The organism is Mycobacterium sp. SMC-13 (assembly GCF_045311035.1).
GTDB lineage: Bacteria > Actinomycetota > Actinomycetes > Mycobacteriales > Mycobacteriaceae > Mycobacterium.
The window spans coordinates 1-47,201 of sequence record NZ_JBJIAI010000031.1 but is presented as its reverse complement, the minus strand read 5'-3'; the positions used below and the strand labels follow the sequence as shown (position 1 = coordinate 47,201).

The window sequence follows — 47,201 nt, the reverse complement described above, 5'->3', positions numbered from 1 at the left end:
CCGGAAGCTAAGCCTGCCAGCGCCGATGATACTGCCCTGCACGGGCGGAAAAGTAGGACACCGCCGAACACAAATTAGGAATCACCCCCCACATTTATGTGGGGGGTGATTCTATTTGAGGAATTTCCATTTCTCGGCTCGGAAATGTGCCCCGGGCCGGCAGCCGATTGCTTCGGCGCCGGTGCCCGGAGGGCGAGTTTCGCGAGCAAAGTTCGGCCGGTGACAGATCGGGCCGTATTCTGACCTGAGATTTCGTAGGGAAAGGTTCCAGTGGTCGACAACAGGCAGGGCGGCGATCGTCGCCCCTCGCGCAGAGACGACGGCGACGCACGACGGGGGCAGCGCCCCCAGCGTGACCGCACGCAGGCCCCCCGACGCCCCGGTTCAGATCGGAACGGCCGGCCGCCGCAGTTCCGTGACGAAGCGTCGGATCGCCCGTCTGGTCCCCGGCTGCCCGACGACGTCGAAGCCAAGCAGCTTTCGCCCGAGGTCCGTCGTGAACTGACGACCCTCGACAAGGCGACCGCGGACTACGTGGCCAAACACCTCGTCATGGCCGGCGACCTGCTGGAAGAAGATCCGGAGGCCGCTCTCGAGCACGCACGTGCCGCGCGAAACCGGGCGTCGCGGATCGCGGCGATCCGTGAGGCCGTCGGTATCGCGGCCTATCACTGCGGTGACTGGGCGCAGGCCCTGTCGGAGTTGCGTGCGGCCCGACGGATGGGCAGCAAGTCCCCGCTGTTGGCCCTGATCGCCGACTGCGAGCGGGGTGTCGGCCGCCCCGAGCGCGCCATCGAGTTGGGCCGCAGTCCTGAAGCCGAGCAGCTCACCGGTGACGACGCCGACGAACTCAAGATCGTCCTGGCCGGTGCGCGGTGCGACCTGGGCCAGCCGGCGCAGGCGTTGGCGCTGCTGTCGAACCCACCGTTGGATTCCACTCGGACGGGCCAGACCGCGGCTCGCCTGTTCTACGTGTATGCCGAGACACTGCTGGCCCTCGACCGCAAGAACGACGCACTCCAGTGGTTCCTGCACGCGGCGGCCGCGGACCTGGAAGGCGTCACGGACGCCGAGGACCGCGTCGCCGAATTGGGCTGACGTGGCGACGCTGGCTCAGCTGCACGACTGTCTGCTCCTGGATCTCGACGGCACCGTCTTCCGTGGTCATGAGGCCACCGAAGGCGCTGTCGATGCCCTTGCCGCGATCACGTCCCGCAAGCTCTACGTGACCAACAATGCGTCTCGAACCCCGGCCGAGGTGGCCGACCATCTCGATGCGCTCGGTTTCTCCGCGCATGCCGATGACGTGGTGACCAGCGCCCAGAGTGCGGCGCATCTGTTGGCGCTGCAACTACCCGCAGGCGCCAAGGTGCTGGTTATCGGAACCGAAGCGCTGGCTGCCGAGGTCACCAATGTCGGTCTGGAGCCCGTGCGGCAGTTCAGCGACGACCCGGTCGCGGTGGTCCAGGGCCATTCGCCCCAGACCGGTTGGGCCGACCTTGCCGAAGCCGCGCTGACCATCCGGGCCGGAGGCCTGTGGGTGGCGGCGAACAGCGACAAGACGCTGCCGTCGGAGCGGGGACTGCTGCCGGGGAACGGCTCGATGGTCGCCGCGCTGCAGACCGCCACCGAACAGGTGCCGCAGGTCGCCGGCAAGCCGCAGCCGACGTTGATGAACGACGCTCTGGCCCGCGGCCGGTACGAGGCCCCGTTGGTGGTCGGGGACCGGCTGGACACCGACATCGCGGGGGCCAACGCTGCCGGCCTGCCCAGCCTGATGGTGCTGACCGGGGTGAACAGTGCAGCCGACATGGTGCATGCCATCCCTGCCGAGCGCCCCGACTTCCTGGCGCCCGATCTGCGCTCGTTGGCTGTGTCTTCGGATGCCTTGCGCGTCGGGCCGCATCCCGCGTGGCGGGTCGAGATGTCGGGCAACGATGTCACCGTGCACGCCACCGGCGAATCCGTCGGCGACGAGTTGTCGGTGGTCCGCGCGACGGCCGGCGCCGTATGGGCGGGCGCCGTCTCCGGCCGGGTGCGTATCACCGCGGGGGACGACACGGCACGTGCCGCATTGGATCGGTGGTCGCTGCTCGACGGCACCGATCCGCTAGCGTGAACATCGCTATGAGTACCGATCCTGACCAGATCCGCGAAGATATCGCGGTCCTGCTGTCCCACCTGCCGGATCTGTCTGGTGACGGTGACGAGACGCCGGACCTCGAGGCTGTCGCGGCGGGTTTGGACCACGCCCACAATCTGCTGGTCCGGGCCCTGGAATCGGTCGAGAAGGGGTGAAGAGCACGTGACGCGACGCGCACGTGTTGATGCCGAACTCGTCCGGCGGGGGCTCGCCCGGTCTCGTCAACAAGCTGCCGAACTGATCGAGGCCGGCCGCGTGACGATCGACGGCATGCGGGCATCGAAGGCATCGACGGCCGTCACACCCGCGGCCAATCTCCTGGTCGCCGAATCCACCGAACGCAGCTGGGTGTCCCGTGGTGCCCACAAACTGATCGGTGCCCTCGATGCGTTCGGCGTGTCACCCGAGGGACGGCGTTGCCTGGACGCCGGTGCGTCCACCGGTGGATTCACCGAAGTGCTGCTCGACCGCGGAGCACGCGAGATCGTCGCGGCCGATGTCGGTTACGGGCAGCTGGCCTGGTCGTTGCGGTCCGACGATCGGGTCATCGTGATGGAGCGGACGAACGTGCGGGAGCTGACGGCCGAGGCCATCGGCGGTCCGGTCGACTTGGTGGTGGCCGATCTGTCCTTCATCTCGCTGGCCACCGTCCTACCGGCACTGACCGCATGTGCGTCGGACCTAGCCGATATCGTTCCCATGGTGAAGCCGCAGTTCGAGGTGGGCAAGGACCGGGTCGGGGCCGGTGGTGTGGTGTCCGACCCGGAATTGCGTGCCGACGCGGTGTTGACCGTCGCGCGGCGGGCCGCCGAACTCGGCTGGCATGCGGTGGACGTCACGGCCAGCCCATTGCCCGGCCCGTCCGGCAACGTCGAGTACTTCCTGCGGCTACGGACCACCACTGATCAGCCGCTGAAGGACGACGCCCTCATCGCCGCCGTCGGCCGCGCGGTTGCCGAGGGGCCGCAGTGACGCGCGAACGAACCGTCCTGCTGGTGATCCACACCGGCCGCGACGAAGCCACCGAAACCGCAACCCGGGTCGAAAAAGTGCTGGGAGACAACGGAATCGGTTTGCGCGTGCTCGCCGCCGAGGCCGTCGACCGCGGTGCGCTGCACCTGGCACCGGATCACATGCGGGAAATGGGTGTCGACATCACGGTCGTCGACCCGGACAGCCACGCGGCCGAGGGCTGTGAACTGGTCCTGGTGCTCGGCGGGGACGGCACTTTCCTGCGGGCTGCCGAGCTGGCCCGCAATGCCGAGATCCCCGTGGTTGGAGTGAACCTCGGACATATCGGGTTCTTGGCGGAAGCCGAGGCCGAGGCCATAGATCATGTGCTCGAGCGCATCATCAACAAGGACTACCGGGTCGAAGAGCGGATGACGCTGGACATCGGGGTCCGCGTAGACGGCGAGATCGTGCAGCGCGGCTGGGCGCTCAACGAAGCCAGCCTGGAGAAGAGCAGCCGGTTCGGTGTGCTGAATGTGGTGCTCGAGGTCGACGGGCGTCCGGTGTCGGCGTTCGGCTGCGACGGGGTGCTGGTTTCGGCCCCGACCGGCTCGACGGCGTATGCCTTCTCGGCGGGCGGCCCGATTCTGTGGCCGGACCTGGAAGCAATCCTGGTGGTACCCAACAACGCTCACGCCCTGTTCGCCCGTCCGATGGTGACCAGCCCCGACGCAGCGATCGCGATCGAGGTCGAAGCGGGCAACAATGACGCCATGGTGTTCTGCGACGGCCGTCGCCAGATGGTGGTCCCGGCGGGCGGCCGGCTGGAGGTCACCCGGTGTGACACCTCGCTGAAATGGGTTCGTCTCGACAGCGCCCCGTTCTCTGATCGTTTGGTGCGCAAGTTCCGGTTGCCGGTGAAAGGGTGGCGCGGCCAGTAATGCTGACCGAGATTCGCATCGAGGCGCTGGGCGCCATCAGTGCGGCCACTGCCGAATTCGGCCGTGGTCTGACTGTGCTGACCGGGGAGACCGGTACCGGTAAGACCATGGTGGTCACCAGCCTGCATCTGCTGGGTGGCGCGCGCGCCGATCCCAGCCGGGTGCGGTCGGGTTCGGCCCGCGCCGTCGTCGAAGGCCGTTTCACCACAACCGAACTCGGCGACGGGGTGTCCGAGCGGGTCGACGGGATTCTGGAGGCCTCCGGCGCGGACCGCGACGACGACGGCAGCGTCATCGCCGCGCGGTCGGTGAGCAAGGACGGGCCGTCGCGCGCGTACCTGGGTGGCCGCAGTGTGCCGGCGAAGTCGCTGGCGACGTTCACCACCGAGCTGCTGGCCCTGCACGGACAGAACGACCAGCTGCGTCTCATGCGCCCCGACGAGCAGCGCGGCGCGCTGGACCGCTACGTCGACGTGACGGGGCTGCTGGCCAAGTACCGCAAGCTGCGGGACGAATGGCTCACCGCCCGAAGGGATTTGATCGACCGGCGCAACCGTGCGCGGGATCTCGCCATGGAGGCCGACCGGCTGCAGTTCGGTCTGGGGGAGATCGACGCGGTCGCGCCGGAGGCCGGCGAGGACGACGCATTGGTGGCCGATATCCGCCGGCTGTCCGAATTGGACGCGCTGCGCGACGCGGCACAGACCGCACGCGCCGCGCTGTCCGGGGAACTCGGCGACGGTCCGTCGGACGACGCGGCGTCGGCGCTCGATGCCGCGGCGCAGGCCAAGTCGGTGTTGTCGGCGACGGACGACGCCGTGCTGCGTGCGCTCGGCGACCGGTTGAGCGAGGCGCTGGCGGTGCTCGGCGATGTGTCCGGCGAACTCGGGGATTACCTGTCCGAGCTGCCCAGTGACGCAAGCACTTTGGAATCCAAGCTGGCGCGGCAGGCGGAGCTGCGCAATCTCACGCGCAAGTATGCCGCCGATATCGACGGGGTATTGCAGTGGGCCGCCGATGCCCGGCAGCGGCTGTCCCAGCTCGACGTGTCCGAAGAGGCCCTGGCCGAACTGCAGAAGCAGGTCGACGAGCGGCACGACAAGGTGGTGCTGGCTGCTGCCGAGGTCACCAAGGCCCGCACCAAGGCGTCGAAGTCGCTGGCGAAGGCGGTGACCGCCGAGCTCGCGGGACTGGCGATGGGTGGCGCCGGATTCAGCATCACGGTGTCACCGCTCGAGGCGCGCGCCGACGACAGCGCACCGCTGACGCTGCCCGACGGCACCGCCGTGCACGCCGGCCACGATGGCGTCGACGCCGTCGAGTTCGGTTTCACGCCGCACAGCGGTTCGGACGTGTTGCCGCTGGCCAAGAGTGCGTCCGGTGGTGAGTTGTCGCGCGTGATGCTGGCGCTCGAAGTGGTGTTGTCGGCGTCCGTCGAGGGCACCACGATGGTGTTCGACGAGGTCGACGCCGGTGTCGGTGGTCGCGCCGCCGTGCAGATCGGCAAGCGCCTGGCCCGGCTGGCCCGCACGCACCAGGTCATCGTCGTGACGCACCTGCCGCAGGTCGCGGCGTATGGCGACGTGCATCTGGTGGTGGAGAGCGGCCCGAAGTCGAGCCGCGTGGTGCGCCTCGAGGATGACGACCGGGTGGCCGAGTTGGCCCGCATGCTGGCCGGACTCGGCGACACCGACAGTGGTCGCGCGCATGCCCGCGAGCTGCTCGAGGCGGCGCAGCAGGAGCACGCCGCGCCGTAGATGTCAGATGGGGTTGGCGGGCGAGAGCTCTGCCTGACTCCACCGCAGCGGACTGACGTCGCTCAGCTCGACCACTTCGTCGACCGTGAACTCCACCGAACATTGGGGGCCTTCGTCCCAGATGATCTCGGCGGTGCCGGTGACCTGCAGGGTGTTCCCGGTCTGCCAGTCGGGGATCAGCAGTCCGCAGCGTGGGTTGGCGCTGATGTTGCCAAGCGTCATGAACATCGAGTTGCCGCGGTAGTCGGGCCAGCGCAGCCGGTTCGGCGAAAGCACCTGCAGGAAGCCGGGATTGCCGCCGCGGTGCGACGCGTCGGCGTTTCCGTCAGGATCGGCCGATCCGACGAAGAAGGTGTCGGTGCGGCCGACGATCTGCTGCAGGCGCTCGTCGAGGACGTCGGCGTGGCGGACAGTCGGGCCGTGCGTCGCCTCGTCGACTCCAGCTATGTGCCGGCGCGAGATGTACTTCGGGCAGTTCGAGTACACCTGGTCGGGATGGATGCGCAGGCCGTCTGCGGTTGGTCGGGCCTGCCCATTCACCCGCATGCGGCGGCGGGTCTGCGGTTCGATTGCGATCATGCCGACCTGTTCATCCGGCCGGCGGAGAACATCGTGGAGCGGGTCACCTGGTACCGGTAGAGCGCCGACCGCGATGGTCCCGTCTGCGTCGGCGTGCATGAATCCGGCCGGACCGGTGACCAGGCTGGCCCACACCCGGCCCGCGTCGTCGGTCGCGGCGAGCACGACCATCGGCTGTTCGGCCAGGAAGGCCGCCGCGGCGGCCGGAATCTCCGTACGGATCATCCGGCCGACGCGGACAGCGATCTCCGCCTGGCCCATGCGCCGCTGCACTTCCAGTTCACCGGCGTGGTAGGCAGTCACGGCGCGACTCAGAAGAATCCGCAGGTGGGGGCGGCGCCGCTCGGTGCCGGCGCGCTCTCGGCGCCGCCCGGCGCGTAGATCTCGAGCCGGATGCCGTCGGGGTCGGTGAAGAAGATGCCGCCCGAGGCCGCGCCCTCTCCGTGTGCCACCACGCCGTCGTGCGCGAACGTCACGCCCAGCTCTTTGAGCGCGGCCTCCACGGTCTGGACCTGCTCGATGGTGTCGACCTGGAAGGACAGGTGGTGCAGGCCCGGGCTTCGGGTGGAGAACGCGCCGTCGCTCTGCTGCCACAAGGTCAGCCGCAGGGTGCCTTCGGAACCCAGGAAGGCGAAGCGGTGGTCGCCGTCGTCGCTGATACCCAGTTGTTCGAAACCCAAAGCGCGCCGGTAGAAGTCGACGGATCGCGACAGGTCGGTGACGTTGAGCCCGACGTGGCCGGGGGCGAGCTTGGGTGTGATGGCGGTGGTCATCGGTTCCTCCGTTGTAACTGGTTATCTGACATTTGAAGGTTAGAATCGGAGTCGCAACGTGTCAACCACTAAAATAAAAATAGACGGTTAGTGGACTATCGGAAGGCTGTCGATGCAGGAGAGGCGGTTAATCTCAGCTATGCGTGATCCGCGCCCGCACGTCGGCGAACCTCTGGCGCTGGACCTGCTGAACACCCGGTGGATGTCAGCGGAGGGGCCGCAGGATCTCCTGATCGACGTGGCAGGACTCCGATGCTGGCTGGTGGCCAACGATCTCGATGACCGTTGCGCAGCCGATGAAAAGACCCGTGTGGCGCTGGTGCGGGCGCGGGAGGCGATCCTGCAGGTGGTCGCCGACGGCTCGGCCGACGACTTGAACGCGGTCCTGGACCACGGGCGTATCCGGCGTTCGCTCACCGACTCGGGGCCGCAGGATGACGTGGATGTGTCGCGATCCGAATGGCTGCCCGGCTGGCTCGCCGCCGACAACCTCCTGCAGCTGCTGGCCGAATCGGCCGGCCGCATCAAGCAGTGCGCGCATCCACACTGCGTCCTGTGGTTCTACGACACGTCGAAGAACGGCACGCGGCGTTGGCACTCGATGACCACGTGCGGCAACCGCGCCAAGGCGGCTCGGCACTATGCGGCGAAGCGAGATTGAGACCATTCGGCTGTTACGGATGTGACAAAAGAAAACTTCTGAGGCTGTTGTTACGGCGCGCCTCCACCTCTACTTGAGGGTTCATCGACAGAATCGACGCATGAAGATGGCAGCGCTGCTCACCCGAAATGCCGGACCCAAGCCGGGCGTGACTGGAACCGCCCGCGTTGACCGTGACATCGACCGACTGCTGCGACGCGTCGGTCCGGGGGACATCGTCATCCTCGATGCACTCGACCTCGACCGCATCACCGCCGACGCGCTGGTGGAGGCCGAGGTCGCCGCAGTCGTCAACGCATCGTCGTCGATCTCCGGCCGCTACCCGAACCTCGGGCCGGAAGTGCTTGTCGCCAACGGGGTTACGTTGATCGACGAGACCGGGCCCGAGGTCTTCAAGAAGGTCAAGGACGGCGCCAAGGTGCGGCTGCACAACGGCGGCATCTACAACGGAGACCGCCGCCTGGTCCTCGGCAACGAGCGTAACGACGAGCAGATCCACGAGATGATGCACGAGGCCAAGAGCGGCCTCGTGGCGCATCTGGAGGCCTTCGCCGGCAACACCATCGAGTTCATCCGCAGTGAGAGCCCGTTGCTGATCGACGGTATGGGCATCCCCGACATCGACGTCGACGTGAACCGCCGGCACGTCGTGGTGGTGACCGACGACCCGAGCGCCGAGGGCGACCTGAAGGCCATCAAGCCGTTCATCAAGGAGTACCAGCCGGTGCTCGTCGGTGTCGGCGCCGGCGCGGACACGCTGCGCAAGGCGGGCTACCGGCCCGCGCTGATCGTCGGCGATCCCGAGGACATGAGCGCCGACGTGCTGCGGTCGGGCGCCCAGGTGGTGCTTCCGGCCGACGCCGACGGCCACGCCAAAGGCCTTGAGCGCATCCAGGATCTGGGCGTCGGTGCCATGACCTTCCCGGCCGCCGGTTCGGCCGCCGATCTGGCGCTGCTCCTGGTCGACCACCACGGTGCCGCGCTGATCGTCACCGCCGGCCACCGCGCCAACATCGAAGAGTTCTTCGACCGCACGCGGCAGTCGAGCACGCCGTCGACGTTCCTCACCCGCCTGAAGGTGGGGGAGAAGCTGGTGGACGCGAAAGCCGTTGCGACGCTGTACCGCAGCCGGGTTTCCGGCGGCGCCATCGCGCTGCTGGTGCTGGCGATGCTGGTCGCCGTCATCGTCGCGCTGTACGTCGCGCGCGCCGACGCCACCGTCCTGCACCTGGTGACCGACTACTGGAACCGCTTCCTGCTGTGGGCGCAGGGATTGGTGAGCTAGCCGGACGATGATTTCCCTACGCTCGCATGCGATCTCACTGGCCGCGGTGTTCCTGGCGCTGGCCATCGGGGTGATGCTCGGTTCCGGTCTGCTGTCCAACACGCTGCTGTCCGGACTTCGTGACGACAAACACGAGTTGCAGAACCAGATCAACAGCCTCACCGACGAGAAGAACGCACTGAACCAGAAGCTCAGTGCGGCAGGCGAGTTCGATGCCCAGATGTCGCCGCGCATGGTGCATGACGCGCTGGCGGGGAAATCTGTCGTGGTGTTCCGCACCCCGGACGCCGCCACCGACGACGTCGACGCGGCCGCGAAACTGATTGCGGCCGCCGGGGGTTCGGTGACGGGAACCATCGCGCTGACGCAGCAGTTCGTGGACGCCAACGCCTCGGAGAAGCTCCTGTCGGTGGTGAACTCGCCGATCGTGCCGGCCGGACGTCAGCTGAGCACCCGGACCGTCGACCAGGGCTCGCAGGCCGGTGACCTGCTGGGCATCACGCTGCTGCGCGACCGCAACCCGGCGATCCTGCCCGTCGACGACATGCAGCGCGACACCGTGCTCGCGACGCTGCGTGACACCGGGTTCGTCACCTACGGCTCGCAGCGCATCGGGGTCGCCGACAGCGCACTGATCGTCACCGGCGGCGCCCTGGGCGATGACGCCGGCAACCGGGGAGCCACGGTGGCCCGCCTGGCCTCGGGCCTGGCGCCGCACGGCGCGGGCACGCTGGTGGCCGGCCGGGACGGCTGCGCGTCGGGCACCGCGGCCGTCGCCGTCGTGCGTTCGGATGCCGGGCTGTCCGGCGCGGTCGGCACCGTCGACGACGTCAACAGCCAAGCCGGCCGGATCACCACGGTCCTGTCGCTGCAGCAACTCATCGCCGGCGGCCATCCGGCGCAGCTCGGTATCGGTCGTGGCGCCAGCTCGGTGACGGTCCTGCAGTAATTCGAGTCGCAGCGCGCCGTGGTGACCGTCACCGGCGCGTCAGTCCCAGCTCGGGCCGGTCGGTGATAGGGTGAAATTCCGTGGGTCGGCAGGCCCCAGGTAGCTCAACCGCTACGTTGCCCCATCACCACGGAGGTCGTTCTTGGCATCGCTACGCAGGCACCCACAGGCCGCGACGAAGCACATTTTTGTCAGCGGCGGGGTCGCTTCCTCGCTCGGTAAGGGTCTGACCGCCAGCAGTCTTGGCCAATTGCTCACCGCGCGTGGTCTGCACGTGACGATGCAGAAGCTGGACCCGTATCTCAACGTCGACCCCGGCACCATGAACCCGTTCCAGCACGGCGAGGTGTTCGTCACCGAGGACGGCGCCGAGACCGACCTGGACATCGGCCACTACGAGCGCTTCCTGGACCGCAACCTGTCGCGGTCGGCGAACGTCACCACCGGCCAGGTGTACTCCGAGGTCATCGCCAAGGAGCGTCGCGGCGACTACCTCGGCGACACCGTCCAGGTGATCCCGCACATCACCGACGAGATCAAGAGCCGCATCCTCGAGATGGCGCTGCCCGACGCCCAGGGCAAGCGCCCCGACGTGGTGATCACCGAAATCGGCGGCACCGTAGGCGATATCGAGTCGCAGCCGTTCCTGGAGGCGGCCCGCCAGGTCCGTCACGACGTCGGCCGGGAGAACGTCTTCTTCCTGCACGTGTCACTGGTGCCGTACCTGGCCCCGTCGGGCGAGCTGAAGACCAAGCCCACCCAGCACTCGGTGGCCGCGCTGCGCAGCATCGGTATCACGCCGGACGCGCTGATCCTGCGCTGCGACCGCGATGTGCCGGAGCCGCTGAAGAACAAGATCGCGCTGATGTGCGACGTCGACATCGACGGCGTCATCTCGACACCGGACGCCCCGTCGATCTACGACATCCCCAAGGTGCTGCACCGCGAGGAGCTCGACGCCTACGTGGTGCGCCGGCTCAACCTGCCGTTCCGCGACGTGGACTGGTCGGAGTGGGACGACCTGCTGCGCCGCGTGCACGAGCCCAAGGAGACGGTGCGAATCGCCTTGGTGGGCAAGTACATCGACCTGTCCGACGCGTACCTGTCGGTGGCCGAGGCGCTGCGCGCCGGTGGGTTCGCCCACCACTCGAAGGTCGAGATCCGCTGGGTCGCCTCCGATGACTGCGAGACCGAGCAGGGTGCGGCCGCCGCACTCGGCGACGTGCACGGCGTGCTGATCCCGGGTGGCTTCGGCATCCGTGGCATCGAGGGCAAGCTCGGCGCCATCAGCTACGCCCGCCGCCAGCGGCTGCCGCTGCTCGGCCTGTGCCTCGGATTGCAGTGCATCGTCATCGAGGCCGCGCGGTCCGTCGGCATCAGCGGCGCCAACTCGGCGGAGTTCGACGAGCACACGCCGGACCCGGTGATCGCCACCATGGCCGACCAGCTCGACGCGGTGGCCGGTGAGGCCGACCTCGGCGGCACCATGCGCCTCGGTGCGTATCCGGCCGTGCTGCAGGCGGATTCGATCGTGGCCAAGGCCTACGACGCGACCGAGGTCTCCGAACGCCACCGGCACCGCTACGAGGTGAACAACGCCTACCGCGACCGCATCTCCGAGAGCGGGCTGAAGTTCTCCGGCACGTCGCCGGACGGCCAGCTGGTCGAGTTCGTCGAGTATGACGCCGACCTGCACCCGTTCCTGGTCGGCACGCAGGCGCACCCGGAGCTCAAGAGCCGCCCGACGCGTCCGCACCCCCTGTTCGCGTCGTTCATCGGAGCGTCGCTGGACTACAAGGCGGCCGAACGCCTGCCGCTCGAGGAGATCGACTCCGAGGTGCACGGCGCCGGATCGCATGCGGAGGGTTCGGACGAGGATGCCGAGCAGCTGCAAGAATCCCGTGGCTGACCACGATTTCGCCACGCTTTCGAGCGAAACCGTCTATGTAGGAAAGATTTTCGCGTTGCGGGCCGACGAGGTCGCGATGCCCGGTGGTGGCTCGGCGCGCCGTGAGGTGGTCGAGCACTACGGGGCGGTCGCGGTGGTCGCGCTCGACGACGACGGGAACCTGGTACTGGTGTACCAATATCGGCACCCGATCGGGCGGCGGCTGTGGGAGCTGCCCGCCGGGCTGCTCGATATGGGTGACGAGCCGCCGCACGTCACCGCGGCGCGCGAACTCGAAGAGGAAACCGGCCTGGCTGCCGCACACTGGCAGCTGCTGCTCGATGTCGACTCGACGCCCGGATTCAGCGACGAGAGCGTGCGGATCTTCCTGGCGACCGGGCTGACCGACATCGGCCGGCCGCACGCGCACGACGAAGAAGCGGACCTGGTGGTCAAGCGGGTGCCGCTGGCCGATGCCGTGCGGATGGTGTTCGACGGCGAGATCGTCAATGCCCTTGCGGTGGCCGGGATTCTCGCGGCCGCCCACCGGCCGGCCGAGCTGCGGCCGCTCGACGCGCCGTGGATCGACCGCCCGTCCGCACTGCGCACCCGGCGGGAACAGGACTGATGACGGCCGCGGCGTCAGCGGGGGTCCGGTCGCGACTGGAGCAGCAGGTCCAGGGCTACCTGAACCACCTCAGCATCGAGCGGGGCGTCGCGGCCAACACGCTGAGTTCCTATCGGCGTGACATCCGGCGGTACACCGCCCATCTGGCCGGCCGCGGCATCGATGACCTGCGCGCCGTCACCGAGACCGACGTCAGTGAGTTCCTCGTCGCGCTGCGTCAGGGCGATCCCGACAACGGCGTCGTCGCGTTGTCCTCGGTCTCGGCCGCGCGGGCCGTCATCGCGGTGCGTGGGCTGCACAAGTTCGCCGCCGCCGAAGGTCTCGCCGACGCCGACGTCGCCCGCGGTGTGAAGCCACCGACACCGGGCCGACGGCTGCCCAAGAGCCTCAGCTACGACGACGTCATCGCGCTGCTGGACGGCGCGGGCGGCGACAGTGACGCCGACAATCCGCTGACGTTGCGCAACCGCGCGCTGCTGGAACTGCTGTATTCGACCGGGGCGCGCATCTCCGAGGCGGTCGGCCTCGACCGTGACGACGTCGACACCGAGTCCCGGTCGGTGATGCTGCACGGCAAGGGCGGCAAGCAGCGGCTGGTGCCCATCGGCCGGCCCGCCGTCACGGCACTGGATGCCTACCTGGTGCGGGGCCGTCCCGATCTGGCGCGCCGCGGCAAGGGCACGCCCGCGATCTTCCTCAACGCGCGCGGCGGCCGGTTGTCGCGGCAGAGCGCGTGGCAGGTGCTGCAGGACTCCGCCGAGCGGGCCGGCATCACCGCCGCGGTCTCGCCGCACACGCTGCGCCACTCGTTCGCCACGCACCTGCTCGAAGGCGGCGCCGACGTGCGCGTCGTGCAGGAACTGCTCGGCCACGCGTCCGTCACCACCACGCAGATCTACACGCTGGTGACCGTCAGCGCGCTACGCGAAGTGTGGGCGGGGGCGCACCCGCGCGCCAGATAAGAACGACGATCGGCCGGGGCTAGCATCCGGTCATGGCGTTCTACGACATCATCGAGACGACCGGCAAGGTGATCGACGCCGTCGGTGTCGCCGTGATCGTCGGCGGTGCCGTGATCGCCCTGGCCGCCACGTTCGGTCGGATGCGTGGTTCAGAGGGCGGCGCCTACGACGCGTTCCGGCGCCAGCTCGGCCGCTCGATCCTGCTGGGGCTCGAATTCCTCGTCGCGGCCGACATCATCCGCACCGTGGCCGTCACGCCGACCGCGCAAAGCGTCGCGGTGCTGGCCGGCATCGTCGCCATCCGGACCTTCCTGAGCTTCTCGCTGCAGGTCGAGATGACCGGCTCGTGGCCGTGGCAGCGCCCGGTCAAGGCGGCGGACGACGCTCAGCCCAGGTAGTCGGACTTGAGCACCAGGTCAGGCAGCGTTTTTCTGGTATTCGACGTGGGTGGGGTGTTCCTGCGTGTGCCACAGCTTGCCCTCCTGATCCCGCATGTACGCGCGGTAGGCCGGAGCGCCGGGCACCTTCACGTTGTCCGCCACGACGATCGCGCCGCGGTGCAGCCAGCCCCGCGCCAGGATCGACTCCAGGTCCTTGAGGTAGGCCGCCTTGTCGTGGTCGATGAACACGAAATCGAGGTTGCCCGGCCCGAATCCATGACCGGCCAGCGTGTCGAGCGTCGCGCCGCCGTCGCCGATGGTGCCGACGACGCACGTGATCCGGTCCGCGACGCCGGCGTGGGCCCAGATGCGGCGGGCGATCTCCGCGTTGTCGGCAGACAGTTCGACGGTGAAGACGTGCGCGTCCGGCACGGTTCGGGCCATGAGCAGCGCGCTGTAGCCGCAGTAGGTGCCGAGCTCGAGAATGCGCGACGGGTTGGCCCGGATGAGCGCGGACTCGAGGAGTTGGCCTTTTTCGTCACCGACGTTGACGAGCATCGACTGTTCGCGGGCGAACGTGTCGATGGTCGCGAGGACATGATCGACGTCGCCGCGGCGGGCGTTCGCTTCCACATAGGCGGCCGCGGCGGCCTCGCGGCCGTCGCCCCACTGTCCGGTCTGGACGAACTTTCGCATCCCCAGCGCCATCCGGACGAAGGACCACCGTCGCTTCCAGCTCATGGCAGTCACATTAGGACAGCGGGTCTGCCGTCGTCAGCGGCGTGGCACCGTTAAACTTGCCCGGATGTTCGCTATGGGAGTCACGCCGCTGATCGGCGACGCATGACCGATGTCCCAACAGGCGTGGGGGGCCTGAGCCCGGTGGAGCCGGTTTCGTTGCCGCTTCATGTCGATGCCTCGTCCGCGACCGCAGATCCGGAACCCGCGATCGGCCTGACCGGACGTCCCGCCCGACACATCCCCGAGCCCAAACCCAAGAGCGTGCACGGCCCGGCCAAGGTCATCGCGATGTGCAACCAGAAGGGCGGCGTCGGCAAGACCACGTCAACCATCAATCTGGGCGCCAGCCTGGCCGAATACGGCCGCCGCGTGCTGCTGGTCGACCTCGATCCGCAGGGCGCGCTGTCCGCCGGCCTTGGCGTCCCGCACTACGAGCTCGAGCACACCGTGCACAACCTGCTCGTCGAGCCGCGGGTGTCGATCGACGACGTGCTGATCAACACCCGGGTCAAGGGCCTGGACCTGGTGCCCAGCAACATCGACCTGTCTGCCGCCGAGATTCAGCTGGTCAACGAGGTCGGCCGTGAGCAGACGCTGTCCCGCGCGCTGTATCCCGTGCTGGACCGCTACGACTATGTGCTGATCGACTGCCAGCCGTCGCTCGGGCTGCTCACGGTGAACGGGCTGGCCTGCGCCGACGGCGTCATCATCCCGACCGAATGCGAGTTCTTCTCGTTGCGCGGTCTCGCGTTGCTGACCGACACCGTCGACAAGGTGCGCGACCGGCTGAACCCCAAACTCGACATCAGCGGGATCCTGATCACCCGGTACGACAACCGCACCGTCAACGCGCGCGAGGTCATGGCCCGAGTGGTCGAGCGCTTCGGCGATCTCGTGTTCGACACCGTCATCAGTCGCACCGTGCGCTTCCCGGAGACCAGCGTCGCCGGTGAACCGATCACCACCTGGGCCCCGAAATCCGGTGGCGCCCAGGCGTACCGGGCGTTGGCGTGCGAGGTCATCGACCGGTTCGGCGCGTGATTTCGGAGGTCGACGCTCCCGACAGTGCTGGGGGCGCGGCGCCGGAGGATCCGGCGACCGACCAGCCGGACGAGAAGAAAGCCGGCTTCCAGGTCCGGCTCACCAACTTCGAGGGCCCTTTCGACCTGCTGCTGCAGCTGATCTTCGCGCACCGACTCGACGTCACCGAAGTGGCGTTGCACCAGGTCACCGACGAGTTCATCGCGTACACCAAGGAGATCGGCAGCCAGCTCGAGCTGGATGAGACGACGGCGTTCCTGGTCGTCGCGGCGACTCTCCTGGATCTGAAGGCCGCCCGGCTGCTGCCCGCCGCCGAGGTCCACGACGAGGACGACCTGGCGCTGCTCGAAGTGCGCGACCTGCTGTTCGCGCGGCTGCTGCAATACCGGGCCTTCAAGCACGTCGCGTTGATGTTCGCCGAGCTCGAGGCCGCGGCGATGCGCAGCTACCCGCGGGCCGTCACGCTGGAGGACCGGTTCACCGAGCTGCTGCCTGAGGTGATGCTCGGCGTGGACGCCGACCGGTTCGCCCAGATCGCGGCGGCTGCGTTCACACCGCGTCCGGTGCCGTCGCTGCGCGTCGACCACCTGCACGTGCAGGCGGTGTCGGTGCCCGAGCAGGCGATGAAACTGATGGGGCTGCTGGAGAGTCGCGGCATCGGGGAGTGGGCGTCGTTCACCGACCTGGTCGCCGACTGTGACGGCGGTATGGAGATCGTCGGGCGGTTCCTGGCGCTATTAGAGCTCTACCGGGCCAAGGCGGTAAACTTCGAGCAGATTGAACCGCTTGGAGTGCTGCAAGTTTCGTGGACCGGGGAGCGGCCGACGAACGAGCATCTGGCAGCGGCGGTGGAAGAAGACCAATGACGGACAACGACGCGGTGATTGCCGCGGATAGCAGCGTGGGCGAGGGCGGCGAGCCTGACGCCGGTGTGACCGACGACGCCGCTGTCGCCGAGGGTGACGAACTCGACACCGAGATCAGCGATGACGAGCTCGGGTGCGCGCTGGAGGCCCTGCTGCTGGTGGTCGACACCCCGGCGCCGGTCGACTCTCTGGCGACCGCTCTGGACGAAACCATCGAGCGCGTCGAGGACAAGCTGCGCCGGATGGCCGCCGAACTGGCCGAGCGCGGCAGCGGCATCGACCTGCGCGAGGCCGGTGGCGGCTGGCGGATGTACACCCGGGCCCGGTACGCGCCCTATGTCGAGCGGCTGATTCTCGACGGCGCCCGGTCCAAGCTGACCCGGGCGGCGCTGGAGACCCTTGCGGTCGTGGCCTACCGGCAGCCGGTGACCCGCGCCCGGGTCAGTGCGGTGCGCGGCGTCAACGTCGATGCCGTGATGCGGACCCTCGCCGCCCGCGGCCTCATCATCGAAGCCGGCACCGATGCCGACAGTGGCGCAACGACTTTCGCCACGACGGAATTGTTCCTGGAGCGGCTCGGGTTGACCTCGCTGAGCGAGCTGCCGGAACTCGCCCCGCTGTTGCCGGATGTCGACGTCATCGACGACATCACTGAAACGCTCTCTGAGGAGCCGCGTTTCGCCAAGCTCGGCGGAACCCCTGCGCCGGCTGCAGAGCCGGCCAAATTCGACGTAGATCGGGACTGACATGGCCAACGAAGAAGGCGTGCGACTGCAGAAGGTGTTGTCGCAGGCGGGAATTGCCTCACGCCGCGTCGCCGAGCGGATGATCCTGGACGGGCGAGTGGAGGTCGACGGCCAGATCGTCACCGAGCTCGGCACGCGGGTACACCCCGATCGGCAGGTCGTCCGGGTCGACGGCACCCGCGTCCTCGTCGACGAGGACCTGGTGTACCTCGCGCTGAACAAGCCAAAAGGCATGCACTCCACCATGTCTGACGACCAGGGCCGCCCCTGCATCGGTGACCTGGTCGAGCACCGGGTGCGCGGCAACAAGAAGCTCTTCCATGTCGGCCGGCTCGACGCCGACACTGAAGGGCTGATCCTGCTGACCAACGACGGCGAGCTGGCGCACCGGCTGATGCACCCGCGGTACGAGGTGTCCAAGACATATCTGGCGACCGTGCAGGGGACCGTGCCCCGCGGGCTGGGCAAGAAGGTCCGCGAGGGCGTGGAACTGGACGACGGGCCGGTCTACGTCGACGAATTCGCGGTGGTCGACATGGTCGCCGGCAAGTCGTTGGTGAAGATCGTGCTGCACGAGGGCCGCAATCGCCTCGTGCGCCGACTCATGGCCGAGGTGGGATTCCCGGTGAAGGAACTGGTGCGCACGCACATCGGCACGGTGGCGCTGGGGGACCAGCGCGTCAACAGCCTGCGGGCACTGACGCGCAAGGAAGTCGGCGAGCTGTACCAGGCGGTGGGCCTGTGAACGCCCTCGTCATTGCCATCGACGGCCCGGCGGGAACCGGGAAGTCCTCGGTGTCAACGGGTTTGGCGCATGCACTCGGCGCCAATCACATCAACACCGGTGCGATGTACCGCATCGTGACGCTGGCGGTGCTGCGGGCCGGCATCGACCCGGCCGACTCCGACGCCGTCGTCGCGGTGTGTGAGAAGACCGAGTTCTCCGTCAGCTTCGACCCCGACCACGACACGTCCTACCTTGCGGGTGAGGACGTTTCGGACGAGATCCGTGGCGACGCGGTGACTCTCGCGGTATCGGCCGTGTCGGCGATCCCGGCCGTGCGGACGCTGCTGGTGCAGCGGCAGCGTGAGCTGATTGCGGCGGCCGGCTCGGTCGTCGTCGAGGGCCGCGACATCGGCACCGTCGTCAAGCCCGACGCCGATCTCAAGATTTTTCTGACCGCCTCGGCCGAGGAGCGGGCCCGTCGGCGCAATGCGCAGAACGTCGCAAACGGCTTGGGCGACAACTACGAAGCGGTGCTTGCCGATGTGCAGCGCCGGGACCATCTGGACTCGACGCGCGCGGTCTCGCCGCTGAAGGCGGCCGACGATGCGATCGTCGTCGATTCCAGCGATCTGACCCAGGCCGATGTGGTGGCACATCTGCTGGATCTCGTGCAGCAGAAGGTAGGTGTGCGTCAATGAGCGACGACGACGGTGTGTGGTTCGACGAAGGTGACTGGGAGATCGGCTCGGAGGGTTTCGAGGCCGAGCTCGACGAGTACGCCGGACCCCCGCCCGTGGTGGCCGTGGTCGGCCGCCCGAATGTCGGTAAATCGACTCTGGTGAACCGCATCCTGGGCCGTCGCGAAGCGGTGGTGCAGGACATCCCGGGCGTGACCCGCGACCGCGTGTCGTACGACGCGCAGTGGGTCGGGCGCCGGTTCGTGGTGCAGGACACCGGCGGTTGGGAACCCGACGCCAAGGGTCTGCAGATGCTGGTCGCCGAACAGGCCACCGTGGCCATGCGCACCGCCGACGCGATCATTCTCGTGGTCGACGCGGTCGTCGGGGCGACATCGGCCGACGAGGCCGCGGCCAAGCGGCTGCAGCGCTCCGGCAAGCCGGTCTTCTTGGCGGCCAACAAGGTTGACAACGAGAAGGTCGAATCCGAGGCAGCGGCGCTGTGGTCGCTGGGGCTGGGACAGCCGCACTCGATCAGTGCGATGCACGGCCGCGGCGTGGCCGATCTGCTCGACAGCGTGCTCGAGGTGCTGCCCGAGGTCTCCGAGACGTCCGGCGGGACAGGCGGTCCGCGCCGCGTCGCGCTCGTCGGCAAGCCCAACGTCGGCAAGAGCTCGCTGCTGAACAAGCTGTCGGGCGACGAGCGGTCCGTCGTGCACGATGTCGCCGGCACCACGGTGGACCCGGTCGACTCGCTGATCGAATTGGACGGCAAGACTTGGCGTTTCGTCGACACGGCCGGCCTGCGCCGGAAGGTCGGTCAGGCCAGCGGGCACGAGTTCTACGCCTCGGTGCGCACGCACGGCGCGATCGACGCCGCCGAGGTCGCGATCATGCTGATCGACGCCTCCCAGCCGCTGACCGAGCAGGACTTGCGGGTGCTGTCGATGGTCATCGAGGCCGGGCGCGCGCTCGTCATCGCGTTCAACAAGTGGGACCTGGTCGACGAAGACCGGCGCTATCTGCTGGACAAGGAGATCGAGCGCGAGCTCGTGCAGGTGCAGTGGGCGCCGCGCGTGAACATCTCGGCGAAAACGGGTCGGGCCGTGCAGAAGTTGGTACCGGCGCTGGAGTCCTCTCTGGCGTCGTGGGACGCCCGTATCCCGACCGGGCGGCTCAACACCTTCCTCAAGGAGATCGTGGCCGCCACACCGCCGCCGGTGCGTGGTGGCAAGCAGCCGCGCATCCTGTTCGCCACGCAGGCGGCCTCGCGGCCGCCGACCTTCGTGCTGTTCACCACGGGCTTCCTGGAGGCCGGCTACCGCCGTTTCCTGGAGCGCCGGCTGCGTGAAGAGTTCGGCTTCGAGGGCAGCCCGATCAAGATCAATGTGCGGGTGCGGGAGAAGCGCGGGGCCAAGCGCTAGCCGCCGACTCGCCGCCGGACCCGTTTAGGGTCCGGCGGGAGGTCTGAGGTAGGCTTTCCAACCGTTGCCGGTTCGTCCGGCAGCGCCGCGGGCTGTGGCGCAGCTTGGTAGCGCACTTGACTGGGGGTCAAGTGGTCGCAGGTTCAAATCCTGTCAGCCCGACAAAGTTTTTGCAGGTCAAAGGCCTCGCGGTGGCCCGGATGGCGCCGTCTTACTGCCGCACCCACCCGAGGACACCTTGATGGCGATCGCCGATGTCTCTGCCTACGTGCACCTCAGCCGTGAGGACGTCGAAGAGATCGGCTACGAGCTCGACGTGATCCGCCGGGACGTCGAGGAGTCGCTCGGGGCGAAGGACTCGGCGTACATCCGGCGGGTGATCCATTTTCAGCGGGCGCTCGAGGTCGCGGCCCGGCTGATGATCGCCGGGAGCCGGTCCAAGGTTGGCTGGGTCGCCGGCACGTGCGCGCTGGCGTATGCGAAGTCCGTCGAGAACATGGAGCTGGGCCACAACATCTCGCACGGCCAGTGGGATTGGATGAACGACCCCGAAATCCACTCCAATACCTGGGAGTGGGACATGGTCGGGCACTCCGCGCAGTGGCGGTACTCGCACAACTATCGGCATCACCTCTACACCAACGTGCTCGGCATGGACGAGGACATCGGGTACCGCCTGCTACGGGTGACGACCGACCAGCCGTGGCGGTGGGCGTACCTGTTGACACCGCTCCGAAACCTGGTGCTGGCAGCCACGTTCGAATGGGGTATCGCCCTGCACGGCCTGCACTCGGAGCGGCTCCGGGACGAGACGCCAGACGCTGTCGCGGTGGAGAGGCGGAAATTTCTCGCCAAGAGCGCGCGCCAGTTGGGCAAGGACTATGTGCTCTTCCCGGCGCTGAGCCTGCGCCGGTGGCGTCGCACGCTGGCGGCCAATGCCACCGCGAATGTGCTCCGGAACCTGTGGGTGTACGTGAACATCATTTGCGGGCACATCCCCGACGGCGCCGAGACGTTCGACCCGGCGGTGGTCAAGGACGAAACTCGCGGCGAATGGTATCTGCGACAAATTCTCGGGACGGCGAACTTCAACGCCGGCCCGCTGCTGGCGTTCTCGGGTGGGCACCTGTGCTACCAGATCGAGCATCACCTGTTCCCCGATCTGCCGAGCAACCGGTTGCCTGAAGTGAGCGTCCGGGTGCGGGAACTGTGCGCGAAGTACGACCTGCCCTACAACACGGCATCGCTTCCGCGCCAGTACTTTCGGACGCAAAGGATCATCCACGGGTTGGCGCTGCCCACCTGGCTGCTGCGCGTGGGACGGCGGCGCGACTAGCCTGACGCCATGACCGTGAACTCGAAAGTTTCGCGCTCCTGGCTGCTCGTCAACCCGTCTCGCGAACCCGACCTCGGGGCAGTCCTGGCGACGACACAATGCGACGAGGTCATTCTGGATCTCGAAGACGCCGTCGCTCCCGATGAGAAGGAGGGGGCTCGGGACCGGGTCGTCGAGTTCCTGAACGCCGGGGCGCGGGCGTGGGTCCGGGTCAACGATGCGTCGAGCGATTTCTGGTCTGCCGACTGCCGTGCGCTGGCGGAGTGCCGCGGGGTGAAAGGCGTCGTGCTGGCTAAGACCGAGGGCGGAAACCACATGTGGGACACCGCGAATCGGCTCGGCGGTGAGTCGCCGGTGATCGCATTGATCGAGACGGCGCGCGGGCTGGCGCGCGTGCACGACATCGCCGCGGCGCGACCGTGCTTCCGCATCGCGTTCGGCGTCAACGACTACACGCTGGACATCGGGGTCGAGCAGGACCCGTTGGCGCTGGCCTCCAGCCGCTCGCAGCTTGTCATCGCATCGCGCGCCGCGCACATCCCGGGTCCGATCGACGGGCCCACCCGCGATCCAGATCAGCTGGCCGAGGGCGTGGCGCTCACCCGGCAGATGGGTATGACGGGCAAGCTCGCGTTGCGCTCGTCCGATGCCGAGACCATCAACGCCGGACTGAGTCCGTCCGAATCCGACATCGGCTGGGCCCGCGAGTTCGTCGAGCAGTTCAACGCGCGCGGCGGAAAACCGAAGGACGGCAGCGACTTACCCCGATTGAACCGCGCCCGGATCATTCTGGAGAGGGCACGCCAACTCCGGCTGATACCGGACTGAACGCCGCAGCGGAACGGCGCCGTCAGGTCAGCGGCACCCACCCGCGCGGGTCGACATCCGTGGGTACGGCACGGACGTAGAAGCAGTTGCTGAATCCCATTGCGCCTTCGCAATGGTTGAAGATGCCGTTGCCGTCGGCTTGCCCGTCGCAGTATCCGCCCCAGGGGGTGTTGAAGCATTGTCCTGGTGTGGCGTGGGCTACGCCGATGGGGCTGAGTGCGAACGCGGCGGCAGCGATTGCGATTGCGATTTTCATCAGCCCATCCCTCCTTCTGTCATGAGGTTTGATCTGTCGCGAGGCTCTGGTGAGTGGCCGTCACCAGGCCCATAAATTCCGATGGTAGGCCGACTTTTGGAGTGCTGACACCGTTATGTGTGCAGCCGAACACCCGCCCCCAGTGCACTTCCGAGGCTGGTGTGGCGCATGAGATAGATGGGGACGTTGTGCCGGTGTCAGTGCGCAATTGCCCAAGCCGCCAACAGGTTTCGGTTTGGGCGCCGTCTGCTGCTCGACGACGTCCAGTTTCGGCGCCGCGGCCGGCCATGACCTACGCGCAGCCCGCCACCGCGGGGTCGCGTACGTTCTTAGAGAATTACAGCCGAGTACCCAGCCCAGCATTCGACGAAAGCCATCATGTCCCAGGATCAGAACACAGACGTTCCACCGAACCACCTCTCCATCGATCCGCGCAGCCCCTTCTACAACGAAGAGGCGCTCATCCGTGGCGTCGGCATTCGCTTCAATGGCGCCGAGAAGACCAACGTGTACGAATACGACGTGGCGGAGGGCTGGGTGCGGGTGGAGGTCCCGACCGCCAAGGATCGTCGCGGCAACCCGATGGTCGTCAAGCTCAACGGCACGGTTGAACCGTATTTCCGCACCTAGCAAGTAGCTGAACCCCGGTGGATATCTCTGCTGCGCCGACGATCACGGCGGCGGTCCCCGGTTCCTTCGAGTGGGATGTGTTCCATGAGCGGCATCCGAAACTGATTCGTCAGGTACTGGACTCGTCGCCGTACACCTCGGCCGAAGAGGCGAAGCTGCAACAGCTGCTCGACGAGAGCACCACAGGCGTCCTCGCGCCGTTGCCCGAGACGGCGCATGACCGGCACGAGTGGCTCGTCTGGGGCGAGCACCTCTACGGACGACCGTGGGGTGAGGTGCCATTCCTGTGGAGCGAGAGTTACTTCTACCGCCGATTGCTCGGGGCCCTCGGCTACTTCGGGACGGGCACCTGGCGCGGAATCGACCCGTTCGCTCCGGCCAAGAACGCCGAGTTGACGGGACCGGAGGTCGACCGAGAACTGAGCGCCTTCGCCGACCTGGCGGACGCGTCGGAGGACCGGCGGCACGAGGCACTACTGGTCGCCGCGCTGTGGGGTAACCGCGCCGACCTCAGTTTCCAGCTGCAGCTGAACACCGCCGGCGCGGACGCTCCGTCGGAGGGCATCCTCGTCGACGACAGCGCGTTGCTGTGGTCTGCCCTCACGTCGCGGGACAACCCGGTTGTCTGCGTGGTCGCCGACAACGCCGGACGCGAGCTGTTGGCGGATCTCGTCCTGGTCGACAGCCTGCTCAGTCGGCGCTTGGCCGCCGAGATCGTGCTGTACGTCAAGCCGTATCCGTACTACGTGTCGGATGCGACCATGGCCGACGTCCTGTCGGTCATCGGGCGCTTGCGGGCCGAGTTCCGGCCGCAGCTGAGCAGGATCGGTGACCGGCTCTGGGCCGCTGTGCGTAGCGGCCGACTCCAGGTGCGCACCCACAAGTTCTTCTGCGCGCCGCTGGCCTTCCACGACATGCCCGACGACCTCGCCGCGGAATTCGCGACCGCCACGATGACGGTGATGAAAGGCGACCTCAACTATCGGCGCCTCGTCGGAGACCGATACTGGCCCGCGACAACACCGTTCGACCACACCGTCGACTATTTCCCGTCTCCGGTCACGGCACTGCGGACGTTGAAATCGAAAGTTGTCGTGGGTCTCACGCCGGAGCAACTCACAGAACTCGATGCCAGTGGAGAGCGGTGGCGGACCAACGGCAGGCACGCGTTGATCCAAGTTCACGTGTAGTAGCGCGCCGCATACGCTGGCCGATGTGACCGAGGACCAGAACGCGGACGACGACAGTGACTTCCAGATCAGCGGGCCGGTGCAACTCCGTCGCGAGCGGTGCGCCACCACGACCGCCGATCAGCGCCTGCTGGACCGGCGCGGACCCAGCGATTGGGTGCACACCGATCCGTGGCGGGTGATGCGCATCCAGGGCGAGTTCGTCGACGGTTTCGATGCCCTCTCGGAGATGCCCCGGGCCGTCACGGTTTTCGGGTCTGCTCGGACGACACCCCATTCGCCCGAATACCGGTTGGGTGAGGAGTTGGGCGCCGCACTGGTGCGGGCCGGTTACGCGGTGATCACCGGGGGCGGTCCGGGCGCGATGGAGGCGGCCAACCGTGGGGCCAGCGAGTCCGGCGGCTACTCGGTCGGTCTGGGCATCGAGCTGCCCTTCGAGCAGCGCCTCAATCACTGGGTCGATCTCGGGATCAACTTCCGCTATTTCTTCGTGCGCAAGACCATGTTCGTCAAATACGCGCAGGCGTTCGTGTGCCTGCCGGGCGGATTCGGCACCCTCGACGAACTGTTCGAAGCCTTGACCCTCGTCCAGACCCGCAAGGTGACGGCGTTTCCGATCATCATGCTGGGCGTCGACTACTGGTCGGGCCTGATCGACTGGATCCGCAACACGATGCTGGCCGACGGCAAGATCTCCGAATCCGACCTGGACCTGATCCACTGCACCGACAGCGTCGCCGAAGCGGTGGACATCATCGTCGCGTCAGCGCACTAGCCGAGCCGTCCTCAGTCGCGCTTCGTCTCGTAGCGCAGCAGGACCGTGCCGCAGGCAAAGGTGCGGTTCTCCAACAGTCGCAACGAGATCCACGACGGCAGCGTCGGGAAGAACGGGGTGCCACCGCCGACCGCGGTGGGCACGAGCACGATCCGGAACTCGTCGACCAGCCCGGCCTGCACGACGGGCGTGGCGAGCGTCGCGCCCGCCACCTCCAGATTGCCGTCGGTCTCGGCTTTCAGCTTCGCCACCACCTCGACCGGGTCGCCGCGTTCCAGGCGGGCATTCCAGTCGACGGAATCGAGGGTGCGCGAGAACACGACCTTCGGCATGGCGCGCCAGATGCGGGCGAAGTCGACGATCATCGGCGCGGCGTCGGGGTCGGCGTCGGCGGTCGGCCAGTACGCGGACATCAGCTCGTAGAGCCGCCGGCCATAGAACGACAGGGCCGTCTCGCGCTCGAAGTCGTTCCAGTACTGGTGCAGTTCTTCGCTCGGTTCGGACCAGTCGATGCTGCCCTGTGCGTCGGCGATGTATCCGTCCACCGACACGTTGAAGCCATAGATGAGTCTGCCCATGTAGATCAGACTGCACCCGGGCGCAAGACTCATCGGTCGGGAACGGGGCGCGTCTCAGCCGAGCAGTTCCACAGACCTCTGGAGGTCGGTCACCAGGTCTCGGTAGGCGGCGTCGCGGTCGGGCGACGGCAGGCGCAGGATTGACGAGGGGTGCGCGGTTGCGATTGCCACGGCGTCGTGGTCGGGGACCGTGTCAGGCGGTAGCGGCAGCGTCTCGCCGCGATGCTGCGTGAGGCGAAAGTCGTTGCCCAGCAGCGACTGTGCCGCCGTCGCGCCAAGTAGCACGACCACGTGGGGTTCGACGGTGCGCAGCTCGGCCAGCAGCCACGGTCGGCAGGCGACCACCTCGGTTCGGTTGGGCTTCTGATGGATTCGGCGCTTGCCTCGATCGGTGGCCTTGAACTTGAAATGCTTCACCGCGTTGGTCACGTACAGCCGGCCGCGGTCGATCCCGGCGTCCCCGAGTGCGCGGTCGAGAAGGCGGCCGGCCGGACCGACGAACGGTTGACCGCGACGGTCCTCCACGTCACCGGGCTGTTCGCCGACCAACATGATCGCGGCTGCGTCGTCGCCGGCGCCGAACACGGTCTGCTGCGCATGCTGGTACAGCGTGCATCCGTGACACTCGCCGGCCGCAGTCCGGAGCGCCGGGATGTTGAGCACCCCAGGGAGATAATCGGCTGCGCTGGTTTCGGGCATGCTCTTGATTACCCGGGCTCGACCGCGCCAATCGTGCCGTTCCGACGGCACGGCTGGCGCCTACTGGATGGACTCGGCGCGCTTCTTGACGCCGTCGGTCATGCCGCCGAAGCCCTTCTTCAGGGCGCGACCCATGATGCCGGCGACGATCGGTGACACGGGGCCGAACAGCTGGAAGTGCGAGTCGTACCGGGTGCGGCCGTCGGGCAGCGGTGTCAGGCGGTGCGAGCGTTCGCTGCGGAGCAGCCCCAGCGGGGCGGGCTTCATGTTGTAGCTGAACTCGACGCCCGGGGTGAAGGTGTTGATGAACTCGCGCTGCTTCTTGGGCGGACCGATCAGCACCACCTTCATATCGATGGGGCTGCCGGGCTCGAACGTCGACGAGCACTCGGTGACGAACGGATTCCACTCGCCGTAGCTGGCCCCGTCGGTGAGCACCTGCCAGACCACCTCGGCCGGTGCGTCGATCTCTACTGACCTGTCAATCGCGAAACTCACAGACACACCGTACGGGAGCGGGTGTACACCTGCCGACAACTGTCCACTCATCGGCCCCGCTGCCGCAGAGGTATGCGAACGGCCGGGGTCTGGCCATCCGGCGGGGCTTCGGCACCGAACCACTTTTGACGGCTCGGTAGAACGGGAAGGAGCGTGATGTGCTGAATCAGATGCGAACGTTCACTACGCAGTTGTTGGGGCCAGTCACGTCCACGGTCGGGATTCGGAGTGGGGTCGAGGAGCCACCCTACGATGCGGAGACGTTGGCAGGTGAGGTGCAGATTCGCAGGTACGGCCGTCGAATCGCCGCTCAAATCACGGTGGACGGAGATGAGGAAGACGCGCGCAGCGCGGGATTCCGCAGATTGGCCGCCTACATCTTCGGCGCCAATTACCAGGGCGATCGAATCGCGATGACCGCGCCGGTCGGGCAGCGTGGCAGTCCGGCCGGCGGTTGGGTCATCCGGTTCTTCATGCCGGCAGGATCGACGCTGGGGTCGCTGCCGGTACCCGAGGACGAGCGCGTCGAGCTGGTGCAGCTTCCGGCGGAAACCGTTGCAGTGCTGCGCTTCAGCGGCGATCGTGGGGTCGACAGCATCGCCCGGCACACCGATCAGCTGCGCGACACGCTCCGCGACTACGGATTCGCAACGGCCGGCGACCCGTCGGCCTGGTTCTACGACCCGCCGTGGACTCTGCCGTGCCGGCGTCGCAACGAGATCGCGATTCCCATCGAAACTTGACCGCGCTGCAGCCTGCCCGATTGACCACGTCCTCAACCCACCGCACAGGAGCCTCAGACCATGAAACCGAAAACCATGGGCGCCACCGCCGCTGCTGTCCTTGCCACCGCCGTTGCGGGCGGAGCGGCATCGGGCCCAGCTGTTGCCTCGCCGTGGTACGCGCGCCTGCGCAAGCCGAGCTATCAGCCGCCCCGGCAGGCGTTCCCCATCGTCTGGCCGCTGCTGTACGCGGACATCGCTGTCGTGTCAGCCGACACGCTCGACCGCTTGAGCGACGAGGAAGACACGCGAGCCGCCCGCCGTTTCGGTGCCGCACTCGCGGTCAATCTGGGGCTCAACGCCAGCTGGTCGTGGATCTTCTTCAATCGTCATCGGCTCGGTGCGGCGGCACTGACCGCTGCCGCACTGACGGTCAGCAGCGCCGATCTGACGCGTCGCGCCGTTGCGGTACGGCAGCAGCGCGCGGCGCCGCTGGCCGCCTATCCGGCCTGGTGCGCTTTCGCGACCGTACTGTCCACGCACATCTGGTGGATCAATCGGCGCCGCTGACGTAGCGGCAGTCGTTAGGCGGCGCGGGTCCGCTCCTTCTGCGCTTCGGCCGCGATGTTCTTGATCATGCCGGTGAAGATGATGCCGTGAAACGGCATCAGGGCGTACCAATACAGCCGCCCGGCAAGGCCTTTGGGAAAGAAGATGGCGCGTTGGTGAAGTCGGGTGGAGTTCCCGTGGGCCTGTAGTTCCCATTGCAGCCAGGCTTTCCCGGGGGCGCGCATCTCGGCGCGCAGCCGCAGCAGGTGCGGCCGTTCGATGCGCTCGACGCGCCAGAAGTCGAGGGCGTCGCCGGTGTAGAGGGTGTTCGGGTTGCGCCGGCCGCGCGCGAGGCCGACGCCCCCGGTCAGTACGTCGAGCCACCCGCGGATGGTCCAGGCGAGCGGAAACGAGTACCAACCCCGTTCACCGCCGATGCCCTCGACGACCCGCCACACCTGGTCGATGGCGGCGTCGCTGTCGATGCTGCGGTCGTCGGTGTAGATGGCGTCGCCGGTCCAGCTGGGATCGGAAGGCAGGGGATCGGCGGGTGCGCCGGTCGGCGAGGCGTTGGCCCACGTGGTTTCCACTTCGCCGTTCTTGATGCGCCGCAGCGCCAGCCTGACGGCTTCGCGGTATCCGGTGGTGCCGCCGGGCGGGGGCGGGATGACGGCATCGATATCGTGCTCGGCGACCACCGCGTCGGTGCTCAGGGACTCGATCAGGGCGCGGCCGATCTGCGGTGGCACCGGGGTCACCAGCCCGATCCACAATCCGGCGAGTTTGGGTGTGAGAACCGGCAGGACCAGGATTCTGCGTTTGGCCAGTCCGGCGATGTCGGCATAGATCTGCATCATCTCGCCGTAGCGCAGGACGTCGGGTCCGCCGATGTCGTAGGTGCGGGAGCGCGGCAGCTCGGCGGTGGCGGCGGCCAGCAGGTAGTACAGGACGTCGCGGATGGCGATGGGCTGGATGCGGTTGTTGACCCAGCGCGGCGTTGTCATCACGGGTAGCCGGTTGGTCAGGTGGCGGATCATTTCGAAAGAGGCCGAGCCGGAACCGATGACCACGCCGGCCTGCAGCACGAAAGTCGGGACTCCGGAACTGATCAGGATTTCTCCGACCTGGCTGCGGGACCGTAGGTGGGTGGACAGCCGATCAGATTCGGTGTGGAGTCCGCTGAGGTAGACGATGCGTTTGACGTTGGCGCAGCGCGCCGCGGACGCGAGATTCTCCGCGCTCCGGCGTTCGGCTTCGGTGAATTCGCCGTGGTTACCCATCGAGTGCACGAGGTAGTAGATGACGTCGATGTCGCGGCAGGCGTCGCCGAGGGTGTCCGCATCGGTGAGGTCGCCTCGCACCACCTCCACATCGGCCGCCCAGGGCACGTCACTGATCTTGTCCGGATTGCGTGCCATCACGCGCACCCGATGACCGGCCTCGATGACACGCGGCACCAAACGCCCGCCGATGTAGCCGGTGGCGCCCGTGACCAGTACGCGCAACGACGGGGTGTGTTGATTGACGTCTGTCACTGATTCTCCTCGGCTACGGCTTCACGTTGCTGTCATGGCATTCCCCGAAACTGCCCGTTCCTACCCAGTGATTCGGAGGCCGGCCGCGCGCGGATGGCCGGCATTCGACGCCGGATTGTTTACTCCGAACGCGGATGGGGCATTCCGGTGCGGACATGCCGTAGGTGCGGTGTCCGTCTTGGAAAGGTCCGGCCATATGACGATCGATTACGACAGCCCGCAGCAGCTGGTTCGCACGCCGCAGCAGGTCAATGAATTCATCTGTACCCGTTGCATTCACGTTCGACAGCTCAGCGAATTGGCGGCTGATCGATCGCTGGGCCGCATTTGTCGCGAGTGCGCCTGATCGAGATCGCCTGGGCGGCCGACTCGACCCACCCGCGCTAGCCTGGCGACCATGTCCAGCACGTTTTTCGACAACCCGGTCGCGCGAGCTCTCAACAAGGCGGCGGTCGGTCTGACCACGGTTCCCGTCGTCGGTGACATCGTCGGCCGCAGTCTGGTAGAGATCCGCTACACGGGTCGCAAGTCGGGCCGCAGTTTCCAGACTCCCGTGAACTACCGGCTGTCCGGTGACGAGGTCATCATCGGCGTGATGTCCCCGGACTCCAAGAGTTGGTGGCGCAATTTTCTCGGCGATGGCGGCCCCATCACGCTGCTCAACTTTCGCGGCACCGACCGTGCCGGACACGCGATCGCGTCGCCCGACGACAAGGGACGGGTCACGGTCCGGGTCAAGCTGGACTGAGCGTCGACTCGACGCCCTCAGTTGACCGGAGCGCATGAACGCCGCGGCGGTGGAGTGGCATGATCCCGTTGTCGACATCCGCAGGAGGCGAGAACGTGCCGCTGGCTCATGTCCCGGGGTACCGCCGGTCTGGCGATCGGGGTGGGAGACCCCGCCGGCGATGATGCCGAGGTCTGGTTGCAGCAAGCGACTTTCACGTTGGTCGACCGCCCGTGCGCGGACCGCAGAACCGTGCAGGTGCCCGATGTCGACGCGGCGCTGGCGCAGATCGCCGAACGCGTCGAGTCGTGGCCGCAGACGGCCGCCGTGTGCGACGACGTACTGCGGGCGTTCGACTCGGCAGCGCCGACGTTCGCCGGGATCATCACCGAATCACTGGCGTATTCGACGTTGCAGTCCGGCCGGGAGTTCGCCCGTTGGCTGGCCGAGCGCGGACCGAAAACCGTTCCGCTGCTCCCGGATCCGGTGGTGTCGGACCGCGACGGCGACACGCTGCACGTGGCCTTCAACCGCCCGCAGCGGCACAACGCGTTCTCGACCGATGCGCGGGCGGCACTGCTGGAGGCGCTGGAGGTCGCTCGTCTGGACACCTCGGTGACCGCCCTGGTGCTCACCGGGAACGGCCCGTCCTTCTGCAGCGGCGGCGACCTCGCCGAATTCGGGACGTTCGACGATCCCGCGTCGGCGCACCTGGCCCGCACACGCTTCAGCCCGGCCCTGGTGCTCGACGAGATCACCGCGCGATTGGGCGCGGCGTGCCAGGCCGTCGTCCACGGCCAGGTGCTCGGCAGCGGCCTGGAGATGGCCGCGTTCTGCGGGCACGTCACCTGCCACCCGGACGCCACTCTCGGCCTGCCGGAGCTGGCGCTGGGACTGATCCCCGGCGCGGGCGGCACGGTGAGCATCACCCGCCGGATCGGCCGCTGGCGCACAGCGTATTTGGTGCTGTCCGGGGCGACGATCGACGCGGCGACGGCGCTGGACTGGGGCTTGGTCGATGCGGTTCGTGCGTGACTGACGAGGCGGCGCGGGACTGGTCGGCCAGCGGGCTGGCCGCGCTGACGGGCGTACCCGACGGGCCACCGGACGTCAGTCGTGCCGCGGTGTTGAGCCGGGCTGGGGCGGTCGCGTCCGTGCTGTCCGGGCAACTCGGCATCGCGGTCGATGCCGCGGAACTCCTCGCGGGCCGGGCCGCGTTGTCGGGACTGCACCGGCGGGGACGGATCAGCGCCGGGGGCGCCACGCGGCTGATCGCCGGCCGGGACGGCTGGTTCGCCCTCACCCTGGCGCGGCCTGACGACGTTGCTGCGGTGCCGGCGCTGCTCGAATCCGATGTGCCGGTTGATCACCTGTGGCCGGCGACCATCGAGTGGGCCGGTCGCCGCCAGGTCGCCGCTGTCGCTGAGCGCGCACGTCTGCTGGGCCTTCCGGTCGGCGTGCTGGCGGAGACCACCGCCTCCGCGCCGGTGGTGCGTCGACACGGCAACCGAAACCCATTCCAGGACTACGGCCGGTTGCTTGTGGTCGACCTGTCCTCGATGTGGGCCGGCCCGCTGTGTGGGCAGCTGCTGGCCCGGGCCGGCGCGACGGTGATCAAGGTGGAGAGCCCGTCGCGGCCGGATGGGACCCGACAGGGCGAACGACGATTCTTCGACTGGATGAACGCCGGAAAGCTTTGTTATGCCACTGATTTCGGCCAGCCGGCGGAGCTGCGACAGTTGTTGTCCGTGGCCGATGTGGTGATCGAATCGTCGCGCCCGGACGCACTCGTGCACCGGGGCCTGGGGCCGGAAGACGTCCCGGCGCGGGATGGCCGGGTGTGGCTGCGGGTCACCGGCCACGGTGCGGAAGGGGCCCACGCCCACTGGGTGGGGTTCGGTGATGATGCCGCGGTATCCGGGGGTCTGGTCGGCTCCGATCCAGCGGGCAGCGGGCCGGTGTTCTGCGGTGACGCGATCGCCGATCCGCTGACGGGGATGCACGGCGCGCTGGCGGTGACGGAGTCGCTGCGGCGCGGTGGTAGCGAGATTATCGAGATCGCCCTGGCAGAGGTGGCGGCCGAATACGCCGCGCTGCCCCTGGCAGCCGGTGACTGCGTAGCTCGGGCGGCCGAGCCGACTGCGCCGGCGCTGTCGTCGCTGGCCGGAGAGCTGGGCGCGGACAACACACGGGTGCGGGACATCGTGCGAGAAAGGGCTTCTGGGGCATGCTGATTCAACGAGCGACGATGCTCGACGGCCGCACTGTTGATATCCGGCTGGGCCGGCGGATCGAGGCCCTTGCGGACAGCCTCGAGCCGATCGCCGGCGAGGACATTCTCGACGCGGCCGGCGGCACCGTCATCCCGGGGCTCCACGACCATCATGTTCACCTGCGTTCGGCGGCAGCGGCATTGACGTCAGTGCGGGTGGGCCCGGGGGAGGTGCGCAGCCGCGACGCGCTGCGTGCGGTCCTGGCGCAGGCCGACGTCGGCGTGGACGGTTGGATTCGGGCGGTCGGCTATCACGAGGCCGTCGCCGGCCCACTGGATCGTGCAGTGCTGGACGAGGTGTCACCGAATGTGCCGGTGCGCATCCAGCACCGGAGCGGGGTGCTGTGGACACTGAACTCGGTGGGGTTGATAGCCGTCGGCCTGCCCGACCACCCCGACGGCCGGTTGCGGAGCGCGGACCCGGGCTGGACGCACGCGTTGCAGCGCAACGATGCCGGGCTCGGCGAGATCAGCCGGCGGCTCTCGGCGTTCGGTGTCACCGGTGTCACCGACGCGACCCCCGACCTCACCGCCGAGGATGTGCTGGACTTCGCCGAGGCGCGCCGCCACGGCGAACTGCGCCAGCGCGTCGAAGTCCTGGCACCGGCCAAGCGCATTCTGCACGACGACGATCTGGATCTCGACGCACTTGCCGACTGGATCGTGGCTCGGCACAGTCAGGGCGGAATCGTTGCGCTGCACTGTGTTACGGCCATGCAACTGGTCGTCACGATCGCCGCGCTGCGACAGGCGGGGGCGCGCGCCGGGGATCGCATCGAGCACGGCGCCGTCATCCCCGACGACTGTCTTGGCGAGTTGCGTGATCTCGGCGTGCTGGTGGTGACCCAGCCGAACTTCGTCGCCGAGCGCGGCGAGCAGTACCTCACCGACGTACCCGCGGACGAGCATCGCCAGCTGTGGCGCGTGGCGTCGCTGTGCGGCGCGCAGATACCCGTCGCGCTGTCCACCGATATGCCGTTCGGGGATGCCGATCCGTGGGCGGCGATGCGTGCCGCGGTGCACCGCAGCACGCCCGCCGGCAGCGTGCTCGGGGCGAATGAAAGCATCGACGCCGCAACCGCATTGGGCATGTTCCTCGGCACACCCGAGCGGCCGCACGTGCCTCGGGAGCTGACGGTGGGCATGCCTGCGGACGTGTGTCTGCTGACCGCCCCACCACGAGACGTCCTGGCGGCGCTGGACGCCTCGCTGGTGGCGGCCACCGTCTACGACGGCGCGGTGGTGTACCAGGCGGGCTAGTGCGCCGGCTCGAGAACCTCGTCGTCGAGCACTCGGCTCAGCAGGTCCTGGCGGGCCTCGACGTACTGCGTCTTCAAGGTTTCGACAAGCTGCGCCACGGTGAGGCGTTCCTTGATGCTGCCCACACCCTGACCGGCGCCCCAGATGTCCTTCCACGCCTTCGCGTCGGTGTTCCCGCCGGAGCCGAAATTCATTGCGGAGGCGTCGGATTCGGGCAGGTTGTCCGGGTCCAGCCCCTGAGCGACGATGCTGCCGCGCAGGTAGTTGCCGTGCACGCCGGTGAACAGGTTGCTGTAGACGATCTGGGATGCGGTGGAGTCGACGATCATCTGCTTGTATTCGGGTACCGCGTTGGCTTCGTCGGTGGACAGGAAAGCCGAACCGACATAAGCGAAGTCGGCCCCGGCGGCGAGTGCGGCAAGAATGGACCGGCCGTGGGCGATGGCGCCCGACAGCAGCAGCGGACCGTCGAACCACTCGCGGATCTCGCGAACCAGCGCGAACGGGGACTGGGTGCCGGCGTGGCCGCCGGCGCCGGCCGCGACGGCGATGATGCCGTCGGCGCCCTTGTCGATGGCCTTGTGCGCGAACTCATTGTTGATGATGTCGTGCAGCACGATGCCGCCGTAGGAGTGCACCGCGTCGTTGATCTCGGGCCGTGCGCCGAGCGAGGTGATCACGATGGGGACCTTGTGCTCGACGATGACGGCCATGTCGTGTTCGAGGCGGTCATTGGAGCGGTGCACGATCTGGTTGACGGCGAACGGCGCGACGATGGCGTCGGGATTGGCCAGTGCGTAGGCGGCGTTCGACTCCTCGATCTCATCCAGCCAATCGCCGAGCAGGCTGGAGGGCCGGGCGTTCAGCGCGGGAAACGAGCCGATGACACCGGCCTGGCACTCCGCCTTCACCAGTTCGGGCCCCGAGCACAGGAACAACGGCGACGCGACCACCGGCAGGGACAGGCGCTGTGCGAGGACGGGAGGCAGACCCATGGTGATAGCCCTTCGAATCGGAAACCGTGGTTGTGCAGGACTTTAGCTGTGCCGTCCGGGTTATGCAACTAGTGGCATAATCGAGAGGGGTGGCTGGCCGATTGATGAGGATGATCCTCGAACCTGTTGGCAATGGGATGGATTCGGCAACGTCCGGTGGTCGGCCAGATCGTCACCGCGGCTTTATGCAACAGATTGGATAACGGTCGTGACAGAACTATTGCTGCGCTCCGCCGGCGGCAACCCGACTGGACCTACGATCACGCCATGTCGCTGCAATTCGCCATCCTGACCGCGCTCACGGAGCGGGCATCGACCGGTATCGAACTCACCCGCCGGTTCGATCGGGCATTCGGCTACTTCTGGCCGGCGACGCACCAGCAGATCTACCGGGAACTCGACAAGCTCAAGAACTCTGGGCTCGCCGAGGCCTCGACTCCCGACCGCCCCGAGCGCGGCCAGCCCAAGCGATTCAGCATCACGCCGGCCGGCCGGCGGGCTCTCGGCGAATGGCTGTGTGGCATCGACGATCCCGCGCCGGAGCGCATGGCCATCGCTGTGCGCGTGCGTGCAGCCGCAGCACTCGGTGAGACCGGGGCCGTGCGTGCCGGCATCGCCCACCACCTTGCCGTGCACGAAGCGATGCTGGCCAACTACCGCGAGATCGATGCCCGCGACTTCGCGGCCCCGGTCGCCGACGCCGACGTACTCCGCCACCTCGTGTTGAAAGCGGGTTTGCGTACGGAGCAAGCCTGGGTGGACTGGTGCCGCGAAGCACTGGACGTGCTGGACAGGCTCACGTCGTCCGACGCCCGCACCTGAGGGCTACGCGGCGGGCTTCTGCCAGAGGAGTAGGTAACGCCAGAAGAGCAGGCGCCGCACGTGGGCGCCCGGAAGAAGCTCGGCCGTCTGTGCGGCGACTTCGCGCGTCGTCAGCGGTGGATCCAGGACCACCGGCATCGCGTCGTGATCGGGCGTCTTCGCGAACCCCGTGCCGGTCTTCAGCAGCCGTTCCGCGCGAAACCGGACACCGAGCGCGCGATGCGCGAGCGCAGCCGCGAGCTCCTGCGGCCACTCCCGCCGCAGGTCGGTTCGAGGCAGCGCGATCGCCGCGAGGACGCCGCCCGGCCGCAGCGCTCCGGCCAGCTGGGGCAGCACAGTGTCGAGCGGCATGTGGTGCAGTGCGCTGATGGACACGATCGCGTCGTAGCCGGTCGCCGGCAGCCCGTCGGTCAGCACGTCGGCCTGAACGCAGTTCACGTTCGTCGGCGTCCGGCGCCGCGCCTCGGTGATCATCACTGCCGAACGGTCAACCGCGTCGACGCGGTCGCTGCGCTGGGCGAGCTGGACGGCGAATCCGCCGGCTCCGCAGCCGACGTCCAGGACACGTCGGCACCGCGGCGGTAGGTGCTGCAGTAGCAAGCCCTGGTAATAGGCGTTGTGGTCCCAGTCGAGCAGGCTGCGCGCGTTGGCCACCGCCGGCGTCACACCCGCGCGGCGACCCGAACCGGGATGGGACCTTTGGCGACCGTCGTGTACGGCGATTCGAGTGGGAAGTCGTCGCGCAACGACTCGATACGGTTCGACCGCACGATGGTGGCCAGCGCGAGCGTCGTCACCAGCATCGCGAAATGCTCACCGATGCAGGACCGCGGGCCCGCGGCAAACGGGATGAACTGCCACCGGTCGCGGGTCTTGGCGTTCTCCGGGCCGAACCGGTCGGGGTCGAAGGCCAGCGGGTGGTCCCACAACGTCGGGTCCCGGTGCACGGCACTGATGCCGATGGCCACGATGCTGCCGGCTTCGACGCGGTGACCGTCGACCACGATGTCCTGCAGCGCCGTCCGGCCGACACCGGCCGCCGGCGGGCACAGCCGCAGCGACTCGTTGAGTACCTGTGCGGTGTAGGGGAGCCGGGACACGTCGTCGGGGGTCAGCTCCCGGTCACCGATCGCGGCGACCTCGGCCGCCACGCGATCCTGCATCTCGGGATGACGCCCGAGCTGCCACAAGGCGTACGTCAGCGTCGTCGCCGTCGTGTCGTGGCCCGCCAGCATGAAGATGAGCAGGTCGTTGCAGATGTCGTCGTCGGAAAGCTGCCGGCCGGTGTCGGGGTCCGAAGCCGCGAGCAGGGCCTTGACCAGCGGCGCATCGCGGTCCGGATTCGCGCGGCAGTCCTGCAGGACGTCCATCGTCATCTTGCGCATCCGGGCGACGGCGGCACGCGCGCGACGGCGCCCCGGCGTCGGGAGCCACTTCGGCGCCTTGATCGGTCGCAGGGCGCGATCGGCCGTGTAGCGCGAGGCCACGTGCATGTTCTCGGCGATGGTGTTGCTGTGCTCGTTGATATCGAGACCGAGAATCGAGTAGCCGAGGGAGCGCATGGCGAGCCGGCGGCACTCGGCGTCGAGGTCGACGTCGCGAGCGTCACGCCAGCGGTCGGCGATCGACTGTGCGGCCTGGGACATGTGTCCGCCGAACCGGTCGACGTGCTGCTTGGTGAAGACCGGCTGCAGGGCGCGCCGGCGCGGCGGCCAGGCGCTGTTCGGCAGGACGAAGAGATTGTCGCCGACCACGTTGCGGACTTCTTCGTGGATCGTGGAGCGCTCGGCGAGGTTGTCGGTGCGGCCCAGCACGTCGCGGATCCCGGCGGGGGAGGTGACGAGCACGATGGGCGGCGCGACGCGCTTGGGCACCACGGCGATGCGGCTGACGGGCCCGCCGGCTTCACTCAGCAGGACCAGCCCGGTGTGCAGTTGCCGGGTGGCGAACAACTGCCGGAACGGCAGCGGATTCTTCGGCGCGAGCGGCAGCGTGCCCACGTCGCGGGCGTCGATGGTTGCAGTCATGTCAATAAGAATTATGCCGCGCTCGGTGCGCGTGGTCGAGAGATTCTTCGGACAGGTGCCGCCGAGTCGTCGGCCGGTCCGCGGGCCGGCAGCGACGCCGCCCGTGCCCGGCCGGCGAGTGACTTTTGGCCATAGCAACCGGCAGTCGGCGTCCGTACCGTTGAAGGTGTCGGAATTGCACCTTCTTCTGGAGCGGACCCCATGACCGAGTTATCTCCTCGCCCTTACATTTTGGTTGGTATCGATGGCTCGCGGTCATCGTTGGAAGCGCTGCTCTGGGCCATCGGTGAGGCGCAGCTGCGTAATTTGCCATTGCGGCTGGTTCACGCCGTCGACTACGGCAATTTCGTCATGGGCTTCAATCCGGGCGCCTCGGAAAGCTTCTTCAAGTTCGTGGAGGCGTCGGGCCAGAACTTCCTCAACGAAGCCAGGGAGCGGGTGCAGGCGCTCGCGCCCGAGGTGGAGGTGTCCGTCCACAACCTCGTCGGCCGCCCGGCACAGTTGCTGGAGGAACAGTCGAAAGACGCCTTCCTCACCGTCGTCGGTTCCAGTGGGCTGCACGGAATCACCGGGCTGCTGGCCGGGTCGGTGGCGGTGTCACTGACCGCGCACGGCCACAGCCCGGTCGTCGTGGTCCGCGCCCCGGGCCAACATGCCGGCGGGCCCGTCGTCGTGGGCATCAGCGGTGCGCCCGACAGTGAGGAGGCGATCGGCTGGGCCTTCCAAGAGGCGTCACTACGCGGTGCGAAACTGCTCGCCGTTCTGGTATCGAGTTATGTGCCGGCCTATTTCGACTACGTCGAACCCACGTGGGAAGAGCTGCCGGGGCCGGCCCGTGAGGACCAGCAGGCGATGCTGCTGGCCGAACGGTTGGCCGGATGGCAGGAGAAGTTCCCCGAAGTCACGGTCCGCCGGGTGGTCGCTGCCGGTCACCCCGGGCACGTTTTGTTGGGCTACGCGCAGCGCGCGCAATTGATCGTCACCGGAACCCGCGGACACGGAAATGCGGCCGGGTGGTTCCTCGGGTCGACGAGTCACCGGCTGGTTCAGCATGCCGAGTGCCCGGTGCTGGTCGCCCGCCCGCAGGCCCGGTAGTCAGATTGTTGACAGGGCAGGTGGCCGTTCGCGGTCACCTGCCCTCAGACATTTCACGCCCGCGCAACGAGCACAGACGGATTGTCGGAGTTGGAGTCCGCGTGAGAGCCGACGATCTTCACGAGCTCAGCGGCCTCGCGAGCGCCGACAACGACCAGGCTGATCGGTTCGGGCGTCGTCCGGAGGAATCGCATGAAACTGGTCGCGACGGGCACGGTCGAGATGTACACGTCGGGGTAGAGGTCGTGCCACACCGCGCAACGACGCAGTAACTCCTGGCGGGCGCTCATCCCGGTCTCGGGCGGACACACGCCTACCGCGAGAATGGGCCGTCCACGTAATTGCGCCTCGGCGACCGCCGCGGCCAGCACGTCGTGATTCTCTTCCCAATCATTGACCTCGACAACGATCGAACCCGCCGGGAGCCGTCGGCGCGGTGCATAACTGCGGACCACGGCGGCCGGGCACTCCGCGCCCTCGGCTACACCCGCCGCGGTCGATCCCAGCAGCGCCTTTGCGAAGCGGCCGATCCCGACCGAGCCGACGCACACCATGGCAGCGTGGTGAGATTCGCTGACCAACACGGCCGTTGGGTCGCCCACTACAACGGCGGTCTCGATTTTGACCTGCGCGGCGGTGTCGTCGATGGCGGCGTGCGCCGCTCGCAGACAGGTGCGTGCGTATTCGATGGACATCCGGTCCGAGCGCTGCGGGCCTTGCACGCAACTCACCAGCCGTAGCGGTACATCTCGGGCGAAGGCCTCGGCGACCGCCCAGTGCGCGGCGTACACAGCAGCTGTCGAACCGTCGATGCCGACCACGACTGAGTCGCCACTGTGTATTTCTATCATGCTGTCTCCCAGCGCTTTTCATGCGCCCGGCAGTGCCTCGTCTGCGCATGCCGAACCGTAGATGTGTCATCGAATCCTCACGCGGGTGAGCATCCGGGTCGAGGGCCCAAAGACCTCTGGGGCCGCCGCATGAGTCACCAGGGTCGACGGCTTGGAGTGGTGGCGAGTGGTCACTCAACGAGTGACTTTCGGCCATAGCAGCCGATGGGCTGCACTCGTACCGTCGTGGCATCGGACAATAGCGTCATCGGAGGACAACGTGACCGAATTATCGCCCCGCCCTTACATTTTGGTCGGAATCGATGGATCCAGCTCATCGTTGATGGCCCTGAACTGGGCCGTCAACGAGGCACAGTTGCGCAACCTTCCGCTCCGGTTGGTGCACGCCGTCGACTTCGAGAGTTTTGCGATGGGGTTCAACCCGGGTGCCTCGGAGAGCTTCTTCCAGTACCTCGAGACGACCGGCCAACGTTTCCTCGACGAGGCCCTGGATCGTGTCCAGACGCTGGACCCTGATCTGGAGGTGACGTTGACCAGAAAGGCGGGCCGGCCGGCGCGGGTGCTCATCGACCTGTCGAAGGGCGCATTCCTCACTGTCGTCGGTTCAAGTGGACTCAACGCGTTCACCGGGCTGTTGGCCGGCTCGGTGGCAGTCGCACTGACCGCGCACGGCGACAGCCCGGTGGTCGTGGTCCGCGCACCGGGGGTACCGGTGACAGGGCCCGTTGTGGTCGGGATCAGCGGGGCGCCGGACAGTGAGGACGCGATCGCCTGGGCCTTCGAGGAAGCCTCCATGCGCCGGGCAGAACTGACCGCGGTCCTGGTGTGGGGCTACCTGCCGGTGCATTTCTACGATGCCGACTCGTCCTGGAATGACCTGACCGGCCAGGCTCGTGAGGAACAGCAGGAGATGCTTCTCGCCGAGCGCTTGGCCGGGTGGCAGGAGAAGTTCCCCGAAGTCGTGGTCCGTCGCGTCGCGGCGATCGGCAACCCTGGACACGTCCTGCTGGGCCACGCCCAGCGTGCCCAGTTGGTTGTCACCGGAAGTCATGGCCGCGGCGACGCCACCGGGCTGCTGCTCGGGTCCACCAGCCACAAACTGATTCACCAGGCGAACTGCCCGGTACTCGTTGCTCGGCCGCACGCTCGCGAGTCCACCCGATGACCAGCGCCACTCGCGAGGCAGGTGCGCCCCTGGCCACCGGGCGGTTGCGATCGGTGGACGCATACTGGCGCGCGGCGAATTACCTCACGGCGGGCCAGATCTATCTGATGGACAACCCGCTGCTGCGAACACCGTTGGAGCGTCAGCACATCAAGCCCCGCCCGTTGGGTCACTGGGGCACCTCGCCAGGGCTGAACTTCATCTACGCGCATTTGAATCGCGCGATCATCGAGCACGATCTCGACGCGATGTATGTCATCGGTCCCGGTCATGGCGGGCCCGCGCTGTTCGCGAATGCCTGGCTCGAGGGCAGCTACAGCCGAACTCGTCCCGACATCACCCGTGATGGCCACGGGATGGCGACATTGTTCCGCGAATTTTCCTTTCCCGGTGGCGTTCCCAGTCATGTGGCGCCTGAAGTTCCGGGCTCCATTCACGAGGGTGGCGAGCTCGGGTACTCCCTGGCGCACGCCTACGGTGCGGCTCTCGACAACCCGAACCTGTTGGTGGCGTGCGTAATCGGCGACGGCGAAGCAGAGACCGGCCCGCTCGCGGCCAGCTGGCATTCCAACAAGTTCATCAACCCGGCGACCGACGGCGCAGTCCTGCCGATCCTGCACCTCAATGGATACAAGATCGCCAATCCGACGGTCCTCGCCCGGATCACCGACGCTGAACTCGACTGCCTGTTGCGGGGATACGGGCACTACCCGATCTACGTCAGCGGTGACGATCCGCACCAGCTGCATCAGGACATGGCGGCGGCGCTGGATCGCGTCGTGGCGATGATCGACGAAATCCGGACGTCCGCCCGCGCCGCCGCGGCGGCACCTCCGCGCCCCCAGTGGCCCATGATCGTGTTGCGGACGCCGAAAGGCTGGACCGGGCCCCAATGGGTCGACGGTGTACCTGTGGAGGGTACGTGGCGTGCCCATCAGGTGCCCATAGCCGATATCCGGACTGATCCAGAACATCGCCGGCAGTTTGTCGATTGGCTGTCTTCCTATCGGCCCGATGAGTTGTTCGACGAGATGGGTTGCCCGACAGCGCTGGTCACCGACAACGTGCCGTCGCCCGACTACCAGATGGGGTTGAACCCGAATGCCAATGGCGGACTGCTGCTCACGCCGTTGAATCTGCCCGCTGCCAAGGAATTCGCCGTGTCCACCGTCAAGCCGGGGGACACCACTGCCGAGCCGACCAGGGTGCTCGGTCAGTATCTGCGCGAAGTGATGGTGCGCAATGCCTGCTATCGCAACTTCAGGCTGTTCGGACCTGACGAGACCGCGTCGAATCGGCTTGGTGCGGTGTACGACGCCAGCGACAAGCAGTGGAACGCTGCAGTTCTGCCGAGCGACGAGCATCTGGCTCGCGACGGACGCGTGCTCGAAGTCCTGTCGGAGCACATGTGCCAGGGCTGGCTGGAAGGCTATCTGCTGACGGGGCGCCATGGCCTGCTCAACAGTTATGAGGCCTTCGCCCACGTCGTCGACTCGATGGTGAACCAGCATGCCAAGTGGCTCAAGGTGAGTCGCGAACTACCGTGGCGCGCACCGATCGCATCCCTGAACTACTTGATCACGTCGCACGTATGGCGCCAGGACCACAACGGCTTCTCGCACCAGGACCCCGGTTTCATCGACCATGTCGCCAACAAGCGCGCCGAGATCGCCCGCATCTACCTGCCGCCGGATGCCAACACCTTGCTGTCGGTGGCAGCGCATTGCCTGGCCAGCCGGGACTACATCAACGTGATCGTCGCCGGGAAGAATGACGCTCCGGTGTGGCTGACGGCAGAGCAGGCGGCGGTGCACTGCGCACGCGGCGCGGACATCTTCGAATGGGCCAGCACGGACGGAGGCTCGGTCCCGGACGTGGTGCTGGGCTGTGCGGGCGACGTGCCGACTCTCGAGGTGCTCGCCGCCGTATCGATACTGCGAAAGCACTTGCCGGAGATAAAAATCCGCGTCGTCAACGTGGTCGACCTGTTCCGCCTCCAGTCGAACACCCAACATTCGCACGGCATGACCGATGCGGAGTACGACACACTGTTCACCACCGATCGGCCCGTGATCTTCGCCTACCACGGCTACCCGTCGTTGATTCACCGGCTGACCTACCGTCGCCGCAACCATCAGCACATGCACGTGCGCGGATATCTGGAAGAGGGCTCGACGACAACGCCCTTCGACATGCTGGTGCTGAACAAGATGGATCGCTTCCAACTGGTGATCGACGCCATCGACCTGATGCCCGGACTCGATGGTCCGGCGGTGCGCACACTGCGCGCGGACATGGTGGCGGCTCATGACCGCCACCGAGAGTGGATCCGGACGCACGGTGAGGATCTGCCCGAGGTCACGGACTGGCGTTGGGAGCCCATCGGTGGCTGAGGGTGCCAGGCCGTCGGTCGCCCATGGCGACCCGCAATTCAGTGCGGAAGCGAACTGACCACTGATCGTCGAGTGGCCGGGCTTGTGGCGCGCGCGACGACGAAAGTCAACGTCAGGAGAAACGTGCCGACAAGGGCAACATGGATGCGCTCGAACAGCCCCGTCCAATCTGTGTCCGCGAGCGCAGTGCCGATTTCGATGCCGCCGAGTATCGCTCCGATTGCCGCACAGGTGAGGCCCTCCGATCCCAGATGACGCGTGGCCGGCCGACTGCTCAGCGCAATGCCATACGCCGCCATCGCGAACAGGACCGCGGTGAAACCGACGACGCCGGAGACGGTGTGCAACTGAGACAGCTGTGTCGACAATGCGGCGTGATCGGCTGCCCAGCACCGGGGGTCGACCGACGGGGCGCAGCTCATGGGGGACAGGGCGTCGACGATCGAAGTGGCGGCGGCAACCGCCAGCGCTGTGCTCCCGAGTCGCATCGGTGACGAGGGGTGCCAGATGACCAGGACGCCCGCGAGTATCGCGAGGCCGATGCCGGCGACCAGGTCACCGATCCGGAAGACCTGGTAGTACGGTTGGCCGGCGACTGCCAGCTCACTGATGTAGGACCGGGTGGGGCTCAGCGGAGACCCGACGACCCATTGAAGCGGGAAGTCGCAGTAACCGAGGAGTCCGGCGAGCACGGCGACAGTCCAGGGTCGTAGTGCCGGCCGGAACCTGGTGTAGGTCACCGTCGCAGCCATACCCTCAGCCCGATCTCGAGAAACCTGGTCAGGCCGCGGGTTCCGGGGTGCAGGTCCCCACCGGAGTCGACTCAGCCCGTTCCTTGATCCCGAGCAGCATGCCGCGAACCGTCAGCGATATCACCGGACCGGCCGCTTCGGTGACGAAGACCTGGCCGGGGTGACGGAGTCCCGCCCTGGTGCGCACCAGCAGGCGGCACTGGTCATCCCAATGGGGTTCGAGATGGAAGGACCACACCGCGTCCCACGGGAAATCCGGCGGTGTCCCACGCAGCACGATCGCCCGCTTGTCGACGACGCTCGCGACCCGCAGCAGGACGCCCCCGCGTCGGCCGAGCCATCCCGGCGGGGTGAGGCGTACCGGGTTGCCGGGTTCGAGTCGTTGCCATTCCGGACGGATGGCGTGGTCGCCGTGGTAGTCGCGACTGAGCAGGCTTTCCAGCGTTTCATAGGTATAGAAACCGGCGCGGTCCTCGCCGAGTTGCATCAGCCAGGGCCACACGACGCGCACCGGTGCGTCGATCAAGATGCCCTCGGTCGACTGCAGCGCAGGTGAGCGCACGAGCTCGTCACCCGGCAATCGTCTTGCGCATTCTTCCTTTGTCGTACCCCAGTTGCGGTAGTACCGGCGTGCCGCGTACAGCAGTGCCGCACCGCAGACCGCGGCCTCGGCAATGTGTGTCCTCGTCATAGGACGACTGTGCGCTCAGCGGGCTGCGGCGACTAGGGTCTTGGGTCCTCAGCTTGACCGCCGCCGGTGATCCACGCCCTGGCGTCTTCGACCCGGCCTTCGGGAAACGGCCGGATCTCCGCAGCGATGAAATGCGCAACCAGGTGCTGTGCAATGCCTGCCATCGGTGAATCGGTCACGACGGCAACCTTTTTCACGTGTTGGTGATGGTCATGGACGAATCGCAGGTGGGTCACCATCGCGCCGAAACTGTCCCACCCCGGGAAACGGGGAGCATCGATGATCAGGCCGGCAAGGTCGTCGCCGTGCTCGATCTTCGGGTCGACGGTGTGGGCGAGCGCGGCGAAATCGCCGGTGCTCAAGGGTGATTCGGGACGAATGGTGAGGATCGAGTTGTCCGAGTCCCATTGCTGATCGATCACGGTCCAGTCCTTCGCTGTGGGTCGCGGCATAACGCGTTGCGCGACAGAGGGTAACGCCTGGGTCTAGCCGCTGAGCAGCATCAGGTTGCCCAGCCGGCGGGTGTGCGTCGCAGCAGACGCGACGGCGATCAGGTGAGTGATTCCGTGCTCGATGCCGCGGGCGAGTTCGTCAGCCTCGAGCTCGGCGTCGTAGTCACCGATGACGCCGAACGTCAGGCGGTCGGCGTAGCTCATGATGGCGATACCGGTGCGCATTCCCATCGCAATCGGGGGCACCGGCACGAGCGCGGCGATCTTTCGGCCCATCAAGCGCATTCGCCGGTTCGGGCCGGGGACGTTCGTCGTCACGGCCACGACGCCGTGTTGCGGCAGCCGGCCCAAAAGCCGCACGGCAGAAGCCATCACCGGAAACGGAATCAGATTGGCTGCGGCAACCACGAAGGAGCCGGCTTGGCGCTGCCCACTGCCTTTCGCTGTCGTCAGCCTCTTGTGGACCAGCCGAAGCTGTTCGAGCGGATCCGGCCGATCAACGGGTAGGTCCGGCAGCAACACAGAAACCCGGTTGTCGGGCACGTGGAGTAGTTCGGCCGGCCGGACGGAAACCGGCACGACGGTGCGGATCGGCCCGGCCGAAGGTTGCATGTCGTGCTGCAGCATCGCGGACCGGAAACCGTCGGTGATGGCAGCCAGAGCCACGTCGTTGACCGTGACGCTGAACCGTTTGGCGACCATCCGGACATCCTGCAGCGAGACCTCGACAGCACTGAATCGGCGCATGTCGCTGAGTTGACCGTTGAGGGGTTGAGTCGACGTGGTGAGCACGCCGGCCACGAGTTGAGCGGCCCCGAACGCCATCCGCACCCCACTGCGCGCCGTCGACCGCACCATCCGCCACGCATCAGTGCCGAGCGTGATCGGATTGAAGGCGCGCGACGGACGCTGGTCCGATACCGAAGGGAGGTTGGGGATTTCATCGTGGTCCGCCCACTGGTTGTCGCAGATGCCTGCGAGCATCGCTGTCGCCGCGACACCGTCGGCGATGCAGTGGTGCAGCTTCACCACGATCGCCCAGCGACCATCAGCCAGACCGTCCAGCATCCACGCTTCCCACAATGGCCGGGATCTGTCGAGGCGGCGCTCCATCAAGCCCGCCACCGCGCGATGAACCGCGGTGTCATCACCGGGCGCTGTGACGGTGAGCCGGCGGACGTGATGGGTGATGTCGAAATTGGTTGCCGGTACCCATTCCGGCGCACTGAGGTCGAGCGGATAGGAGTGCAACACCTGTCGGCAGCGGGGGAGGGTGGCGCAGCGCTCGTCGAGCACTGCCTGCAGTTCGGCGAAGTCCGGTGCTGGGCCCTCCATGATGGCGACCACCGCGACGGCAAGATTGGCATGACTGTCGGAATCCTCCGCCTGCAGGAATCCGGCATCGAGAGCGGTGAGCTGGTTGTCGTTCATCGATGTCCTTTACGGGCCGGCCCGCCAACGGTGCGGTATTCGCGAATGATGTTGCGCCTGTCGGCGGTTCGAGAGCAGGGCTGATGGACCGCGGTCGTAGGGACCTTCGGCACCTGCCACGCCCGCCGTGGCTGGTAGAGCCGAGTGTCGTTGGTGCGCGTCAAGACTCGGAAGGCACGGCGACGGACGGGGCTGAGCGCCGATCCGGCGACCATCCGATGACGGTGAGATACAGCCCGGCCAGTCCGGTGACGATCACGCCGGCCTGCCACCACGGTGCGCCGGCCAGCACCTCCTGTCCCGTCGTGAGGTACGCCCCGGGGAACGTCATCAACGCCACACCCTTGAGTACCGTCAACCAGCCCAGGACCGACACGGTAGCGGCGGCAGCTCCGCGCCAGTATGGGTGCAGTGTGACGACGACAAGTCCCATCGGTAAGACGAACGCGCCGGTGATCCAGGGCCATACGGAGTTGGGGTCTGCTGCACGAATAGGTGACATCTGAGTTGGCTTGCCCAGCATGGGCGGGCTGGAAGGATGTCCCCATGGCAA

The 47,201-nt window shown here is 67.3% G+C and carries 51 protein-coding genes, 1 tRNA gene and 1 pseudogene; 36 read left to right on the top strand and 17 right to left on the bottom strand.

Going from position 1 to position 47,201, the window contains the following annotated elements; all coding sequences use genetic code 11:
• The first annotated feature begins 270 nt into the window (after window positions 1-270).
• From ACJH6I_RS28515 to recN, 6 genes are read left to right on the top strand one after another with little or no spacing between them, the layout of a single operon-like run.
• Complete coding sequence (locus ACJH6I_RS28515; RefSeq protein ID WP_082934674.1) at window positions 271-1,098, top strand: tetratricopeptide repeat protein; 828 nt, start codon at window positions 271-273, stop codon at window positions 1,096-1,098.
• Window position 1,099: 1 nt separating this feature from the next.
• A complete protein-coding gene (locus tag ACJH6I_RS28510) occupies window positions 1,100-2,119 on the top strand; it encodes an HAD-IIA family hydrolase (RefSeq protein WP_061007157.1) in 1,020 nt (339 codons plus the stop codon).
• Window positions 2,120-2,127: 8 nt separating this feature from the next.
• On the top strand, window positions 2,128-2,298 hold the full coding sequence (locus ACJH6I_RS28505) for a hypothetical protein (RefSeq protein ID WP_204158606.1): 171 nt from the start codon (window positions 2,128-2,130) through the stop codon (window positions 2,296-2,298).
• Between the two features lie 7 nt (window positions 2,299-2,305).
• Entirely contained in the window at window positions 2,306-3,115 is an 810-nt protein-coding gene (locus tag ACJH6I_RS28500) for a TlyA family RNA methyltransferase (protein ID WP_406784980.1), read from the top strand.
• Window positions 3,112-4,035 (top strand): NAD kinase, encoded by a 924-nt coding sequence (locus tag ACJH6I_RS28495; RefSeq protein WP_406784979.1) that lies wholly within the window; start codon window positions 3,112-3,114, stop codon window positions 4,033-4,035. Before ACJH6I_RS28500 ends, ACJH6I_RS28495 begins: the two co-directional genes overlap by 4 nt.
• On the top strand, window positions 4,035-5,792 hold the full coding sequence (gene recN, locus ACJH6I_RS28490; protein ID WP_406784978.1) for a DNA repair protein RecN: 1,758 nt from the start codon (window positions 4,035-4,037) through the stop codon (window positions 5,790-5,792). Before ACJH6I_RS28495 ends, recN begins: the two co-directional genes overlap by 1 nt.
• Before the next feature lie 3 nt (window positions 5,793-5,795).
• Here recN and ACJH6I_RS28485 read toward each other — a convergent pair whose 3' ends face one another.
• Together ACJH6I_RS28485 and ACJH6I_RS28480 are read right to left on the bottom strand one after the other, a co-directional pair.
• A complete protein-coding gene (locus ACJH6I_RS28485) occupies window positions 5,796-6,632 on the bottom strand; it encodes a pyridoxamine 5'-phosphate oxidase family protein (RefSeq protein WP_406784982.1) in 837 nt (278 codons plus the stop codon).
• Between the two features lie 50 nt (window positions 6,633-6,682).
• Complete coding sequence (locus ACJH6I_RS28480; RefSeq protein WP_061007162.1) at window positions 6,683-7,144, bottom strand: VOC family protein; 462 nt, start codon at window positions 7,142-7,144, stop codon at window positions 6,683-6,685.
• A 139-nt stretch (window positions 7,145-7,283) separates the two neighbouring features.
• On the opposite strand from ACJH6I_RS28480, the gene ACJH6I_RS28475 reads away from it, so the two are divergent.
• The 7 genes from ACJH6I_RS28475 (at window position 7,284) to ACJH6I_RS28445 (ending at window position 13,915) form a co-directional block, all read left to right on the top strand.
• The gene (locus ACJH6I_RS28475; protein ID WP_406784977.1) at window positions 7,284-7,805 is read left to right on the top strand and encodes a CGNR zinc finger domain-containing protein; all 522 of its coding nucleotides are present in this window, start codon (window positions 7,284-7,286) and stop codon (window positions 7,803-7,805) included.
• A gap of 100 nt (window positions 7,806-7,905) precedes the next feature.
• Window positions 7,906-9,090: a putative cytokinetic ring protein SteA gene (gene steA, locus ACJH6I_RS28470; RefSeq protein WP_061007164.1), complete on the top strand. Its 1,185-nt coding sequence runs from the start codon at window positions 7,906-7,908 to the stop codon at window positions 9,088-9,090.
• 7 nt (window positions 9,091-9,097) lie between these two features.
• On the top strand, window positions 9,098-10,039 hold the full coding sequence (locus ACJH6I_RS28465) for a copper transporter (RefSeq protein WP_318984871.1): 942 nt from the start codon (window positions 9,098-9,100) through the stop codon (window positions 10,037-10,039).
• 142 nt (window positions 10,040-10,181) lie between these two features.
• A complete protein-coding gene (locus ACJH6I_RS28460; protein WP_212814180.1) occupies window positions 10,182-11,948 on the top strand; it encodes a CTP synthase in 1,767 nt (588 codons plus the stop codon).
• Window positions 11,941-12,555 (top strand): NUDIX hydrolase, encoded by a 615-nt coding sequence (locus tag ACJH6I_RS28455; protein WP_318984872.1) that lies wholly within the window; start codon window positions 11,941-11,943, stop codon window positions 12,553-12,555. Before ACJH6I_RS28460 ends, ACJH6I_RS28455 begins: the two co-directional genes overlap by 8 nt.
• Complete coding sequence (gene xerD, locus ACJH6I_RS28450; protein WP_318984873.1) at window positions 12,555-13,517, top strand: site-specific tyrosine recombinase XerD; 963 nt, start codon at window positions 12,555-12,557, stop codon at window positions 13,515-13,517. The genes ACJH6I_RS28455 and xerD overlap by 1 nt, the downstream gene beginning before the upstream one ends.
• A 32-nt stretch (window positions 13,518-13,549) precedes the next feature.
• Window positions 13,550-13,915 carry a DUF1622 domain-containing protein gene (locus tag ACJH6I_RS28445; protein WP_064986775.1) on the top strand — a complete coding sequence of 122 codons (366 nt, stop codon included), beginning with the start codon at window positions 13,550-13,552 and terminating at the stop codon, window positions 13,913-13,915.
• Here ACJH6I_RS28445 and ACJH6I_RS28440 read toward each other — a convergent pair.
• Window positions 13,903-14,638, bottom strand: a pseudogene (locus tag ACJH6I_RS28440) (O-methyltransferase). The gene ACJH6I_RS28445 and the pseudogene ACJH6I_RS28440 overlap by 13 nt on opposite strands.
• Before the next feature lie 102 nt (window positions 14,639-14,740).
• Here ACJH6I_RS28440 and ACJH6I_RS28435 point away from each other — a divergent pair.
• The 9 genes from ACJH6I_RS28435 to ACJH6I_RS28395 all read left to right on the top strand — a co-directional run bounded on the left by ACJH6I_RS28435 (window position 14,741) and on the right by ACJH6I_RS28395 (window position 22,283).
• Window positions 14,741-15,679, top strand: a complete 939-nt coding sequence (locus ACJH6I_RS28435; protein WP_318984874.1) for a ParA family protein — start codon at window positions 14,741-14,743, stop codon at window positions 15,677-15,679.
• Complete coding sequence (locus ACJH6I_RS28430) at window positions 15,679-16,545, top strand: segregation/condensation protein A (RefSeq protein WP_318985107.1); 867 nt, start codon at window positions 15,679-15,681, stop codon at window positions 16,543-16,545. The genes ACJH6I_RS28435 and ACJH6I_RS28430 overlap by 1 nt, the downstream gene beginning before the upstream one ends.
• Window positions 16,542-17,291 (top strand): SMC-Scp complex subunit ScpB, encoded by a 750-nt coding sequence (gene scpB / locus ACJH6I_RS28425; protein WP_318984875.1) that lies wholly within the window; start codon window positions 16,542-16,544, stop codon window positions 17,289-17,291. The genes ACJH6I_RS28430 and scpB overlap by 4 nt, the downstream gene beginning before the upstream one ends.
• A 1-nt stretch (window position 17,292) precedes the next feature.
• Window positions 17,293-18,036, top strand: coding sequence for a pseudouridine synthase (locus tag ACJH6I_RS28420; protein WP_061007174.1), 744 nt, complete (start codon window positions 17,293-17,295; stop codon window positions 18,034-18,036).
• Window positions 18,033-18,716 (top strand): (d)CMP kinase, encoded by a 684-nt coding sequence (gene cmk / locus ACJH6I_RS28415; RefSeq protein WP_406784976.1) that lies wholly within the window; start codon window positions 18,033-18,035, stop codon window positions 18,714-18,716. The genes ACJH6I_RS28420 and cmk overlap by 4 nt, the downstream gene beginning before the upstream one ends.
• Entirely contained in the window at window positions 18,713-20,119 is a 1,407-nt protein-coding gene (der, locus tag ACJH6I_RS28410) for a ribosome biogenesis GTPase Der (RefSeq protein WP_406784975.1), read from the top strand. Before cmk ends, der begins: the two co-directional genes overlap by 4 nt.
• Before the next feature lie 88 nt (window positions 20,120-20,207).
• Window positions 20,208-20,281 (top strand) — tRNA-Pro (locus tag ACJH6I_RS28405).
• A 79-nt stretch (window positions 20,282-20,360) separates the two neighbouring features.
• Window positions 20,361-21,455 (top strand): fatty acid desaturase family protein, encoded by a 1,095-nt coding sequence (locus ACJH6I_RS28400; protein ID WP_406784974.1) that lies wholly within the window; start codon window positions 20,361-20,363, stop codon window positions 21,453-21,455.
• A 9-nt stretch (window positions 21,456-21,464) separates the two neighbouring features.
• Window positions 21,465-22,283 (top strand): HpcH/HpaI aldolase/citrate lyase family protein, encoded by an 819-nt coding sequence (locus ACJH6I_RS28395; RefSeq protein WP_406784973.1) that lies wholly within the window; start codon window positions 21,465-21,467, stop codon window positions 22,281-22,283.
• A 22-nt stretch (window positions 22,284-22,305) separates the two neighbouring features.
• On the opposite strand, the gene ACJH6I_RS28390 is transcribed toward ACJH6I_RS28395, so the two are convergent.
• Window positions 22,306-22,539, bottom strand: coding sequence for a hypothetical protein (locus ACJH6I_RS28390; RefSeq protein ID WP_406784972.1), 234 nt, complete (start codon window positions 22,537-22,539; stop codon window positions 22,306-22,308).
• A 378-nt stretch (window positions 22,540-22,917) separates the two neighbouring features.
• Between ACJH6I_RS28390 and ACJH6I_RS28385 the strand changes: the two genes are divergently transcribed.
• From ACJH6I_RS28385 to ACJH6I_RS28375, 3 genes are read left to right on the top strand one after another with little or no spacing between them, the layout of a single operon-like run.
• On the top strand, window positions 22,918-23,169 hold the full coding sequence (locus ACJH6I_RS28385) for a DUF3297 family protein (protein WP_061007180.1): 252 nt from the start codon (window positions 22,918-22,920) through the stop codon (window positions 23,167-23,169).
• A gap of 17 nt (window positions 23,170-23,186) precedes the next feature.
• Window positions 23,187-24,359, top strand: coding sequence for a damage-control phosphatase ARMT1 family protein (locus ACJH6I_RS28380; RefSeq protein ID WP_406784971.1), 1,173 nt, complete (start codon window positions 23,187-23,189; stop codon window positions 24,357-24,359).
• Window positions 24,360-24,384: 25 nt separating this feature from the next.
• The gene (locus ACJH6I_RS28375; RefSeq protein WP_406784970.1) at window positions 24,385-25,134 is read left to right on the top strand and encodes a TIGR00730 family Rossman fold protein; all 750 of its coding nucleotides are present in this window, start codon (window positions 24,385-24,387) and stop codon (window positions 25,132-25,134) included.
• Between the two features lie 11 nt (window positions 25,135-25,145).
• Here ACJH6I_RS28375 and ACJH6I_RS28370 read toward each other — a convergent pair whose 3' ends face one another.
• The 3 genes from ACJH6I_RS28370 to ACJH6I_RS28360 are packed head-to-tail and all read right to left on the bottom strand — an operon-like array spanning window position 25,146 to window position 26,909.
• Window positions 25,146-25,712: a dihydrofolate reductase family protein gene (locus ACJH6I_RS28370; RefSeq protein WP_406784969.1), complete on the bottom strand. Its 567-nt coding sequence runs from the start codon at window positions 25,710-25,712 to the stop codon at window positions 25,146-25,148.
• Between the two features lie 54 nt (window positions 25,713-25,766).
• A complete protein-coding gene (locus ACJH6I_RS28365; protein WP_073696423.1) occupies window positions 25,767-26,411 on the bottom strand; it encodes a UdgX family uracil-DNA binding protein in 645 nt (214 codons plus the stop codon).
• A 60-nt stretch (window positions 26,412-26,471) separates the two neighbouring features.
• A complete protein-coding gene (locus ACJH6I_RS28360) occupies window positions 26,472-26,909 on the bottom strand; it encodes an SRPBCC domain-containing protein (RefSeq protein WP_073696424.1) in 438 nt (145 codons plus the stop codon).
• 170 nt (window positions 26,910-27,079) lie between these two features.
• On the opposite strand from ACJH6I_RS28360, the gene ACJH6I_RS28355 reads away from it, so the two are divergent.
• Both ACJH6I_RS28355 and ACJH6I_RS28350 read left to right on the top strand, forming a co-directional pair.
• Entirely contained in the window at window positions 27,080-27,652 is a 573-nt protein-coding gene (locus ACJH6I_RS28355) for a heme-binding protein (protein WP_073696485.1), read from the top strand.
• A 60-nt stretch (window positions 27,653-27,712) separates the two neighbouring features.
• Window positions 27,713-28,201: a TspO/MBR family protein gene (locus ACJH6I_RS28350; protein ID WP_073696425.1), complete on the top strand. Its 489-nt coding sequence runs from the start codon at window positions 27,713-27,715 to the stop codon at window positions 28,199-28,201.
• Between the two features lie 14 nt (window positions 28,202-28,215).
• Here the strand turns inward: ACJH6I_RS28350 and ACJH6I_RS28345 are convergent, their stop codons facing one another.
• The gene (locus tag ACJH6I_RS28345; RefSeq protein WP_267325693.1) at window positions 28,216-29,715 is read right to left on the bottom strand and encodes an SDR family oxidoreductase; all 1,500 of its coding nucleotides are present in this window, start codon (window positions 29,713-29,715) and stop codon (window positions 28,216-28,218) included.
• Window positions 29,716-29,911: 196 nt separating this feature from the next.
• Between ACJH6I_RS28345 and ACJH6I_RS28340 the strand changes: the two genes are divergently transcribed.
• From ACJH6I_RS28340 to ACJH6I_RS28320, 5 genes are all read left to right on the top strand, one after another.
• Window positions 29,912-30,061: a DUF4193 family protein gene (locus tag ACJH6I_RS28340; protein WP_168176053.1), complete on the top strand. Its 150-nt coding sequence runs from the start codon at window positions 29,912-29,914 to the stop codon at window positions 30,059-30,061.
• Window positions 30,062-30,112: 51 nt separating this feature from the next.
• Window positions 30,113-30,463: a hypothetical protein gene (locus ACJH6I_RS28335; RefSeq protein ID WP_073696426.1), complete on the top strand. Its 351-nt coding sequence runs from the start codon at window positions 30,113-30,115 to the stop codon at window positions 30,461-30,463.
• Between the two features lie 108 nt (window positions 30,464-30,571).
• Entirely contained in the window at window positions 30,572-31,477 is a 906-nt protein-coding gene (locus ACJH6I_RS28330; RefSeq protein ID WP_406784968.1) for an enoyl-CoA hydratase/isomerase family protein, read from the top strand.
• On the top strand, window positions 31,474-32,676 hold the full coding sequence (locus ACJH6I_RS28325) for a CoA transferase (RefSeq protein WP_267325694.1): 1,203 nt from the start codon (window positions 31,474-31,476) through the stop codon (window positions 32,674-32,676). Before ACJH6I_RS28330 ends, ACJH6I_RS28325 begins: the two co-directional genes overlap by 4 nt.
• Window positions 32,670-33,974, top strand: a complete 1,305-nt coding sequence (locus tag ACJH6I_RS28320; protein ID WP_267325695.1) for an amidohydrolase family protein — start codon at window positions 32,670-32,672, stop codon at window positions 33,972-33,974. The genes ACJH6I_RS28325 and ACJH6I_RS28320 overlap by 7 nt, the downstream gene beginning before the upstream one ends.
• Here the strand turns inward: ACJH6I_RS28320 and ACJH6I_RS28315 are convergent.
• A complete protein-coding gene (locus ACJH6I_RS28315; RefSeq protein ID WP_267325696.1) occupies window positions 33,971-34,969 on the bottom strand; it encodes a nitronate monooxygenase family protein in 999 nt (332 codons plus the stop codon). The genes ACJH6I_RS28320 and ACJH6I_RS28315 overlap by 4 nt on opposite strands.
• Before the next feature lie 267 nt (window positions 34,970-35,236).
• On the opposite strand from ACJH6I_RS28315, the gene ACJH6I_RS28310 reads away from it, so the two are divergent.
• On the top strand, window positions 35,237-35,791 hold the full coding sequence (locus ACJH6I_RS28310) for a PadR family transcriptional regulator (RefSeq protein ID WP_406784967.1): 555 nt from the start codon (window positions 35,237-35,239) through the stop codon (window positions 35,789-35,791).
• Window positions 35,792-35,794: 3 nt separating this feature from the next.
• Here the strand turns inward: ACJH6I_RS28310 and ACJH6I_RS28305 are convergent, their stop codons facing one another.
• Together ACJH6I_RS28305 and ACJH6I_RS28300 are read right to left on the bottom strand one after the other, a co-directional pair.
• Window positions 35,795-36,457: a class I SAM-dependent methyltransferase gene (locus tag ACJH6I_RS28305; RefSeq protein WP_406784966.1), complete on the bottom strand. Its 663-nt coding sequence runs from the start codon at window positions 36,455-36,457 to the stop codon at window positions 35,795-35,797.
• On the bottom strand, window positions 36,454-37,818 hold the full coding sequence (locus ACJH6I_RS28300; protein ID WP_406784965.1) for a cytochrome P450: 1,365 nt from the start codon (window positions 37,816-37,818) through the stop codon (window positions 36,454-36,456). Before ACJH6I_RS28300 ends, ACJH6I_RS28305 begins: the two co-directional genes overlap by 4 nt.
• Window positions 37,819-38,019: 201 nt before the next feature.
• Here ACJH6I_RS28300 and ACJH6I_RS28295 point away from each other — a divergent pair, with 201 nt between their 5' ends.
• Entirely contained in the window at window positions 38,020-38,913 is an 894-nt protein-coding gene (locus ACJH6I_RS28295; protein ID WP_406784964.1) for a universal stress protein, read from the top strand.
• 53 nt (window positions 38,914-38,966) lie between these two features.
• Here the strand turns inward: ACJH6I_RS28295 and ACJH6I_RS28290 are convergent, their stop codons facing one another.
• A complete protein-coding gene (locus tag ACJH6I_RS28290; RefSeq protein WP_406784963.1) occupies window positions 38,967-39,764 on the bottom strand; it encodes a universal stress protein in 798 nt (265 codons plus the stop codon).
• 259 nt (window positions 39,765-40,023) lie between these two features.
• Between ACJH6I_RS28290 and ACJH6I_RS28285 the strand changes: the two genes are divergently transcribed.
• Both ACJH6I_RS28285 and ACJH6I_RS28280 read left to right on the top strand, forming a co-directional pair.
• A complete protein-coding gene (locus ACJH6I_RS28285) occupies window positions 40,024-40,929 on the top strand; it encodes a universal stress protein (RefSeq protein WP_406784962.1) in 906 nt (301 codons plus the stop codon).
• Window positions 40,926-43,322 (top strand): phosphoketolase, encoded by a 2,397-nt coding sequence (locus ACJH6I_RS28280; protein ID WP_406784961.1) that lies wholly within the window; start codon window positions 40,926-40,928, stop codon window positions 43,320-43,322. The genes ACJH6I_RS28285 and ACJH6I_RS28280 overlap by 4 nt, the downstream gene beginning before the upstream one ends.
• 38 nt (window positions 43,323-43,360) lie before the next feature.
• Here the strand turns inward: ACJH6I_RS28280 and ACJH6I_RS28275 are convergent, their stop codons facing one another.
• From ACJH6I_RS28275 to ACJH6I_RS28255, 5 genes are all read right to left on the bottom strand, one after another.
• Window positions 43,361-44,074, bottom strand: a complete 714-nt coding sequence (locus ACJH6I_RS28275) for a DUF998 domain-containing protein (protein ID WP_406784960.1) — start codon at window positions 44,072-44,074, stop codon at window positions 43,361-43,363.
• A 28-nt stretch (window positions 44,075-44,102) separates the two neighbouring features.
• Window positions 44,103-44,765: a hypothetical protein gene (locus ACJH6I_RS28270; protein WP_061001404.1), complete on the bottom strand. Its 663-nt coding sequence runs from the start codon at window positions 44,763-44,765 to the stop codon at window positions 44,103-44,105.
• 32 nt (window positions 44,766-44,797) lie between these two features.
• Window positions 44,798-45,187, bottom strand: coding sequence for an STAS/SEC14 domain-containing protein (locus tag ACJH6I_RS28265; protein ID WP_064858873.1), 390 nt, complete (start codon window positions 45,185-45,187; stop codon window positions 44,798-44,800).
• A 63-nt stretch (window positions 45,188-45,250) separates the two neighbouring features.
• Window positions 45,251-46,648: a wax ester/triacylglycerol synthase family O-acyltransferase gene (locus ACJH6I_RS28260; protein WP_061001403.1), complete on the bottom strand. Its 1,398-nt coding sequence runs from the start codon at window positions 46,646-46,648 to the stop codon at window positions 45,251-45,253.
• Window positions 46,649-46,808: 160 nt separating this feature from the next.
• Window positions 46,809-47,171, bottom strand: a complete 363-nt coding sequence (locus tag ACJH6I_RS28255) for a hypothetical protein (protein ID WP_406784981.1) — start codon at window positions 47,169-47,171, stop codon at window positions 46,809-46,811.
• Window positions 47,172-47,201 lie beyond the last annotated feature (30 nt).

Coding starts and splice junctions, on each gene's coding strand:
- ACJH6I_RS28505 (WP_204158606.1), top strand. CDS start 2,128: ATGAGTACCGATCCTGACCAGATCCGCGAAGATATCGCGGTCCTGCTG.
- ACJH6I_RS28475 (WP_406784977.1), top strand. CDS start 7,284: ATGCGTGATCCGCGCCCGCACGTCGGCGAACCTCTGGCGCTGGACCTG.
- ACJH6I_RS28255 (WP_406784981.1), bottom strand. CDS start 47,171: ATGCTGGGCAAGCCAACTCAGATGTCACCTATTCGTGCAGCAGACCCC.
- ACJH6I_RS28320 (WP_267325695.1), top strand. CDS start 32,670: ATGCTGATTCAACGAGCGACGATGCTCGACGGCCGCACTGTTGATATC.
- ACJH6I_RS28435 (WP_318984874.1), top strand. CDS start 14,741: ATGACCGATGTCCCAACAGGCGTGGGGGGCCTGAGCCCGGTGGAGCCG.
- ACJH6I_RS28395 (WP_406784973.1), top strand. CDS start 21,465: ATGACCGTGAACTCGAAAGTTTCGCGCTCCTGGCTGCTCGTCAACCCG.
- steA (WP_061007164.1), top strand. CDS start 7,906: ATGAAGATGGCAGCGCTGCTCACCCGAAATGCCGGACCCAAGCCGGGC.
- ACJH6I_RS28260 (WP_061001403.1), bottom strand. CDS start 46,648: ATGAACGACAACCAGCTCACCGCTCTCGATGCCGGATTCCTGCAGGCG.
- ACJH6I_RS28485 (WP_406784982.1), bottom strand. CDS start 6,632: ATGGGCCAGGCGGAGATCGCTGTCCGCGTCGGCCGGATGATCCGTACG.
- ACJH6I_RS28300 (WP_406784965.1), bottom strand. CDS start 37,818: ATGACTGCAACCATCGACGCCCGCGACGTGGGCACGCTGCCGCTCGCG.
- ACJH6I_RS28355 (WP_073696485.1), top strand. CDS start 27,080: ATGCGAACGTTCACTACGCAGTTGTTGGGGCCAGTCACGTCCACGGTC.
- ACJH6I_RS28335 (WP_073696426.1), top strand. CDS start 30,113: ATGTCCAGCACGTTTTTCGACAACCCGGTCGCGCGAGCTCTCAACAAG.
- ACJH6I_RS28275 (WP_406784960.1), bottom strand. CDS start 44,074: ATGGCTGCGACGGTGACCTACACCAGGTTCCGGCCGGCACTACGACCC.
- ACJH6I_RS28280 (WP_406784961.1), top strand. CDS start 40,926: ATGACCAGCGCCACTCGCGAGGCAGGTGCGCCCCTGGCCACCGGGCGG.
- der (WP_406784975.1), top strand. CDS start 18,713: ATGAGCGACGACGACGGTGTGTGGTTCGACGAAGGTGACTGGGAGATC.
- scpB (WP_318984875.1), top strand. CDS start 16,542: ATGACGGACAACGACGCGGTGATTGCCGCGGATAGCAGCGTGGGCGAG.
- ACJH6I_RS28390 (WP_406784972.1), bottom strand. CDS start 22,539: ATGAAAATCGCAATCGCAATCGCTGCCGCCGCGTTCGCACTCAGCCCC.
- ACJH6I_RS28310 (WP_406784967.1), top strand. CDS start 35,237: ATGTCGCTGCAATTCGCCATCCTGACCGCGCTCACGGAGCGGGCATCG.
- ACJH6I_RS28270 (WP_061001404.1), bottom strand. CDS start 44,765: ATGACGAGGACACACATTGCCGAGGCCGCGGTCTGCGGTGCGGCACTG.
- ACJH6I_RS28400 (WP_406784974.1), top strand. CDS start 20,361: ATGGCGATCGCCGATGTCTCTGCCTACGTGCACCTCAGCCGTGAGGAC.
- ACJH6I_RS28385 (WP_061007180.1), top strand. CDS start 22,918: ATGTCCCAGGATCAGAACACAGACGTTCCACCGAACCACCTCTCCATC.
- ACJH6I_RS28340 (WP_168176053.1), top strand. CDS start 29,912: ATGACGATCGATTACGACAGCCCGCAGCAGCTGGTTCGCACGCCGCAG.
- ACJH6I_RS28365 (WP_073696423.1), bottom strand. CDS start 26,411: ATGCCCGAAACCAGCGCAGCCGATTATCTCCCTGGGGTGCTCAACATC.
- ACJH6I_RS28420 (WP_061007174.1), top strand. CDS start 17,293: ATGGCCAACGAAGAAGGCGTGCGACTGCAGAAGGTGTTGTCGCAGGCG.
- xerD (WP_318984873.1), top strand. CDS start 12,555: ATGACGGCCGCGGCGTCAGCGGGGGTCCGGTCGCGACTGGAGCAGCAG.
- ACJH6I_RS28330 (WP_406784968.1), top strand. CDS start 30,572: ATGTCCCGGGGTACCGCCGGTCTGGCGATCGGGGTGGGAGACCCCGCC.
- ACJH6I_RS28465 (WP_318984871.1), top strand. CDS start 9,098: ATGATTTCCCTACGCTCGCATGCGATCTCACTGGCCGCGGTGTTCCTG.
- ACJH6I_RS28480 (WP_061007162.1), bottom strand. CDS start 7,144: ATGACCACCGCCATCACACCCAAGCTCGCCCCCGGCCACGTCGGGCTC.
- recN (WP_406784978.1), top strand. CDS start 4,035: ATGCTGACCGAGATTCGCATCGAGGCGCTGGGCGCCATCAGTGCGGCC.
- ACJH6I_RS28315 (WP_267325696.1), bottom strand. CDS start 34,969: ATGGGTCTGCCTCCCGTCCTCGCACAGCGCCTGTCCCTGCCGGTGGTC.
- ACJH6I_RS28295 (WP_406784964.1), top strand. CDS start 38,020: ATGACCGAGTTATCTCCTCGCCCTTACATTTTGGTTGGTATCGATGGC.
- ACJH6I_RS28445 (WP_064986775.1), top strand. CDS start 13,550: ATGGCGTTCTACGACATCATCGAGACGACCGGCAAGGTGATCGACGCC.
- ACJH6I_RS28290 (WP_406784963.1), bottom strand. CDS start 39,764: ATGATAGAAATACACAGTGGCGACTCAGTCGTGGTCGGCATCGACGGT.
- ACJH6I_RS28350 (WP_073696425.1), top strand. CDS start 27,713: ATGAAACCGAAAACCATGGGCGCCACCGCCGCTGCTGTCCTTGCCACC.
- ACJH6I_RS28370 (WP_406784969.1), bottom strand. CDS start 25,712: ATGGGCAGACTCATCTATGGCTTCAACGTGTCGGTGGACGGATACATC.